A 57,671-nucleotide genomic window follows, 5' to 3' on the forward strand; every position below is an offset into this window, starting at 1 on the left:
GCAGCAACGTGCGCCAGCCGCGTGCCTTGCAGGCGGCGAGCAAGGCGGGCGCGTCGCTGCGCAGGCGGTCATCCAGGACAAACCAGGCCAGGGCGCCGTCGGTGTCGCCCAGCAGCAGCCATTGGCCGGCTTCCTTCGGCGAGGCGGGGAGGGCGCAGCCGCTCAGTTCGCAGACAAAACCCGGCTGGCCAATGCGCAACCGGCGGTCACCGACGCGGCCTTCCAGGCCCAGGCCCGGCGTGCTGAGCACTTCATCCGCCGCCAACGGCGCGCGGCCGAATGCGCGGGCGATCGGATGTTCCGAACGTTGCTCCAGCGCCGCCGCAAGGCTCAGGCACTCGTCGCTGCCCAGCAGGCTCAACGGGCGGATCGCGCGCAACGCCAGGCGACCTTCGGTAAGGGTGCCGGTCTTGTCGAAAATCACTGTGTCGATCTGGTTCAGGCCTTCCAGCACGTGGCCGCGGGTCAGCAGCAGACCGAGTTTGTGCAGGGTGCCGGTGGCTGCCGTCAGGGCGGTGGGTGTTGCCAGTGAGAGGGCGCAAGGGCAGGTCGCAACCAGCATCGCCAGGACGATCCAGAACGCCCGTGACGAATCCAGCTCCCACCACACCAGGCCGATGACCGCAGCGGCGACCAACGAGCACAACAGGAACCATTGGGCGGCGCGGTCGGCGATCTCCGCCAGCCGGGGTTTCTCCGCCTGGGCCCGCTCCAGCAGGCGCACGATGGCCGACAGGCGCGTGTCGTGGCCCAGGGCGCGGACCTCGACGGTCAGCGCACCTTCGACGTTGAGGGTGCCGGCAGTGACGGCATCGCCGACCTGGCGTGGTTGCGGCAGGTACTCGCCGGTCAGCAGCGATTCGTCGATGCTCGACTGGCCGTCGAGGATGATGCCGTCTGCCGGCAGCACCGCCCCCGGATGCACCAGTACCCGGTCGCCCAGGGCCAGTTCGCTGAGCAGGATCCGTTCACTTTGCCCGTCGGCACTCATGCGCAGGCACGAGGCTGGCAACAGGTTGACCAACTGCGCAGTGGCTGCCGCCGTGCGTTCCCGGGCGCGACGCTCCAGGTAGCGCCCAGCCAGCAGGAACAGGGCAAACATGCCGACTGCATCGAAATACAGTTCGCCGGTGCCGGTGATGGCGGTCCAGATTCCGGCCAGGTAGGCACCGCCAATGGCCAGGGACACCGAAACATCCATGGTCAGGTGGCGGGTGCGCAGGTCGCGCATCGCCCCCTTGAAAAACGGTGCGCAGCTGTAGAACACGATGGGCGTTGTCAGAAACATCGCGACCCAGCGCAGGATCACGTGCAGCTCCGGGCTCAGGTCGATATTGAATTCCGGCCAGGTGGCCATCGTCGCCATCATCGCCTGGAACCACAGCAGCCCGGCCACCCCCAGTTGACGCAGGGCCAGGCGGTTTTCGCTGGCCAGTTGTTCGGCGGCACGGTCGGCTTGATACGGGTGGGCGGCGTAGCCGATGTGACGCAATTCGCCGAGCAGTTGGCTCAGGGGCAATTGCCCGTCGGCCCAGCGCACGTGCAGGCGGTGGTTGGACAGGTTCAGGCGTGCCTCGGCCACGGCGGGCAGGCTGCGCAGGTGTTTTTCGATCAGCCAGCCACAGGCGGCGCAACTGATGCCTTCCATCAACAGTGTGGCTTGCGACAGGTCACCGTCGTGGCGCACGAAAGGCTTTTGCACATCGGCACGGTCATACAGCGCCAGCTCGTCCACCAGTTGCACCGGCAGCGCCTCGGGGTTGGCCGAGGCTTCGCTGCGGTGCTGGTAATAGCTTTCCAGGCCACCGGCGACAATCGCCTCGGCCACCGCCTGGCAGCCCGGGCAGCACAGCTCGCGGGGCTCGCCGAGGATCACGGCAGTGAACCGGCTGCCGGGCGGCACGGGCAGGGCGCAGTGGTAGCAGGGGATTGGGGTGGTCATGGCTCAGTTCCGATGATCGTTCCCACGCTCTGCGTGGGAACGCTTCGCTGGACGCTCCGCGTCCGCTCTTGTGACGCGGAGCGTCACGGGATGCATTCCCACGCAGAGCGTGGGAACGATCAAACAGGTGACGCTCTATTTTTTCAGGTCTTCAGCACCCTGCAGCGGTTCGTCGCCCAGCAGCAAGTCCTTGTCATGGCTGACCTGTTCTTCTTCAAACATACGCCAGGTCCGGTCGCCTTCCACCCCTAGCAGCTCGACGAAGCGGCGGCCTTCGACCTTGTCGGTCACCTGGCCGATGTAGCGGCCGGGCTCGCTGTCGCTGCGGGTCAGGATGATCTTGCGATCCTTCTCCGGCTGGGTCGGCGAAATCAGGTTCAGCTCCAGGGTGCCGGGCCCGCTGTTGCCGGTCAGGTGCAATTCGACTTCGCCGGTCAACTCGTCCAAGTGCACCTTGGCCCGCAGTTGCAGAGTCTGGGCCAGCAGTTCGCGGTCCAGGGAACGGTTGATGCCTTTGCCGGCCTCGTAATAGTTGTCGTTGACCAGGTTGTCGGGGTTGTTCACCGCGATGGTCACCATGGACAAGGTCAACGTCACCGAGCAGGTCAGGATCCCAATGATGATCCAGGGCCAGAGGTGCTTGTACCAGGGGCTTGCGGCAGTAGCTGCGGGCATTGTTCGGCTCTCTATTAACGGACTTGTGGGCCGATGAATCGGCTCTTGGCTTCAATGTGGACGCTGTCGTCATCGGCATCCCTGAGGATGAATTTCACCTCGTTGGTGCTCGACGGCAGTTGTTCCGGTGCGCTCGACAACTCCACCGGCATGCTGAAGATTTCCCCGGCCGCTACCTTGATCTCGCGCCGGCCTTGCAGCTTGAGGTCGGGCAGGCCTGCGGCGTCAAGCACGTAGGTGTGGTCGCGCTGGTCCTTGTTCATGATCTTCAGGCTGTAGACGTTTTCGATCCGGCCCTCGGCGTTTTCGCGGTACAGCACGCGGTCCTTGCTGACGTCGAAACCCACCAGCGAGCGCACGAAGAAGGCGGCCACCAACAGGCTGATCATCGCCAGCAGCACCAGGGCATAACCGATCAGGCGCGGGCGCAGCTTATGGGTTTTCTGCCCGGACAGGTTGTGCTCGGTGGTGTAGCTGATCAGCCCGCGCGGGTATTCCATCTTGTCCATGATGTTGTCGCAGGCGTCGATGCAGGCCGCGCAGCCGATGCATTCAATCTGCAGGCCGTCACGGATGTCGATGCCGGTAGGGCACACCTGCACGCACATCGTGCAATCGATGCAGTCCCCCAAGCCCTGGGCCTTGTAGTCGATACCTTTTTTGCGCGGCCCACGGACTTCGCCACGGCGCGGGTCGTAGGAAACGATCATCGTGTCCTTGTCGAACATCACGCTCTGGAAACGCGCATACGGGCACATGTAGATGCACACCTGCTCGCGCAGCCAGCCGGCGTTGCCGTAGGTGGCGAGGGTGAAGAAGCCGACCCAGAAATACGACCAGCCATCCGCCTGGCCGGTGAAGAAATCGAACACCAGTTCACGGATCGGCGAGAAGTAGCCGACAAAGGTCATGCCGGTGACGAAGCCGATGATCAGCCACAGGCTGTGCTTGCCGAACTTGCGCAGGAACTTGTTGGCGCTCATCGGCGCCTTGTCCAGCTTGATGCGCTGGTTGCGGTCGCCTTCGGTGACCTTTTCGCACCACATGAAGATCCAGGTCCACACGCTTTGCGGGCAGGTGTAGCCGCACCAGACGCGGCCGGCATACACGGTGATGAAGAACAGGCCAAACGCCGCCACGATCAGGATGCCCGACAGCAGGATGAAATCCTGGGGCCAGAAGGTCGCGCCAAAAATGAAGAACTTACGTTCCGGCAGGTTCCACCACACCGCCTGGTGGCCACCCCAGTTCAGCCACACGGTGCCGAAGTAGAGCAGGAACAAACCGGCACCCCCGAGCATCCGCAGATTGCGGAACAAGCCGGTGAAGGCACGGGTGTAGATTTTCTCCCGCGATGCGTAGAGATCGACGGTGTTATTCGAATTTTTGGCAGGCGGGGTAACGTCATGTACCGGAATCTGGTTGCTCATCATTGCATCCCACGGCAGTGGAGATTTGCCTCGGCCAGTACGTGCCGGCCGGGGTCAAAATAGGGGTGTTGCAGTGGCCTAATGATACGCCCCTGACACCCTTCGACGGGTGCGACCTTTGGTCGCGTTGGGGGAAATCAATTGATGGTGTACGTGATCTGGGTCAATTGACTTGTGAAGTATGGACGGTTTTCGCAGCCTTACCGGTCATTCGTCCCATGGATTGATCAGCGCGACGCCGCTGGATTGAAAGTCGCCGATGTTGCGGGTGACCACTGTCAGCCCATGAACCAGCGCGGTTGCAGCGATCAGTGCGTCACTTTCGTTGGCTTGGTCTGGCACATGCAAGCTGGCACAGCGCAGGGCAACTGCTGCATCAATCGGCAGGATTCTGGCATCAAACGCCGGCATGACATGGCGCTTGAGCCATGTGCGCAAAACCTTCCCCTGGGCGGGATCACGCCGCTCCATTCGCAGGACTCCTGTTTCCAGTTCCTTCAAGGTAATGGCTGAAATATACATCCGTGGCGCGATGACACTTTTGGCCCAGGCGACGACCTTGGCATCGGCCTGGGGTTTGCGCAGTTCAGAGATGACGTTGGTGTCGAGTAGATACATCAAGTGAAGTCCACGGGTCGATGAGTGATCACGGCGCGTTCGGTTTCGAACTCGATATCTGCCGCTTCTGGCATCACCAACAGGTCAACGATGTCGGCATTGAGGCCTGTCAGTTTTTGGTAGTCCTCAATGCTTAGCAGTACATGGGCAGGCTTGCCCCGGTCAGTGATAAAAACCGGGCCTTGGCGGGCGGCTTTTTTGGCACCGCTTGTGTCTTGATTGAATTCACGGCTGGAAATGGTGGTGATGGTCATGGGGGCTAACCTCCGTATGGAGTACGAATGTAGTCACGTTACTACCTGCGGTTTTCTTGATCAATCTCAAATGTAGATGCGTTGCTGGCGGTGACGACTTTTTCGACTTGAAAACAAAACGGCCCCGCCAATCTCCACTGGCGGGGCCGTTTTTTTTCACCGCTTTTCCTCACACTGCGTCTGGCGGCTTGTTCCCATGGGACAGTCCGAAACATACGCCGCCAGCAAGTGCACCTTGCCGTTTCCCTTGCGACTTCCTGGTGTTGAGTAAGTAAATCAGGAGAGGTCTACGGGCCGGTGTGGTGGCGTTTTTATACCTGCTTTTTGCGCTGTTAAATAACCTACAACGATTGGTTAGGAAGCTGACGCTTCTGCGATATCAGTTCTTAGGCCCAAACGAGCCTTTGTTTACACAGAATGAAACGTTTGTTGTAGGAACGCTGATCGCGTTATTGCCACGCAGGAAATGCCGACGTTGAGATCAAGTCTGGATCAGTGTTCGGCAATGTTTTGTAGCAGCGCGCAGCGTTACCACGATGAAACCTTTGATGAGCAATTGTTGAGCGTTATGCCTAGGCCTCTTGCGCGCCGATAAATTTATTTTGTTTTGACGTTATTCAAATCGAGGAAACCAATGACCATTCAACGTGCTAATGACACGCATAATGTTGGAGCCGTTCCACCATCGGCTTCGACGCTGCCAGTATCCTCTGGCATCAGCGTAGAGCAATTCAGTAGTTGGAATGATTATCGGGTGGCCGACCGTCTACTCAGAAACTTTGATAAGTATGCCGACCCTGCGCAACCAGACTACATCACCCGCGACTCTCTACGACAGGTTGCGTATGCCTCTGCGCAGAGTGGCTACAGCAGTGACGACATGAATTTTGCCCGTTCGCTGCTGGAAAATCCTGTACTCATGGAGAAACTCGATGGTTACGGAAAGCATAAGCACGATGGCAAAATCGATCGTGAAAGTATCATAACCGTGGGTCAGAATATGGGGTTTCCCCTGGCCACGATGAGTGATAAAGAGCTGGCGCAAAAGCTCCTGAATGAATATGACACCTATTACCCCGAGCGCGGTTGGGGTGGGATTGATCGCAGGGAGGGTGTGACTTACGCTTCACTGAAGAACATCGCGGATGGGACGCGTCATGATCGCGGCCCAGATGAAGCGATGGTCGCGCGGGAAATCTTGAGTCGTCCTGAGTTAGTGGCACAGTTAGGACTGACGGATTGGTCTAAATCGGCTGATCGGGGGGCGATCAACGCTGCTATTAAAAGAATGGACCAAGTGCATGAAGAACGGTAACGCCTCGTCCTCGGGGTAAGTTGAGTTCCACCAATGCCCCATTACCAAAGCCCCGCGCAGCATTGGCTGCGCGGGGCTTTTTGGTTTTAATGCTTACTGCTCCTCAGCTGCCTTGTCTCCATGGGACAGGCTGTAAACATACGCCGCCAGCAAGTGCACCTTGTCATTGCCCTGCAACTGCTCCTGCGCAGGCATCTGGCCTTGACGGCCATAACGGATGGTCTGCTGCAGTTGCGCGAAGCTCGAACCGTAGATGAACGCGCCAGGGTGGGTCAGGTCAGGCGCGCCCATGGCCGGTGTACCTTTACCGGCGGGACCGTGGCACGCCACGCAGTTGGCGGCGAAGAGTTTCTCGCCGTTGGCCACGTCTGCCTTCGCGCCTTCCGGCAATTTGCGGCCATCGAGGTTGGTCACCACAAAGCCGGCCACATCGGCCACGCCTTGCTCGCCAATGACTTCGGCCCACGCCGGCATCACCGCGTGGCGGCCCTTCATGATGGTTTCCTTGATGGTGGCCGGGTCGCCGCCCCAGCGCCAGTCGGCGTCGGTCAGGTTGGGGAAGCCGTAGGCACCCTTGGCGTCGGAACCGTGGCAGACCGAGCAGTTGGAGGCGAACAGGCGGCCACCCATCTTCAAGGCTTGCGGGTCCTTGGCCACTTCTTCGATCGGCATGGCGGCGAACTTGGCGAAGATCGGCCCGAACCGGGCGTCCGACTTGGCCATTTCCTTTTCCCATTCGTGCACGCCGGTCCAGCCGGTCTGGCCATTGGCAAACGGGGTTTGCTTGTCGTTGTCGAGGTAGTTGTAGCCCGGCAGCAGGCCTTTCCAGTTGCCCAGGCCAGGGTACAGCGCCAGGTAACCGAGGGCGAAGATGATGGTGCCGACGAACAGCATGAACCACCATTTGGGCAGCGGGTTGTCGTACTCCTCGATGCCGTCGAACGAGTGGCCGACGGTTTCATCGGTTTGCTCGGCGCGCTGGCCCTTGCGGGTCGACAGCAGCAGCCAGGTCAGGGCGAAAATGGTACCCAGACTGAGGACTGTGACGTACAGACTCCAGAACGTAGTCATTCTTTGTTACTCCTAGACGCTTCCACGACGTGCTTGATGGCTTCGGGATCATCCGCGAAGGGCAGCAACGTCGCGTCTTCAAACTCCGACTTGCGCTTGGGGCTGAACACCCACAAGGCCAGGCCGATAAAGGCCACCATCACGACAACGGTGCCCAGGCCTCGAATCATCCCGATATCCATCCAGATCACCGTTTGCTTTTGATGATGGTGCCAAGGCCTTGCAAGTAGGCCACCAGTGCGTCCATTTCGGTCTTGCCCTTCACGGCCGCTGCCGCACCGGCGATGTCTTCGTCGGTGTAGGGCACGCCCAGGGTGCGCAAGACTTCCATCTTCTTGGCGGTGTCCTTGCCGTCGAGTTTGTTTTCGACCAGGAACGGGTACGCCGGCATTTTCGATTCGGGCACCACGTTGCGCGGGTTGTACAAGTGCGCACGCTGCCAGTCATCGGAGTAACGACCGCCGACCCGGGCCAGGTCCGGGCCGGTACGCTTGGAGCCCCACAGGAATGGGTGGTCCCACACGCTTTCACCGGCGACCGAGTAGTGGCCGTAGCGTTCGGTTTCGGCGCGGAACGGGCGGATCATCTGCGAGTGGCAGCCGACACAACCGTTGGCGATGTAGACGTCGCGGCCTTCCAGTTCAAGGGCGGTGCGCGGCTTCATGCCTTCCACCGGCTTGTTGGTCACGTCCTGGAAAAACAGCGGAACGATCTGGGTCAGGCCGCCGATACTCACGGCGATGACCATGAAGAAGGCCAGCAGGCCGATATTCTTCTCGACTACTTCATGCTTCATCAGTGAGCTCCCACAACGGCGATCTTGGTAGCGGCTTCGGCTTCTACAGGGTCGGAGGCACGCACGGTGCGCCACACGTTGTAGGCCATGAACAGCATGCCGCTGGCAAAGATCGCACCGCCCAGGGCGCGCACGATGTAACCCGGATGGCTGGCTTGCAGCCCTTCGACGAAGGAGTAGGTGAGGGTGCCGTCATCGTTGATTGCACGCCACATCAGGCCCTGGGTGATGCCGTTGACCCACATCGAGGCGATGTAGAGCACGGTACCGATGGTGGCCAGCCAGAAGTGCGTGTTGATCAGGCTGACGCTGTGCATCTGCGCACGGCCGAACAGTTTCGGGATCATGTGGTACAGCGCGCCGATGGAAATCATCGCTACCCAACCGAGGGCGCCGGCGTGTACGTGGCCGATGGTCCAGTCGGTGTAGTGGGACAGCGAGTTGACCGTCTTGATGGCCATCATCGGTCCTTCGAAGGTCGACATGCCGTAGAACGCCAGGGAGACCACCAGGAACCGCAGGATCGGGTCGGTGCGCAATTTATGCCAGGCGCCCGACAGGGTCATCATGCCGTTGATCATGCCGCCCCAGCTTGGCGCGAGCAGGATGATCGACATCGCCATGCCCAGGGACTGGGCCCAGTCCGGCAATGCGGTGTAGTGCAGGTGGTGCGGACCGGCCCAGATGTACAGGGTGATCAGGGCCCAGAAGTGCACGATGGACAGGCGATAGGAGTAGATCGGACGCTCGGCCTGTTTCGGCACGAAGTAGTACATCATCCCCAGGAAGCCGGTGGTGAGGAAGAAACCTACGGCGTTGTGGCCGTACCACCACTGGATCATTGCGTCCGTCGCACCGGCGTAGGCCGAGTAGGACTTGAAGAAGCTGACCGGCAAGGACGCATGGTTGACGATATGCAGCATCGCCGTCACCAGGATAAACGCCCCGTAGAACCAGTTGCCGACATAGATGTGCTTGGTCTTGCGCTTGACGATGGTGCCGAAGAACACCACTGCGTAGGTCACCCAGACAATCGCCAGCAAAATGGCGATCGGCCATTCCAGCTCGGCGTATTCCTTGGTGGTGGTGTAGCCCAGCGGCAGGGTGACGATCGCGCCCACGATGACCGCTTGCCAACCCCAGAAGGTAAAGGCCGCCAGTGCATCGGAAATCAGTCGCGTTTGGCAGGTTCGCTGCACGACGTAGTAAGAAGTGGCAAACAGTGCACATCCACCGAAGGCGAAAATCACCAGGTTGGTGTGCAACGGGCGCAGGCGTCCAAATGTCGTCCATGGCAGGCCAAAATTCAACTCTGGCCAAACCAGTTGCGAGGCAATGAAAACGCCGAGCCCCATGCCAAGGATCCCCCAGACCACCGTCATGATGGCGAACTGGCGGACTACCTTATAGTTATAAGCAGTCGGACTGATTGCTGTGCTCATTCTAAGGTTCCACGGTTTAGTTTTTTTATAGGGTAAAAATCGGTCGCAAGTATGGAGAAAGCAAGATTCCATTGCAACGCAAGGTGACCTGCGTCAATGCGTTCCAAACCAGATTCTGCGCCCTTTCCATGTTTGGCGTAAGGACAAAATTCAGGGTTAAAAGCTGACGACTTGGACAGGATTTTAAACGGGTCGAAGGTACTTGTAACTGAGTGTGTGTAAACAAGCAGCTCGGGTGACGAATGGCCAGTGGCACGACAGCCGGTAAGTACCAGCCTTTGCGCCTGTCATCGAGCAGAAATGTTTCAACCCATCGAGTGCAAGTCGGCCGTCGACCGGCCAATGCCAGTCCACTGTGCAAACAAGCGTAGACCCGAATGGCAGGAGGGGAAAGTCAGCGATCGGAAGGGTGCGACAATGGGTCGCAAAAAAGCCGCGCCTGAATCAGGCGCGGCTTTTGGGTGGTGCAGGATTACTCGGGTTGGCTGTCAGGCGTTGCGCCATCAGCATTGTGGGACAGGCTGTAAACATAGGCGGCCAGCAGGTGCACCTTGTCATTGCCTTGCAGTACTTCCTGCGCAGGCATCTGGCCCTGGCGGCCGTGGCGAATGGTCTGCTGCAACTGCGCCAGGCTGGTGCCGTAGATAAAGCCACCTGGCTGCGTCAGGTTCGGCGCGCCCATGGCTTCCACGCCATGGCCTTCCGGCCCGTGGCAGGCGACACAGGTGGTGCTGAATGCCACTTGGCCCGCGGCGACATCCGCGGTGCTGTCCGCCGGCAGCGGCAGGCCTGCCAATTCATGGCGCACATAGGCTGCGACGTTCTTCACACCGTCCTCACCCAGCACTTCACCCCAGGCCGGCATCGCGGCATGACGGCCATTCATGATGGTCATCTTGATTGCATCCGCCGAACCGCCCCAGCGCCAGATGTTGTCTGCCAGGTTCGGGAAGCCGTAGGCGCCCTTGGCGTCCGAGCCATGGCACACCGCGCAGTTGGAGGCGAACAGGCGGCCGCCCATTTTCAGCGCCTGTGGGTCCTTGGCGACTTCTTCCACCGGCATGGCCGCGAATTTGGCGAAGATCGGTCCGAATTTGGTATCGGCCTTGGCCATTTCCTTGTCCCATTCCTTGGCCGAGGTCCAGCCGTCTTCATAGCCCGGCAACACGCCTTTCCAGTTGCCCAGGCCCGGGTAGAGGATCAGGTAGCCGACGGCAAACACCAGGGTGCCGGCGAACAGCATGAACCACCATTGTGGCAGCGGGTTGTCGTACTCCTCGATCCCGTCGAAGGCGTGGCCCATGGTCTGGTCCACGCTGCCCTTGGTCTCGCCCTTGCGGGTGCCGATCAACAGCCAGGTCAGGCCGATCAGGCTGCCGAGGGTCAGTACACAGATCCATGTACTCCAGAAGGTAGTCATGGCCGGTTGCTCCTTGTTGCAGGCTCTTCTTGAGCGTCGGGGGTTGGCGGTAGCGGTTCATCGGCAAACGGCAGCAGGCACGCCTCGGCGAACTCTGCGTTGCGCCGGGAGTTGAACACCCACAGCGACAGGCCGATGAAGGCGATGGCCACGACCAGCGTGCCAAGCCCGCGGATGGTTCCAGCATCGAAATCAAATCCCATGGCTCACCTCTTGCTCTTGATGGCAGTGCCGAGCACTTGCAGGTACGAAACCAGCGCGTCCATCTCGGTCTTGCCCTTGAGGGAGGCCACGGCACCGGCGATGTCGTCGTCGGTGTACGGCACGCCGAGGGTGCGCATCACCTTGAGCTTGGTCTCGGTGTGGCTGCTGTCGACCGGGGCGGTGACCAGCCATGGGTACGCCGGCATCTTCGATTCCGGTACCACGTTGCGCGGGTTGTACAAGTGCGCGCGGTGCCAGTCGTCCGAGTAGCGCGCGCCGACGCGGGCCAGGTCCGGCCCGGTACGCTTGGAGCCCCACAGGAACGGGTGATCCCACACGCTTTCACCGGCCACCGAGTAGTGGCCATAACGCTCTGTTTCGGCGCGGAACGGGCGGATCATCTGCGAATGGCACTGTACGCAGCCTTCGCGGATATAGATGTCGCGGCCTTCCAGTTGCAGCGCGGTGTAGGGCTTCATGCCTTCCACTGGCTTGTTGGTCACATCCTGGAAGAACAGCGGCACAATCTGGGTCAGGCCGCCGATGCTCACGGCGAGCACCATCAGCAGCATCAGCAGGCCGACGTTCTTTTCAATGGTTTCGTGTTTCATCATCGACTCCTCAGGCCATCTGCGCCGCAGCGGCGACTTCGGCGGGTTGTGCCGAACGCACAGTGCGCCAAGTGTTGTAAGCCATCAGGAACATGCCGCTGAGGAAGATCGCCCCGCCCACCAGTCGCACGATGAAGCCTGGGTGGCTGGCCACCAGGGTTTCGACGAAGGAGTAGGTCAAGGTGCCGTCTTCGTTGACCGCACGCCACATCAGGCCCTGGGCGATGCCGTTGACCCACATCGAGGCGATGTAGAGCACGGTGCCGATGGTGGCCAGCCAGAAGTGCGCGTTGATCAGGCCGAGGCTGTACATCTGCTCGCGACCGAAGATTTTCGGGATCATGTGATACAGCGCGCCGATGGAGATCATCGCTACCCAACCCAGCGCCCCGGCGTGTACGTGGCCGATGGTCCAGTCGGTGTAGTGGGAGAGGGCGTTGACCGTCTTGATCGCCATCATCGGCCCTTCGAAGGTCGACATGCCGTAGAACGCGAGAGAGACGACAAGGAAGCGCAGGATCGGGTCGCTGCGCAACTTATGCCAGGCGCCCGACAGGGTCATCATCCCGTTGATCATCCCGCCCCAGCTCGGTGCCAGCAGTACCAGCGACATCACCATGCCCAGGGACTGTGCCCAGTCCGGCAGCGCGGTGTAGTGCAAGTGGTGCGGGCCGGCCCAGATGTACAGGGTGATCAGTGCCCAGAAGTGCACGATGGACAGGCGATAGGAATACACCGGGCGTTCGGCCTGTTTCGGCACGAAGTAGTACATCATCCCCAGGAAGCCGGCGGTGAGGAAAAAGCCTACCGCGTTATGCCCATACCACCACTGCACCATGGCATCCGTCGCACCGCCGTACAGCGAGTAGGACTTGGTCAGGCTGACCGGAATTTCCAGGTTGTTGACGATATGCAGGATGGCCACGGTGATGATGAACGCACCGAAGAACCAGTTACCGACGTAGATGTGCTTGGTGTTGCGCTTCATCACCGTGCCGAAGAACACGATGGCATAGGCCACCCAGACGATGGTGATCAGGATGTCGATCGGCCATTCCAGCTCGGCGTATTCCTTGGAGCTGGTGTAGCCCAGCGGCAAGGTGATCGCGGCCAGCACAATCACCAGCTGCCAGCCCCAGAAGCAGAACTGCGCGATCTTTGGCGCGAACAATTGGGTCTGGCAGGTGCGTTGCACCGAGTAGAAGGAGCTGGCAAACAGCGCGCAACCGCCAAAGGCAAAGATCACCGCGTTGGTGTGCAGCGGGCGCAAGCGGCCGAAACTGGTCCAGGGCAAATTGAAGTTGAGTTCGGGCCATACCAACTGGGCAGCGAGAAAAACCCCGAGCCCCATGCCGACGATGCCCCACACCACCGTCATAATGGCGAATTGGCGGACCACCTTGTAGTTATAGGCGGTACTTAAAGTAGTGTTCATGGTTCCCCATCCACGGTTCAACCCAAGCAAATGCGGCACTTGGGCTGGAGTTATAGGCAGACTAAAAAGCGAGGCAAGCATGGGCAAAGAGCACAAGGCCAGTATTGACGGGGATCAATGGGCGCAGTGTGTGCGGGAACGCGGCTGGTTGTGGAAGGCCGCGACAGGGTCTATCGCGCGTACGCCCGCGACGCTGATCCTGGCCCACGGCGCGGGCGCGCCAATGGACTCGGGCTTTATGGAAGACATGGCTGCACGCCTTGCGGGGCATGGCGTGAACGTATTGCGCTTCGAGTTTCCGTACATGGCCCAGCGTCGTGTGGATGGCGGTAAACGTCCGCCGAACCCGGCGCCGAAACTGCTGGAATGCTGGCGTGAGGTGTATGCCGAGGTGCGACGTCATGTCGCTGGGAAACTGGCCGTTGGCGGCAAGTCCATGGGCGGGCGGATGGCCAGTTTGTTGGCGGATGAATTGGGTACGGACGCGCTGGTGTGCCTGGGTTATCCGTTCTATGCGGTGGGCAAGCCGGAGAAGCCACGGACCGAGCACCTGGCCGGGCTGAAGACGCCGACGTTGATCGTGCAGGGCGAGCGGGATGCTCTGGGCAATCGGGCGGCGGTGGAAGGGTATGTGTTGTCGCCGAGCATCGAGGTGATGTGGCTGGTGGCGGGGGATCATGATCTGAAGCCGTTGAAGGCTTCGGGGTTCAGTCATGAGCAGCATCTGGAGGCTGCGGCGGTGAAGGTGGCCGGGTTTCTCGGCGCCTGATAGGGCCCTTTCGCGAGCAAGCCCGCTCCCACATTTGAAATGCATTCCAAATGTGGGAGCGGGCTTGCTCGCGAAAGCGGTTTACCGGTTAAACCGCTCTACCAGCGAATACTGAGTATTGGCGGTATGCGTCAGCTCTTCACTCAACTGCGCCGAATTCAACGCCTGTTCCGACGTCTGGTCCGCCAGCAGCGCAATGGTGCTGATGTTACGGCTGATCTCTTCCGCCACCGAGCTCTGCTCTTCGGTCGCCGCCGCAATCTGCGCCGTCATATCAGTGATGTGCGCCACCGCCTCGCTGATCCCGATCAGCGCCTGATCCGCTTCCATCACCCGTGCCACACCTTCTTCCGCCTGGCGATGCCCGGCGTCCATGGTTTGTACGGCCGCGCTGGCGGTCTGTTGCAGCTTGGCGATCAGCGCATGAATCTGCCCGGTGGACTCGCTGGTGCGCTGGGCCAGTTGCCGCACTTCGTCGGCCACCACTGCGAAGCCCCGGCCCATCTCCCCGGCACGGGCCGCTTCGATGGCCGCGTTCAGTGCCAGCAGGTTGGTCTGGTCGGCGATGCCTTTGATCACATCCACCACGCCACCGATTTCGTCACTGTCCTTGGCCAGTTGGGTCACGGTCACGCCGGTCTCGCCCACGGCCACCGACAGGCGCTGAATCGCTTCGCGGGTTTCGCCGGCGATATCACGGCCACGCCCGGTCAGGCGATTGGCTTCCTGGGTGGCATCGGCGGTGCGTTGCACATGGCTGGCGACTTCCTGAGTCGTCGCGGCCATCTGGTTGACCGCGGTGGCCACCTGTTCGGTTTCCACGCGCTGGCGTTCAAGACCGCTGGAGCTGTTATGCGCCAGGGTATTGGACTGCGCCGCCTGGGAGTTGAGGTGTTCAGCCGTGTCCTGCAAACGGGTAAGACACGTCTTCAGGCGCGCCTCCTGGCTGAGGATCGACATTTCCAGGCGCGCCTGGGCGCCGCGGCTGTCGGTGTACATCTGCGCGATCAGCGGGTCTGAGGTGGTCTGTTCGGCCAGGCGCAGCAAGCGCTTGAGCCCGCGTTGTTGCCAGCTCAGGCCCAACAGGCCCAGCGGTACCGACAGCGCCGCTGCCAGGGCAAAGCCCCAGTGGGAATTGAGCCACACGCCAATCAGGAAGCTCAACTGGCTGACCAGGATAAACGGCAGCCAGTCCTGCAACACCGGCAGCCACTTGTCGCGGCGCGGGATGGCCGGTTTGCCCTGGTTGATACGCTGGTAAAGCGCCTCGGCACGGCGGATCTGCTCGGCGGTGGGCTTGACCCGCACCGACTCGTAGCCGATCACCTGATTGCCATCGAAGACCGGTGTCACATAGGCGTTGACCCAATAGTGATCACCGCTCTTGCAGCGGTTCTTGACGATGCCCATCCATGGCAAGCCTTGTTTGAGCGTTGACCACATGTGTGCGAACACTGCCGCCGGCACATCCGGATGACGAACCAGGTTGTGCGGGGCACGCAGCAGTTCGTCATGGGAAAACCCACTGATCTCGACGAAGGCGTCGTTGCAGTAGGTGATCACGCCTTTGGCATCCGTGGTGGAGATCAACCGTTGCTGAGCGGGGAAGGTACGTTCGCGCTGGGTAACGGGTTGGTTATTACGCATAATTGTTCAATCCGCAAGGCTTTGACAGGTTGTCGACCGTCGCGGGGTTTTATTTAACTTATTTTTTGCAACAATCGGCGCAGCCTCAGCCCGCCAGCATCGGATAGGTAAACAACCCGAAATGCAGCAGGTTCAGCCCGAAGTGCGTAACGATCGCCGCGCCCAATCCGCCAAAGCGATACGCCAGGCCGTAGCCCAGGCCTGCGATGGTCGCCAGCAGGGTCCACTGCCAGCCTGCGCCCAGGTGTACCAGTCCGAACAGCAGGGCGGCCAACAGCAATGCGAGGTTTTCACCATAGGGCAATTGCTTGAACCGTCGGCTCAGGCCGCCCTGGATATAACCGCGGAACAGCGCTTCCTCCACCAGGGTCACCAGCAGCAGGTTATTCAACACCCACAGCCAGGCCTGCTCCGGCCACTTCGGGGCCCAACTGATGACGCCCAGCAACGCAGCGCCGCCCAGGGCGGCAATCGCCGTCAGTGTCAACGCCAGGGCGGTGGCGTAGATCGACAGGCGCAGGGTCCGGCGCGCAACAATCCACGGGCAGGCCAGCAGCAGCCAGAAGCCAATCAGCGGCTTGTCCTGGTTCAGGTACATCGAGAAAGGCACGGCGTCGTCCGTAAAGCGCTGCGGCGCGATCCCGCGACCGTTGTAGAACCCCGGCAGCCAATGCATCGCCAGCCCCAGCGCCAGCACGATAAACAGCCCGTGGCCCAGATAGCGTACCCACGGGTTTCGCTGTTGCCGCACGGCAAACCCGGCCAACAGCAGCATGGCGACGGAAAGCGCCGCCATTAACCCCAATTGCCCGTAGCTCAAGGCAAGTACATAGCCGATGGAAAGAAGCGCCAGGTACAGCCATGGCAATGCAAGCATGGGGAATCCTTGTGACAGTCAAAATCTGAGGGCGGCAGTATACCGAGCGTCACCGACGGTAAAAATGAAAACACCGCCAGGGAAGGCGGTGTTTTGGGTAGCGCGTGTCAGTTACGAGGCAATCAGCTGCCGCAACACGTAGTGCAGGATCCCGCCGGCCTTGAAGTATTCGACCTCATTGAGGGTGTCGATGCGGCACAGCACTTCGACCTTCTCGCTGCTGCCATCCTCACGGGTGATCACCAGCGTCAGGTTCATGCGTGGCTCGATCTCGGCGTTGGTCAGCCCGAGGATGTCGATCTTCTCCTTGCCGGTCAGCTTGAGTGCCTTGCGGTTCTGGTCCAGCTTGAACTGCAGGGGCAGCACGCCCATGCCCACCAGGTTGGAGCGGTGAATCCGCTCGAAACTCTCGGCAATCACCGCCTTTACCCCCAGCAGGTTGGTGCCCTTGGCCGCCCAGTCACGGCTTGAGCCGGTGCCGTATTCCTGGCCGGCGATCACCACCAGCGGGGTGCCCGAGGCCTGGTATTTCATGGCGGCGTCATAGATCGGCATTTTCTCGCCGGTAGGGATGTAGATCGTATTGCCGCCTTCCTCGCCGCCGAGCATTTCGTTGCGGATGCGAATGTTGGCGAAGGTGCCGCGCATCATCACTTCATGGTTGCCGCGGCGCGAGCCGTAGGAGTTGAAGTCCCGCGGTTCGACGCCTTGCTCGCGCAGGTATTTGCCGGCCGGGCTGTCGGTCTTGATGTTGCCGGCAGGGGAGATGTGGTCGGTGGTCACCGAGTCCCCCAGCAATGCCAGCACGTTGGCGCCCTTGACGTCTTCGATCACCGGCAGCGGGCCGCCGATGTCGTCGAAGAACGGTGGGTGCTGGATGTAGGTGGAGTCCTTCTGCCACACGTAGGTTGCAGCCTGCGGCACTTCAATGGCCTGCCACTGTTCATCACCGGCAAACACCTCGGCGTATTCCTTGTGGAACATCCCGGTGCTGACTTGTGCAACGGCGTCGGCGATTTCCTTGCTGCTGGGCCAGATGTCCCGCAGGTACACCGGTTTTCCGTCAGAGCCGGTGCCCAGTGGTTCGCTGCTGATGTCCATGCGCACGGTGCCGGCCAGGGCATAGGCCACCACGAGGGGCGGGGAGGCCAGCCAGTTGGTTTTCACCAGGGGGTGCACCCGGCCTTCGAAGTTACGGTTGCCCGAGAGCACCGAGGCCACGGCCAGGTCGGCTTTCTGGATGGCTTTTTCGATCGGCTCGGGCAGCGGCCCGGAGTTGCCGATACAGGTGGTGCAGCCATAACCCACCAGGTCGAAGCCCAGCTTGTCGAGGTATTGGGTCAAGCCTGCCGCTTTGTAGTAATCAGTCACGACTTTGGAGCCCGGCGCCAGGGAGGTTTTCACCCAGGGCTTGCTCTTCAGTCCTTTCTCCACGGCCTTTTTCGCCACCAGTCCTGCCGCCATCATCACGCTCGGGTTGGAGGTGTTGGTGCAGGAGGTAATGGCCGCGATCACCACCGCGCCGTTTTTCAGGCGATAGGTCTGGCCTTCGAAGTCGTAGTCGGCTTCACCGATCAGGTCGGCGTTGCCCACCGCAACACCGCCGCCGCCTTCGCTTTCCAGGCGGCCTTCTTCCTTGTTGGTGGGCTTGAATTGCAGGTCGAGGAAATCGCTGAAGGCCTGGCCGACGTTAGGCAGTGAGACACGGTCTTGCGGACGTTTAGGCCCGGCCAGGCTGGCTTCGACGCTGGCCATGTCCAGCGCCAGGCTGTCGGTAAAGATCGGCTCCTGACCTGCATTGCGCCACAGGCCCTGAGCCTTGGTGTAGGCCTCCACCAGTTTGACGGTTTCTGCAGGACGGCCCGACAGGCGCAGGTAGTCCAGGGTTACTTCATCCACCGGGAAGAAGCCACAGGTGGCGCCGTATTCCGGGGCCATGTTGGCGATGGTCGCGCGGTCGGCCAAAGGCAGGTCGGCCAGGCCGTCGCCATAGAACTCGACGAATTTGCCGACCACGCCCTTTTTACGCAGCATCTGGGTGACGGTCAGCACCAGGTCAGTGGCGGTGATGCCTTCTTTCAGCTTGCCAGTGAGCTTGAAGCCGATCACTTCCGGGATCAGCATCGACACCGGCTGCCCGAGCATCGCGGCTTCCGCTTCGATCCCGCCCACGCCCCAGCCCAATACGCCGAGGCCGTTGATCATGGTGGTGTGGGAATCGGTGCCGACCAGGGTGTCGGGGAAGGCATAGGTGCGGCCGTCTTCATCCTTGGTCCACACGGTGCGGCCGAGGTATTCCAGGTTGACCTGGTGACAGATGCCGGTGCCCGGTGGCACTACGCTGAAGTTGTCGAAGGCGCTCTGGCCCCAGCGCAGGAAGGCGTAGCGTTCGCCGTTGCGCTGCATTTCGATGTCGACGTTTTCCTGGAAGGCGCCGGTGGTGGCGAACTTGTCGACCATCACCGAGTGGTCGATCACCAGGTCCACCGGTGACAGCGGGTTGATGCGTTGCGGGTCACCGCCGGCCTTGGCCACGGCGGCGCGCATGGCGGCCAGGTCGACCACGGCGGGCACGCCGGTAAAGTCTTGCATCAGCACACGGGCGGGGCGGTATTGGATCTCGCGGTCGGAGCGGCGCTCCTTGAGCCAGGCGGCAATGGCCTTGAGGTCGGCGCCGGTGACGGTCTTTTCGTCTTCCCAGCGCAGCAGGTTTTCCAGCAGCACCTTGAGGGACATCGGCAGCTTGTCCAGATCACCCAGGCTCTTGGCGGCTTCGGGCAGGCTGAAGTAGTGATAGGTCTTGTCGTCGATCTGTAAGGCTTTAAGGGTTCTCAGACTATCAAGGGATGACATTACATGACTCCTTATGGTCCGCACGGCTACGGACCTGACGGGACGAACAGAGCTTACAAATTAGCCCTGTTTTAAGTAGCTGGCTAATTACTGGACTCTATCAATAAGTCCAAGGTTCCGAACTCGGCTATCATGCGCGCGTTTTCATGACAGGCATTGCGCTATAGCAAGCCCGTGATCCAGGAGAGTTGATGAACACCCTTTTTATGCACTGCCGCCCGGGTTTTGAAGGCGAAGTCTGTTCCGAGATCGCGGAACACGCCGCACGCCTGAACGTTTCGGGCTATGCCAAGGCCAAGACCGGCAGCGCCTGCGCCGAATTTGTCTGCACCGAAGAAGACGGCGCCCAGCGCCTGATGCGCGGCCAACGCTTTGCCGAGCTGATCTTCCCGAGGCAGTGGGCGCGCGGGGTGTTCATCGACTTGCCGGAAACCGACCGTATCAGCGTGATCCTCGCGCACCTGCGGGATTTCCCGGTGTGCGGCAGCCTGTGGCTGGAAATGGTCGACACCAATGACGGCAAGGAGCTGTCGAACTTCTGCAAGAAATTCGAAGTTCACTTGCGCAAGGCGCTGATGGCCGCCGGCAAACTGGTGGAAGACGCCAGCAAGCCGCGCCTGCTGTTGACCTTCAAGAGCGGCCGCGAAGTGTTCATGGGCCTGGCCGAGTCGAACAACTCGGCCATGTGGCCGATGGGCATCCCACGCCTCAAATTCCCGCGGGACGCGCCAAGCCGCTCGACCTTGAAGCTGGAAGAGGCCTGGCACCACTTTATCCCCCGAGACCAGTGGGACGAGCGCCTGCACAGCGACATGACCGGCGTCGACCTCGGCGCAGCGCCTGGCGGCTGGACCTGGCAACTGGTCAACCGTGGCATGCTGGTGACCGCCATCGACAACGGCCCGATGGCCGAAAGCCTGATGGACACCGGGCTGGTGCAGCACTTGATGGCCGACGGCTTTATCTACACCCCCAAGCAGCCGGTGGACTGGATGGTCTGCGACATCGTCGAAAAACCGGCGCGCAATGCGGCCCTGTTGGAAACCTGGATTGGCGAGGGACACTGCCGCGAAGCGGTGGTCAACCTGAAGTTGCCGATGAAGCAGCGTTATGCCGAAGTGAAGCGCCTGCTTGAACGCATCGCGGAAGGCTTCAAGGAACGTGGCATCCGGGTGGAGATCGGCTGCAAGCAGCTGTACCACGACCGTGAAGAAGTGACCTGCCATTTGCGCCGGTTGGATGTGAAGAAGCCAAAGGCCCGGTAAACGCTGCTCAATGTAGGAGCGAGCTTGCTCGCGAAAAAACCGAGGGCGCCGCTGGCTACCTGGCGCCCCGCGTTACCGTTAAAATGCCGGCCTGTTTAGGAGTAAACCATGAGCCTGACCCCTGATTTACCCGTCGATGCCGTCCTCGACGCCACCGGCCTCAACTGCCCGGAGCCAGTGATGATGCTGCACCAGCACATCCGCGACCTAGCGCCCGGTGGCTTGCTCAAGGTGATCGCGACCGATCCGTCGACCCGTCGCGACATCCCCAAGTTCTGCGTGTTTCTCGACCATGAACTGGTGGACCAGCAGGAGCAGGCCGGTACCTACCTATACTGGATCCGCAAGAAATCGGCTTAAGCCCGGCGAATCCGCTTGCGTGCGCTGCGCACCAGGCGGATCACCAACATCGCCGCGGCACAGCTCAGGCCCACGATCAGCCCCTGCCACAAGCCGCTCGGGCCTCGGGCCTGGCCCAGCCACTCGGTCAGCCCCAGCGCGTAGCCCACCGGCAAGCCCACGCCCCAATACGCAAACAACGTCAGCACCATGGTCACCCGAGTGTCCTGGTAACCACGTAGTGCGCCGGCGGCCGTGACCTGGATCGCGTCCGAGAACTGAAACAGCGCCGCAAACACAATCAGCATCGCCGCCACCTGGATCACCAGCGGGTCCTGGGTGTAGATGGTGGCGATCTGTTCGCGAAACAGCAGCATCAGGCTGCAGGACAGGCAGGCATACACCAGCGCCGTGCCCATTCCGACACCTGCGGCAAAGCGCGCCTCACGGGGTTCGCCACGGCCCAGGGCCTGGCCCACGCGCACGGTGACCGCCATGCTCAGGGAGTAGGGGATCATGAACACCAGCGAGCTGAAGTTCAGCGCGATCTGGTGCCCGGCCACCACCGTGGCACCGAGGCTGCCGATCAGCAGCGCGATCACCGCAAAAATGCTCGACTCGGCGAACACCGCGATCCCGATGGGCAAGCCAATGCTCAACACACGCTTGATCACCGACCATTGCGGCCAGTCAAAGCGCTTGAACAGCTCGCTGCTCTGATACACCGGCGCCCAGCGGGTCCAGGCGGCCAGGCCGAGCATCATCACCCACATCACGATCGCCGTGGCCCAGCCGCAACCGATGCCGCCCATGGCCGGCACGCCGAAGTGGCCGTAGATGAACACATAGTTCAACGGAATATTCAGCGCCAGCCCGCACAGGCCCATGACCATGCTCGGCCGCGTTCGGCCCAGCCCGTCGCTGAAGCAGCGCAGCACGTAATACAACGCAATGGCCGGCATGCCCGAAGCGATGCCGTGCAGGTAGCCCATGCAGGGCTTGATCAACTCGGGATCGACCTTCATCAGGTGCAGGATCGGTTCGGCGCTGATCAGCAACAGCAGCGCGGTAATTCCCACCACCAGTGCCAGCCACATCGACTGGCGCACCAGCGGGCCGATTTCACCGTGGGTGCCGGCGCCAAAGCGCTGGGCGACTTTCGGCGTGGTGGCCAACAGGGTGCCGGTCATCAGCAGGTACACCGGGATCCAGATGGAGTTGCCCAGGGCGACCGCCGCCAGGTCTCGGGAGCTGACACGCCCGGCCATCACGGCATCGACGAACCCCATGGCGGTGGTCGCCAGTTGCCCGATCATGATCGGCAGCGCCAGGGCCAGCAGGTTGCGCACTTCAAGGCTGACGCGGGCGGGGCGAGAAAGGGCGGTGGTGGTTGTGGCAGTGTTCACGTACAGATGTCCGATAGGGGGAGCGCAGGACGGCGCATTCTACGCCTTGACGTGTTGGTCAGGAAAAAACCTGTGTTGTGGATTTGTAAACACATCCCCGCGCAAATGCAGCGTTTTGTGGCGAGGGCGCTTGCTGTGGTGAGGGAGCTTGCTCCCGCTGGGCTGCGCAGCAGCCCCATAACGGGCAACCGATGTGTACCTGAAAAAACACGGTGCTGCATTTGGGAGCGCTGCGCACTCCAGCGGGAGCAAGCTCCCTCGCCACAAGGAAAACCGCTGTACACTGCTGATCCGCGAAAGGAGCCTGCCATGCTGATTGTTGCCGACGAAAATATCCCGCTGCTCGATGCATTCTTCGAAGGATTCGGCGAGATTCGCCGGGTTCCGGGCCGGTCCATTGACCGCGCGACTATCGAGCAGGCCGATGTGCTGCTGGTGCGTTCAGTGACCAACGTCAACCGGGCCTTGCTCGAAGGCACGCCGGTGCGGTTTGTCGGCACCTGCACCATCGGCACTGATCACCTCGACCTCGATTACTTCCAGCGCGCCGGCATCCAATGGTCCAGCGCCCCCGGCTGCAATGCCCGTGGCGTGGTCGACTATGTGCTGGGCAGCCTGCTGACCCTGGCCGAGATCGAAGGCGCCGACCTGGCCCAGCGCACCTACGGTGTGGTGGGTGCCGGTGAAGTCGGCGGGCGTCTGGTCAAGGTGCTCAAGGCGTTGGGCTGGAACGTGCTGGTGTGCGACCCGCCCCGGCAGATCGCCGAGGACGGTGATTACGTCAGCCTGGAGCAGATCGTCGAGCAGTGCGATGTGATCAGCCTGCACACGCCGCTGAACAAATCCGGCAACGGCTCCACCTGGCACTTGTTCGACCGCGAGCGCCTCAACCAGCTCAAGCCCGGTGCCTGGCTGATCAACGCCAGCCGCGGCCCGGTGGTGGACAACGCCGCCCTCAAGGAGGTGCTGCTGGAGCGCGAAGACCTGCAGGCCGTGCTGGATGTGTGGGAAGGCGAGCCGCAGGTGGACGTCGACCTGGCCGACCTGTGTGTGCTGGCCACCCCGCATATCGCCGGCTACAGCCTGGACGGCAAGCAGCGCGGCACGGCGCAGATCTATCAGGCGTTTTGCCGGCATCTTGGTCAGGACCCGACGATTCAATTGAGCGACTTGCTGCCGGAGCCGTGGCTGGCCGAAGTCAGCCTCAATGCCAATACCGATCCGGCCTGGGCCTTGGCGACCCTGTGCCGCAGCGTGTACGACCCGCGCCGTGATGACGCGGATTTCCGCCGCAGCCTGGTAGGCACAGTGGATGAGCAGCGCAAGGCCTTCGACCTATTGCGCAAGCACTACCCCGAGCGGCGTGAGATTGACGGCTTGAAAGTGCGGATCAACGGCGAGTCTGCCGCCTTGTCGAGCATCGTGGCAGCATTGGGCGCACAGGCAATCTGAAGGCATAAAAAACCCGGCCATCAAGGCCGGGTTTAAGAGAGCGTGGGCGAATCAGCCTCGCTTGGCAGGCTTGACCAATTTCTGTTCCAGTTCGGCGCACGCGCTCTGGATCATTTCTTCGGTGATTTGCACTTCGCGGCCCTGAGCGTCGATATACGAGCAAGGCAATTGCTGCGGTTGGCGGATCACTTGAATTTTGGCGTTGCTGCTGTTTTGCAAGGACATGGCCCGTCTCCTCATCAGGTTGTGTACCTACTTTAAAACCCCCGCGTGACCGCGTTGTTACAACTCCTTGCGCGGCCCGCAGATCGAATGCCCAGTCCAGCAGAAACCGATACAAATTTCCAGCCGGTCCTTAGACCGATAGCCTCTAGGGCCTAGGTTCGGTGAGCATAATTAACCTGACTCATTGTGATTCGCTCAAGTTCCCCCCATGTAGCTATGCAGGTTCCCGTCTCCAACCTTCAGGTGAAACCCTCCATGCTCTCAGCCCGTCAACGCCGCGCGATTCGCCTGGCCAGTCGCTTCGTCGCTCCCTACCGCTGGCAGGCCCTGGGCGCCTTGTTGGCGCTGATCGTCACCGCCGGCATTACCTTGTCCATGGGCCAGGGTATTCGCCTGCTGGTGGACCAGGGGTTCATGACCCAGTCGCCGCACCTGCTCAACCAATCCATCGGTCTGTTCATGATCCTGGTGCTGGGCCTGGCGGTGGGCACCTTTGCGCGGTTTTACCTGGTGTCGTGGGTCGGCGAGCGGGTGGTGGCGGACATCCGGCGGCAGGTGTTCAACCACTTGATCTACCTGCATCCGGGCTTCTACGAAAACAACCGCAGCTCGGAAATCCAGTCCCGGCTGACCACCGACACCACCTTGCTGCAATCGGTGATCGGCTCCTCGCTGTCGCTGTTCCTGCGCAACGCCTTGATGGTGATCGGCGGGATCGTGCTGCTGTTTGTCACCAACCCCAAGCTCACCAGCATCGTCGTGATAGCGCTGCCACTGGTGCTGGCGCCGATCCTGATCTTCGGCCGCCGGGTGCGCAGCCTGTCGCGCCAGAGCCAGGACCGCATCGCCGATGTCGGCAGCTATGTGTCCGAGACCCTCGGCCAGATCAAGACCGTGCAGGCCTACAACCACCAGGTCCAGGACGAACAGCGCTTCGCGCTGACGGTGGAAGAGGCGTTCACCACCGCCCGCAAACGCATCGTGCAGCGCGCCTGGCTGATTACCCTGGTGATCATGCTGGTGCTGGGCGCCGTGGGCGTGATGCTCTGGGTCGGCGGCATGGACGTGATCGGCGGGCGCATTTCCGGTGGTGAGCTGGCGGCGTTCGTGTTCTACAGCCTGATCGTCGGCAGTGCCGTCGGTACCTTGAGTGAAGTGTTGGGCGAGTTGCAGCGCGCCGCCGGTGCGGCGGAGCGGATTGGCGAATTGCTGCAGTCGAGCAATGAGATCAAGGCGCCCGAAGCCAACGTGATCAAGTTGCCGGAGCGGGTCAGTGGCCGCCTGGAAATCCAGGATTTGCGCTTCTCTTATCCTTCGCGTCCGGATCGTTTTGCCATCGACGGCTTGAGCCTGAGCATCAATGCAGGCGAAACCCTGGCCCTGGTCGGTCCGTCCGGCGCGGGTAAATCGACGATGTTCGATCTGTTGCTGCGTTTCTACGATCCCCAGCAAGGCCGCATCCTGCTTGAAGGCCACCCGCTGACCGAGCTGGATCCGCTGGACCTGCGCCGCTGTTTCGCCCTGGTGTCCCAGAGCCCGGCGCTGTTCTTTGGCACTGTCGAAGAGAACATCCGCTACGGCAATCCGTCGGCCACCTTTGCCCAGGTCGAGGAGGCGGCGCGCATCGCCCACGCCCACGATTTCATTTTGCAAATGCCCGACGGCTACCAGACCCACCTGGGCGACGGCGGCATGGGCCTTTCGGGCGGCCAGCGCCAACGCCTGGCCATCGCCCGGGCCTTGTTGGTGGATGCACCGATCCTGCTGCTGGACGAAGCCACCAGCGCGCTGGACGCCCAGAGCGAACACCTGATCCAGCAGGCGCTGCCGCAGTTGATGGAAGGGCGCACCACCCTGGTCATCGCCCACCGGCTGGCCACCGTGAAGAATGCCGACCGGATTGCCGTGATGGACCAGGGCAAGCTGGTGGCGGTGGGGACGCATCAGCAACTGATCGCCAGCAATCCGCTGTATGCACGGCTGGCGGCGTTGCAGTTCAGTGATGGTGAGTCGACCACCCACTGATTCACCGCCCACAAAAAATGCCCGCATCTCTCAATGCGGGCATTTTTTATGGGACGCGTTACTTACTGATCATCAAAATACCGCTCATGCCAATCCACCAGCGGCTGCGGTGCATTGAGCTTCTGCCCGTAGATCACCGAATAAGACAGCACGTTCTGCACATACTGGCGGGTTTCGTCGAACGGGATGCTTTCCACCCACACATCGAAACTCAGGTGATCGGCGCCGCGCAGCCATTGGCGTACACGGCCCGGGCCGGCGTTGTAGGCGGCGGTGGCGAGCACGCGGTTGCCGTTGAACTGGGCGTGGACCTGGCTCAGGTAGGCGGCGCCGAGCTGGATGTTCTTGTCCGGGTCGAGCACCTGCTGTTGCGAAGCCAGCGGGATGCTGAACTTTCGCGCAGTCTCCTTGGCGGTGCCGGGCATCAGTTGCATCAGGCCGGTGGCGCCGACGCCGGAGCGCGCGTCGTCCATGAAGGCGCTTTCCTGGCGGGTGATCGCAAATACCCAGCTGGAATGCACGCCGCGGACCTTGGCTTCGCGCACCAGGGTGTCGCGGTGGGCCATCGGGAAGCGGATGTCCAGGTCGTCCCAGTACTGCGCCTGGCTGATGGTGCGGATCGCCGGGAAGTACCACTTCATGTCGTAGGCCAACTTGGCCTGGGCGACCATTTCGTCGCGGTTGAAATGCCGGCTGACGTGGTACCACTCGCGGCGGCCATCAACGATCTGGCCACGGGCGTAGAACTCCAGGGCGCGGCGCACGCCCGGTGTGTTGCGTACCTTGTTCATCAGCGCCTGGCTCATCACCAGTGGCTTGTTGTTCAGTTGGTACGGGGACTGGGAGCGATCCGCCGCCAGGAAACCGTAAAAGTCTCGTTCCTTGGCCAGGCCCTTGTACATCACCAGGGCTTGCGGGTTCTTCGGCTCTGCCAGTTCCAGGCTGCGGGCCTGCCAGTAGCGCCAGCGGTTGGTGGTGGCCAGGTCCTGGGGCAGCTTGCGGGTCAACTGGTAGGCGTCTTCCCAGCGGGCCAGGCGCAACAGCAGGCGCAGGCGCCATTCGGAAACGGTGTTGTCCCGCAGTTCCGGATCGTACTTGGTCATCACGTCAAGGGCGCGCGGGTCGTAGCGGCGTGCCAGGGTCAAGCCGATTTCCCGGGCGATCGACACTTTTTCGTCACGCGAGAAGTGCATGCTGCTGGCATAACCGTCGAGCAGGGCCATGGCCTTGTCCGGGTCCTGGCGTGCCAGGCGGCGCAGGCCCAGGCCTACGGCATCGGACATGGCTTCGTTGGCCGGCAGGAAGCGCGATGGGTCGCCGAGCATGTCGGGCTTCTGCGCCACGTCCACCATCAGGCGGCCCTGGGCGCCGAGGGTCGGCAGGGTCTTCACCAGGCTGTTGGCCAACGGATAGTTGCGGGCTTCGGCGGCCAGCTTGGCGCGGTCCCATATCTTCTGTTCGGTCAGTTGGCCGTCGGCGGCCCACTGGCCAAAGGTGGCATCACAGGCCGCAGGCTGGGATTTACCGGTCAGCCACAGCTTCTCGGTGGTTTTATAACCTTCGGCTTTTTGGTTGTGGGTCAGCTGGAATTGGCCATGGAGGCAGTCCAGTTCGACGAAATTGAGTTTGGCGTCGTAGTACTTTTCAAAGGTTTGCCAGTCGCCACGGTCGGCCAGCCAGCGCAACCAGCGCAGTTTCATCCAGTTGGCCTGGGGCAGGTCGCCGTTCTTGGCGAGGAATTGTTCGATCTCCTCGTTGCTGGCGGTTTTCAGTCGCGCCGTGAGCTCGTCGTAGGCGAGGTACGGCGTCAACGGGTAGTCGGCCAGGGCCTGGCTGTATTGGAAATACGGGCCGCTGTCGCCTTTGGCGAGGGCTCGTTTGGCTTCATCGTAATATTGACGTTGGGTGGTGAGGTCCACGGCCTGGGCGGATTGAACGGCGGTGGCAGAAAGAAGCAGACAAGATAAAAAGCTGAAAAGGCGACTGCGCATGAGACGTCCGTGCAGAGGAATCTGGACTAGTGCCGACGTCGCCGACACTGATTGCCCCTAGCTTAGCCTTTTGCCCGCAACCGGTGAAAGCTTTGCCGGTCGCTTCGTTCAAGTTCATCTGAAATGTCCAACAGAACGTGTCAGCGGCGAAAATGCCGGCCGCCTCGAGCCCTAAGTCAGGTAGAATGCGCGCCCAGTTTTTGGAGAAGCGTATGACCCTGCTCAAATTCAGCGATGTGTCCCTTGCTTTCGGCGCTATGCCGTTGTTGGACAAGGTGTCCTGGCAGATCGCCCGTGGTGAGCGGGTGTGCATCATCGGCCGCAACGGCACCGGCAAGTCCAGCATGATGAAGCTGGTAAAAGGCGACCAGAAGCCCGATGACGGCTCTGTCTGGCGCGCCCCGGGCCTCAAGATTGGCGAATTGCCGCAAGAATTGCCGGTGGCCGACGGACGGACAGTGTTCGACGTGGTTGCCGAAGGCCTCGACGGCGTGGGCGCACTGCTCGCCGAATACCATCACCTGGCGCAGAACTGCGTCACCGAAGCCGACCTGGACAAGCTGATGCACGTCCAGCAAGACCTCGAAGCCCGCGACGGCTGGCGCTTGCAGCAATTGGTCGACAGCACCCTGAGCCGCCTGCAACTGCCCGCCGACAAGACCCTCGCCGAATTGTCCGGCGGCTGGCGTCGCCGCGTCCTGCTGGCCCAGGCCCTGGTTTCCGAACCGGATCTGTTGCTGCTCGACGAACCGACCAACCACCTGGACATCGGCGCAATCGCCTGGCTTGAAGAAGCCCTCAAGGATTTCCAGGGCGCCGTGCTGTTCATCACGCACGACCGTTCCTTCCTGCAGAACCTGGCAACCCGCATCCTCGAACTGGACCGTGGTGGCCTGATCGACTGGAACGGCGACTACGCCAGTTTCCTGGTGCACAAGGAAGCCGCGCTGTCTGCGGAAGAAACCGCCAATGCCCTGTTCGATAAGAAGCTGGCCCAGGAAGAAGTCTGGATCCGCCAGGGCATCAAGGCCCGCCGCACCCGTAACGAAGGCCGCGTACGTGCCCTGAAAGCCCTGCGTGTCGAGCGCAGCGAGCGCCGTGAACGCACCGGCAAGGCCAATATCCAGCTGGACACCGCCGACAAGTCGGGCAAGCAAGTGATGGTGCTGGAAAACGTCAGCTTCCATCACCCGGACGGCCCGTTCCTGATCAAGGACTTCTCCATGGTCCTGCAGCGCGGCGACCGTATCGGCCTGCTCGGCGCCAACGGTACCGGCAAGACCACCTTGCTCAAGCTGATGCTCAACGGCCTGCAACCCACCAGCGGTACCGTGGAAGAGGGCACGCGCATCGACGTGGCCTACTTCGACCAGTTGCGCCACCAGTTGGACCTGGAAAAAACCGTGATCGACAACGTCGCCGAAGGTCGCGACTTTATCGACATCGACGGCCAGAGCCGCCACGTGCTGAGCTACCTGGGCGACTTCCTGTTCAGCCCGCAGCGTGCACGTACGCCGGTCAAGGCCTTGTCCGGTGGTGAGCGTGCGCGCCTGCTGCTGGCCAAGTTGTTCAGCAAGCCAGCCAACCTGCTGGTACTCGACGAACCGACCAACGACCTCGACGTGGAAACCCTGGAACTGCTGGAAGAGGTCCTGCTGACCTTCAACGGCACCGTGCTGATGGTCAGTCACGACCGGGCATTCCTCGATAACGTGGTCACCAGCACCCTGGTCTTCGAAGGCGAAGGCAAGGTGCGTGAATACGTCGGTGGTTATCAGGACTGGCTGCGCCAGGGCGGCTCGCCGCGCCTGCTGGGCGTGACCGAGAGCAAGTCCGGCAAGGCTGACTTGTCCTCGGCCGTGGTTGCTCCAGTGGCTGCTGCTCCGGCACCAGCCCAGGAAGCACCTGCTGCGAAGAAGAAGCTCAGCTACAAGCTGCAACGTGAGCTGGAAGCACTGCCGGGTGATATCGACGCCAAGGAACAGCAGATTGCTGCCGTTGAAGCTGAAATGGCTGACGCGGGTTTCTACCTGCGTCCGGCTGCAGAAACCGCCAAGGTGATTGCATCCCTCGAGCAGCTTAACAGCGAGCTTGAAGCCCTGGTTGAACGCTGGGCCGAGCTGGATGCCTGAGTGATTCAAGCGCAATAAAAAACCCGGCGCTCATTTGTATGAGCGCCGGGTTTTTTGTATGAAACGCGGTTCAGATGTGGGAGCGGGCTTGCTCGCGAATGCGGTGTGTCAGTCCATATATTTGTCGACTGATCCACCGCTTTCGCGAGCAAGCCCGCTCCCACACAAGCCCGCTCCCACATTGGATTGCCGTTGGTCTTACGAGCTCTTGACCAGTTTCACGGCCAGCACATCGCAAGGTGCGCCGTGCAGCACGTCATTGGCGGTGGAGCCCAGCAGCAAGGCCAGGCCGTGACGGCCGTGGCTGCCGACCACGATCAGGTCGCAACCTTGCTCCTTGGCCAGGTGGTGGATTTCCTGGCGCGGCTGGCCGTAGGTCAGGTGGCTCTGGTCTTTTTTCAGGGCAGGGTACTTGTTGATCAGCCGGTCAAGGCGTTCCTTGGCCTGGTCGAACTGCTGCTGTTGCAGTTGGGAAAGGTCCATCGGCACATCGCCGCCAAAGGCCATGGCCATCGGTTCGACGATATGCACCAGGGACAGCTTCACCGAGTCGCCTGCAAGGCCTACGGCCCGCTTGATCACGGGGTCGCATTCTTCGGTCAGGTCCACGGCGACCAGAATATGTTCGTAGGGCATGAGGAGTCCTCCAAGGGAAAGCGATAAGTTCAGTATGGCTGGTTTCAAGCGGATGGGGTTGCGTCAGGTCAAATCCGCTCATCAAGAAATTCGGGAGTACACATATGACGGTCTGGATAGTGGTGTCAATCCTTGCGCTGGTTTTAAGCCCCCTGGCGTGGCTGCGTCCTTCGCGCCATTCGAGCGGGCGCATGGCTTTGCGCATGGAGGCGCGGCGCATTGGCCTGGCCATGCAGCTGACGCCCCAGGAATGGCCGCACTGGCTCAAGCACGAGCCGCCAAGCCCGTGTGCCCAGTATCACCGGCCACGGCGTGGCACCACGCGGGTGACCTGGAGTTACTGGCAGTTGGAGCCGGGGGTTTGGGTCAATCAGTGGCAGGAAACCTGCGTCGATGAAAAGTTGTTGCCACATTTTGCGACGCTGCCGGCGAACGTCTACAAAGTCGAAGCCGACAAGCAAATGATCACCCTGTACTGGGGCGAGAAGGGCGAGTTGAGCGTGTTGCAGGACATTGACGCAGTGCTCAAGGCGCTGGCCTGAGATTCCTGCGGGCATTAAAAAGCCCGAAAGCATCATCGGGCTGGAGTTGGCCAGGCAGGCCGGTAATTCGTTTTACGTGCCGCTAGCCTAGCCGCATATTCGGTTCTGTACAGCCCTTTAAATCAAAATTCACATTATTGATTTCGCGAATGATTAAACATTGGCGGGGCGATGCCGGCTGCCCCGGGTTCTGAAATGACTGAAAAGTCGCGTTTTTGCGGCCCTTTCGAGCGATTGACAATTCGTCGGATTTGGCTGAAGGTGACGTACCCAAATCAAACGGGCGTATGAATTGAGCGTTTGTCTTTCAGACCGTTCGTACAGAATCCCGACTATCGCGTTGGCGGGTGTGCCTGGCAACTTGGCGTTAGCATCGACGGTAACGTCAGTGCCTACGCTGAATCCTGCGTCCGACGTGTACTGTTCAGCTTCCATATCGTGGAGATCAGTTGATGATTTACGAAGGTAAAGCCATCACGGTTAAGGCTCTTGAAAGTGGCATCGTCGAATTGAAATTCGACCTCAAGGGTGAGTCCGTCAACAAGTTCAACCGTCTAACCCTGAATGAATTGCGTCAGGCCGTAGACACCATCAAAGCAGATGCTTCGGTCAAGGGCGTGATCGTCTCCAGCGGCAAGGACGTGTTCATCGTCGGCGCTGACATCACCGAATTCGTCGACAACTTCAAGCTGCCCGATGCCGAGCTTGTGGCTGGCAACCTCGAAGCCAACAAGATTTTCAGCGATTTCGAAGACCTCAACGTGCCGACCGTTGCCGCGATCAATGGCATCGCCCTGGGCGGCGGTCTGGAAATGTGCCTGGCCGCCGACTTCCGCGTGATGTCTGCCACCGCGAAAATCGGCCTGCCGGAAGTCAAGCTGGGCATCTACCCGGGCTTCGGCGGTACCGTGCGCCTGCCGCGCATCATCGGTGCCGACAATGCCATCGAGTGGATTGCCGCCGGCAAGGAAAACCGTGCTGAAGACGCGCTGAAAGTCGGCGCCGTGGATGCTGTGGTGGCTCCCGACAAGCTGGCAGAGGCCGCGCTGAACCTGATCAAGGGCGCCATCAGCGGCGAATTTGACTACAAGGCCAAGCGTCAGCCAAAGCTGGAAAAACTCAAGCTCAACGCCATCGAACAGATGATGTCGTTCGAAACCGCCAAGGGTTTCGTGGCTGGCCAGGCCGGCCCGAACTACCCGGCGCCGGTTGAAGCGATCAAGACCATCCAGAAGGCCGCGAACTTCGGTCGCGACAAAGCCCTGGAAGTCGAAGCTGCCGGCTTCGTCAAACTGGCCAAGACCTCTGCCGCGCAGAGCTTGATCGGTCTGTTCCTGAACGATCAGGAACTGAAGAAAAAGGCCAAGGCCTACGACGAAATCGCTCGCGACGTTAAACAGGCTGCCGTACTCGGCGCCGGTATCATGGGCGGCGGTATCGCCTATCAGTCGGCGTCCAAAGGCACGCCGATCCTGATGAAAGACATCAACGAGCACGGCATCGAGCAGGGTCTGGCAGAAGCCGCGAAACTGCTGGTAGGTCGCGTTGATAAAGGCCGCATGACTGCAGCGAAAATGGCTGAAGTGCTTAACGGCATTCGTCCGACCCTGTCCTACGGTGATTTCGGCCACGTCGACCTGGTGGTCGAAGCGGTTGTCGAGAACCCGAAGGTCAAGCAGGCGGTACTGGCTGAAGTTGAAGCCCAGGTGAAAGAAGACACGATCCTGGCGTCCAACACCTCGACCATTTCCATCACCTTGCTGGCCAAGGCCCTCAAGCGTCCGGAAAACTTCGTCGGCATGCACTTCTTCAACCCGGTGCACATGATGCCGCTGGTGGAAGTGATCCGTGGCGAGAAGTCCAGCGAGCTGGCCGTTGCCACCACCGTTGCCTACGCCAAGAAAATGGGCAAGAACCCGATCGTCGTCAATGACTGCCCGGGCTTCCTGGTCAACCGCGTACTGTTCCCGTACTTCGGCGGTTTCGCCAAGCTGGTCAGCGCCGGTGTGGACTTCGTGCGCATCGACAAGGTCATGGAAAAATTCGGCTGGCCAATGGGCCCGGCGTACCTGATGGACGTGGTCGGCATCGACACCGGCCACCACGGTCGCGACGTAATGGCTGAAGGCTTCCCGGACCGCATGAAAGACGACCGCCGCTCGGCGATCGACGCGCTCTACGAAGCCAAGCGCCTGGGCCAGAAGAATGGCAAGGGCTTCTACGCCTACGAGACCGACAAGAAGGGCAAGCAGAAGAAAGTGGCCGACCCATCGGTTCACGAAGTACTCGCGCCGGTCATCTACGAACAGCGTGAAGTGTCCGACGAGGACATCGTCAACTGGATGATGATCGCCCTGTGCCTGGAAACCGTGCGTTGCCTGGAAGACGGCATCGTTGAAACCGCAGCCGAGGCCGACATGGGCCTGGTCTACGGTATTGGTTTCCCTCCATTCCGTGGTGGTGCGCTACGTTACATCGATTCCATCGGTGTGGCCGAGTTCGTTGCCCTGGCTGATCAATACGCTGATCTGGGCCCGCTGTACCACCCGACTGCGAAGCTGCGCGAGATGGCCAAGAACGGCCAGAGCTTCTTCGGTTAAGTGCCCAGACGACTAGAGCGAGAATATTTATGAGCTTGAATCCAAGAGACGTCGTGATTGTCGACTTCGGTCGTACTCCGATGGGCCGCTCCAAGGGCGGCATGCACCGCAACACCCGTGCCGAAGACATGTCGGCGCACCTGATCAGCAAATTGCTGGAACGCAACGTCAAGGTCGACCCGAACGAAGTCGAAGACGTGATCTGGGGCTGCGTCAACCAGACCCTGGAGCAGGGCTGGAACATCGCCCGCATGGCTTCCCTGATGACGCAGATCCCGCACACCGCTGCCGGCCAGACCGTCAGCCGCCTGTGTGGCTCGTCCATGAGCGCGCTGCACACCGCTGCCCAAGCGATCATGACCGGTAACGGTGATGTGTTCGTGGTCGGCGGCGTGGAGCACATGGGCCACGTCAGCATGATGCACGGTGTGGATCCGAACCCGCACATGTCCCTGTACGCGGCGAAAGCCTCGGGCATGATGGGCCTCACCGCTGAAATGCTCGGCAAAATGCACGGCATTACCCGCGAAGCCCAGGATGCATTCGGCCTGCGTTCCCACCAGTTGGCCCACAAGGCAACCGTGGAAGGCAAGTTCAAGGATGAAATCATCCCGATGAACGGCTACGACGAGAACGGTTTCCTGAAACTGTTCGACTACGACGAAACCATTCGTCCGGACACCACCCTGGAAAGCCTGGCGGCCCTGAAGCCGGCCTTCAATCCAAAGGGCGGCACCGTGACAGCCGGTACTTCGTCGCAGATCACTGACGGTGCTTCGTGCATGATCGTGATGTCGGCCCAGCGTGCCCAGGACCTGGGTATCCAGCCGATGGCCGTGATTCGTTCGATGGCAGTCGCAGGTGTGGACCCGGCAATCATGGGCTATGGTCCAGTACCGGCCACACAAAAAGCATTGAAGCGCGCAGGCCTGACTATCTCCGACATCGACTTCTTCGAGCTCAACGAAGCTTTCGCCGCACAGGCCCTGCCAGTGCTGAAAGATTTGAAAGTGCTCGACAAGATGAACGAGAAGGTTAACCTGCACGGCGGCGCGATTGCCTTGGGTCACCCGTTTGGGTGTTCCGGCGCTCGTATCTCCGGCACGTTGCTTAACGTGATGAAGCAAAATGGCGGCAACCTTGGGGTTGCAACCATGTGCATTGGCCTCGGCCAAGGCATCTCCACCGTCTTCGAACGTATCTAAACGTTTCGTTGACGGAAGCCGGGGCCCAGTGCCCCGGTTTTTGTTTTTTGGAATTTTTTATATTTTTTTTAACAAATTTTGTAAGAGGGCCAGAGCATGAAAGTCGAACCAGGGCTCTACCAGCATTATAAAGGTCCGCAGTACCGCGTTTTTAATGTGGCGCGGCATTCCGAGACCGAAGAGGAAGTGGTGTTCTACCAAGCACTGTATGGCGATTACGGCTTTTGGGTGCGTCCCTTGAGCATGTTCCTTGAGACCGTCGAAGTTGACGGCGAACAGGTCCCGCGCTTTGCTTTGATGCAGGCCGAAGCCAGCCTTTTTTCCGCGCAATAAAGGCAGGCCGCGCAGAATGCTGCGCTTGACCTCACCTTGTTGCCACTATATATAGCGTTGCCGCGTCAGGCGCCAACCGCCTTTCACTTCTCGAATTCAGGAATTTTCCGATCCATGGGCAAATCGCTGGTCATTGTGGAATCCCCGGCTAAGGCCAAGACCATCAACAAGTACTTGGGTAACGAGTACGTGGTGAAGTCGAGTATCGGCCATATCCGAGACCTGCCCACCAGCGGTTCGGCTAGCGCCAGCAAGGAGCCTGCCGCCAAGCGCGGCAAGGCGGCTGCGGGCGAAGGTCCGGTGCTCACGCCTAAAGAGAAAGCGCGCAAGCAGCTGGTCTCGCGCATGGGTGTCGATCCCGATCATGGCTGGAAAGCCAAGTACGAGATCCTCCCGGGCAAGGAAAAGGTCATCGAAGAGCTGCGCCGGCTCGCCAAGGATGCTGACACCATCTATCTCGCAACCGACTTGGACCGCGAAGGGGAGGCTATTGCCTGGCACCTGCGGGAAGCCATCGGGGGTGACGACAGCCGCTACAAGCGCGTGGTGTTCAACGAAATTACCAAGAAGGCGATCCAGGAAGCCTTCTCCAAGCCGGGCGAACTGGACATTGACCGCGTCAATGCCCAGCAGGCCCGTCGCTTCCTCGACCGCGTCGTGGGTTACATGGTCTCGCCGCTGCTGTGGGCGAAAATCGCTCGTGGCCTGTCCGCCGGCCGTGTGCAGTCTGTGGCGGTAAAGCTGGTGGTGGAGCGTGAACGCGAGATTCGTGCGTTCAACCCCGAAGAATACTGGGAAGTGCACGCTGACCTGGGCACTGCCAAGGGCAACAACGTGCGCTTTGAAGTGGCCCGCGAGAAAGGCGAGGCCTTCAAGCCGCTCAACGAAGCCCAGGCCATGGCCGCGCTGGAGAAGCTCAAGGCTTCCAGCTACAGCATCGTCAAGCGTGAAGACAAGCCCACCAGCAGCAAGCCGTCGGCGCCGTTCATCACCTCCACCCTGCAACAGGCCGCGAGCAACCGCCTGGGCTTCGGGGTGAAGAAGACCATGATGATGGCCCAGCGCCTGTATGAAGCGGGCTACATCACGTATATGCGTACCGACTCCACCAACCTGTCGCAAGACGCGGTGGCGATGGCGCGTACTTATATTGAAAGCGAATTCGGCAAGAAGTACCTGCCGGAGAAGCCGAACGTCTATAGCAGCAAGGAAGGCGCACAAGAGGCTCACGAAGCGATTCGTCCCTCCGACGCCAACACCGAGCCAAGCAAGCTGAGCGGCATGGAGCGCGACGCTGAGCGCCTCTATGAGCTGATCTGGCGCCAGTTCCTGGCGTGCCAGATGCTGCCGGCGCAATACCTGTCGACGACTGTCAGCGTGGGTGCTGGTGACTTCGAGCTGCGTGCCAAGGGCCGTATCCTCAAGTTCGACGGTTACACCCGCGTGATGCCGCAAATCGCCAAGCCGGGCGACGACGATGTGCTGCCTGACATGGCTCAGGGCGATGTGTTGAAGCTGATCAAGCTCGACCCGTCCCAGCACTTCACCAAGCCGCCGGCGCGTTATTCGGAAGCCAGCCTGGTCAAGGAGATGGAAAAACGCGGTATCGGTCGTCCTTCGACCTATGCGGCGATCATCTCCACCATCCAGGACCGCGGCTACGTGGCCTTGCACAACCGTCGTTTCTACTCGGAAAAGATGGGCGACATCGTCACCGAGCGCCTGTCCGAGAGCTTCTCCAACCTGATGGACTACGGCTTCACCGCCGGCATGGAAGAGAACCTCGATGACGTGGCCCAGGGCGAACGCGACTGGAAAAACGTGCTCGACGAGTTCTACGGCGACTTCAAGAAGAAACTTGAAGTGGCTGAAAGCGCCGAGAACGGCATGCGGGCCAACCAGCCGGTGATGACGGACATTCCGTGCCTCACTTGCGGTCGCCCGATGCAGATTCGTACCGCCTCCACCGGTGTATTCCTCGGTTGCTCGGGTTACAGCCTGCCGCCGAAAGAGCGCTGCAAGGCCACCGTCAACCTGGTGCCGGGCGATGAAATCGCGGCCGATGACGAGGGTGAATCCGAGTCTCTGGTATTGCGTGGCAAGCACCGTTGCCCGATCTGCAGCACGGCAATGGATGCCTACCTGCTGGACGAGAAGCACAAGCTGCACATCTGCGGTAACAACCCGGATTGCAACGGCTACGAGATCGAAGAAGGCACTTACCGCATCAAGGGCTACGAAGGCCCGAGCCTGGAATGCGACAAGTGCGGCAGCGAGATGCAGCTCAAGACCGGCCGTTTCGGCAAGTTCTTCGGTTGCACCAACCCGACGTGCAAGAACACCCGCAAACTGCTGAAAAGCGGTGACGCGGCGCCGCCGAAGATGGACCCGGTGAAGATGCCTGAACTCAAGTGCGAGAAGGTCAACGACACCTACATCCTGCGTGATGGCGCTTCGGGGCTGTTCCTGGCTGCCAGCCAGTTCCCGAAAAACCGTGAGACCCGTGCACCGCTGGTGATGGAGATCGTGCCCCACAAGGACGAGATCGATCCGAAGTACCACTTCCTCTGCGAAGCGCCGAAGAAGGACCCGGACGGTCGCCCGTCCGTAATCCGCTACAGCCGCAAGACCAAGGAGCAGTACGTGCAGACCGAGGTTGAAGGCAAGCCTACCGGCTGGAAAGCGTTCTACGACGGTGGCAAGTGGAAGGTCGAGGACAAGCGCCAGGGCGCTTGATACGATCAGCTACATGCACAAAGGCCGCCTTGATAGGCGGCCTTTTTTTTGCGCTTGCAGTGGCCTTGGCTGATCCGTGACACTGTTCAGCCAGCATCACGCTTTATTCGTTGTGGAGACTGCCTTCATGGCCAACGAACTCTATACCCGTACCAACCAGAAAATTTACTTCGCGGGTTTGTCCCTGGAAGCCCTTGGCCGTGCCGAGGAAGGAAAGGAGATGAACGCTATCGCGCTGGTACAGGCCGGGCGTGAAGCCGCGCTGTTCCACCTGTATGGCGCCTTGCTTGGCGTATGCCATGAGATCGCCGGGTTCTACCGTCTGCCGCAGGCCGGCTCGCCGCGTGCGGAAATGATCATCCACCGGGATGTGCTGGAGTCCATGGCCATCCCGGAGTTGGCCGAACTGGTGGAGATGGCGCAAAGCCCGGACAGTTGGCTGGCGCGCTTGCTGGTAGCCCACGCGGAGATGTTCCAACCGCCACGGGTGAAGCACACGCCCAAAGGCGATGTGACCCAGCCGCTGATCGTGGCCGTAAGCCTGGACGAAGAAGGACCCGAGCCGTTGAGCCGGGAAGAGCTGGAAAGCTGGCGGCAGGAGCTGAAGAAGTTGGCCATTCGGTTTCGGGATGGATTGAACGAGTGCTGAAGGCTTCTCGCTGACAACTACCGCTTTGTGGCGAGGGAGCTTGCTCCCGCTGGGTTGCGAAGCAGCCCCAAGGCTTTTCAGGCCTGGCAGTGTCAGCTGTCGGAGGGCCGCGGCTCAGCCCAATGCGGGCAAGCCCGCTCGCCACAAGACTGATATAATGCCGGCCTTTCGTGGAGAACAGACTTTTATGCCAACGTCCTTTCTGGAAATTGTTGAGTTGCCCGACGGCCGAATCGAGCTGCGCCGGGCTGAGGACGAGGGTTCTCTGGTGATCTTGGATTTTTCCGAGGACGCAAAAGCGTTCCTGCAGGGCCAGCACGTGGAAGTGGCAAAAGCCATGTTGAGCGTAGGTGTGCAGATGGCGGGGCGCCTGGCTGAAGGCGAACCGGAAAAGGAAGACGGCCCGCGGATTCTTCACTGAGTCCGTCTGTCGACTTTTTTACAGGCTTCAATTGTGCAGATCGGCTTCTCAATTCTGAAGAAGCCTCGCGTCATGGCGGATCCTGACAGCTGTCAGTTACCCGCGTATCGTTTTATCCCAACCGAATGTTCAAGCTTTGCGCATCACCTGTGCGGGCGGCGCTGATCAGTTGCTGCCTGGCCGCTGTGGTCAGCGGGTTCAGCCAGCTGACCACCGTATGGCTACGGCCCAGGCGCAAGGCTTCGCAGGTCAACTGCTGGGCGCTTTGAGCACCACGGGGTTGCAGCAACAGGATGCGTTCGCGGTTCAGGCCGGCATCCCGCAACCAGGCCTGGGTCAGGCTGGATGGCGGGGCGATCAGCGTCAACCAGCGGGCGTCCTGTTCCTCGCTCAGTTCGCGAAGGATCGGCGCCAATAGGCTCAGGCAGTTCCCGGCAGCACCGCGCAACGACAGTTCACTGAACGCCTCGGGTTCGGCGCTCCAGGGCGCTTCGACCACTTCCTTGAGGATGGGCGCAAGGGGCTGGGCCATAAAGGCCTCAAACAGCGACAGTTGAGTGTGTTGTGGGGTCTGTAGGAACTGCATGATGCCTCCGTTAGCGGCGAATAACGCCGACGCTCAAGCCTTCAATCACCAGGTCCTGATCCTTCAGGTTCACTTCAATCGGCGCGAATTCGGGGTTCTCGGCCAGGAGCCAGACCTTGCTGCCTTCGCGCTTGAAGCGTTTGACCGTCACTTCATCGCCGATACGGGCGACGACGATCTGGCCATTGCGAGCTTCACGTGTGGTGTGGACGGCCAGCAGGTCGCCGTCGAAAATGCCCACGTCCTTCATGCTCATGCCATGGACCCGCAACAGGTAGTCGGCACGGGGATGGAAGAAGGTCGGGTTGATGTTGCAGGATTCCTCGACGTGCTGTTGCGCCAGGATCGGCGCACCGGCTGCGACGCGGCCGATGATCGGCAGTGTCGACTCGTCGGCCTTGGCTTCGAAGCCAGGGATGCGAATACCGCGTGAAGCACCCGGGGTCATCTCGATCGCGCCTTTGCGGGCGAGGGCCTTGAGGTGTTCCTCAGCGGCGTTGGGTGACTTGAATCCCAGTTCCAGCGCAATTTCCGCCCGGGTCGGCGGGTAGCCGTTGTCATCGAGGCAGCGCTTGATAAAAGCCAGAATCTCAGCTTGGCGTGGCGTCAGTTTTAGCATGTTGATCGCTCTGTCTTTTTATACAGTGACTGGGATTATATACAGTGGACTGCGCTTGGCAATCACCGTTTTCAGTCACTCCGCTGGACGGTCATTTATCACCTGTCCTACACACTGGAGACAGCGCTGCCTACAGACCTTGGCGAATGTGATTAAATGGCCATGAAATAGCTGACCGGCCAGCCGCAAACCGACCTGCAGGCTTGACAAGACATAGCTTGAAACGTATGTTTCAAACAAGTGTTTGTCAGGCGGAGTAGCCATGGCCCAGTCGGAAACCGTTGAACGCATTCTCGATGCTGCCGAGCAGTTGTTCGCGGAAAAAGGATTTGCTGAAACTTCATTGCGGCTGATTACCAGCAAGGCCGGGGTCAACCTGGCGGCAGTGAACTACCATTTCGGCTCCAAGAAGGCGCTGATCCAGGCCGTGTTCTCACGTTTCCTGGGGCCTTTCTGCATCAGCCTCGACCGTGAGCTGGAGCGTCGCCAGGCCAAGCCTGAAAACAAGCCAAGCCTGGAAGACCTGCTGGAGATCCTCGTCGAACAAGCCCTGGTGGTTCAGCCACGCAGCGGCAACGACCTGTCGATCTTCATGCGCCTGTTGGGCCTGGCGTTCAGCCAGAGCCAGGGCCACCTGCGCCGCTATCTGGAAGACATGTACGGCAAGGTGTTCCGCCGCTATATGTTGCTGGTCAACGAAGCCGCCCCGCGTATCCCGCCAATCGAACTGTTCTGGCGCGTGCACTTCATGCTCGGTGCCGCGGCATTCAGCATGTCCGGGATCAAGGCACTGCGTGCGATTGCCGAGACCGACTTCGGCGTCAACACCTCCATCGAGCAGGTCATGCGCCTGATGGTGCCGTTTCTCGCCGCCGGCATGCGTGCCGAAACCGGCGTCACCGACCAGGCCATGGCCGCCGCCCAATTGCGCCCGCGCAGCAAGTCAGTACCGGTCCCGGCCAAGGTTTAACCCCTCCCGGGTGTGCGCGGCCGCTTGCATCCGCTAAGCTAGCCGCCCATGCCGATTTCAGCTATTTATCCACAGCCCGTTGCGCTCGCTGAGCGTCCGTCTCCAGATGCATTTCTGGCGATGCGATCTCGCGGGGGCTTCGGGCTGCGTGCGTTATTTAAGGAAGCTATATGACCCAAGCCCTGCAAGGCTCTTTGATGGTGGACGTTGCCGGCACCTGGCTGACGGCTGAGGATCGCCACTTGTTGCGTCAGCCCGAGGTGGGCGGCCTGATCATTTTTGCACGCAATATCGAGCATCCTCGGCAGGTGCGTGAATTGAGCGCGGCGATTCGCGCCGTGCGCCCGGACCTGTTGCTGGCGGTCGATCAGGAAGGCGGCCGAGTGCAGCGCTTGCGTCAGGGGTTTGTGCGTCTGCCGGCGATGCGTGCCTTGGCCGACAACCCGAATGCGGAGCAACTGGCCGAGCAGTGCGGTTGGATCATGGCAACCGAAGTGCTGGCGGTTGGCCTGGACCTGAGCTTCGCCCCGGTGCTGGACCTCGATTACCAACGCAGCGCCGTTGTGGGCACTCGCGCCTTCGAAGGCGACCCCGAGCGCGCCGCCGTGCTCGCGGGCGCCTTCATCCGTGGCATGAACAGCGCCGGTATGGCGGCCACCGGCAAGCACTTCCCCGGCCACGGCTGGGCCGAAGCCGATTCCCACGTCGCCATTCCCAACGACGAGCGCAGCCTGGAACAGATTCGCGCCAATGACCTGGTGCCTTTCGCGCGCCTGAGCAAGCAACTGGCAGCCGTCATGCCGGCCCATGTGATTTATCCACAAGTGGACGCGCAACCGGCCGGCTTCTCCCGGCGCTGGTTGCAGGACATCCTGCGTGGCGAGTTGCAGTTCGACGGGGTGATCTTCAGTGACGACCTGTCGATGGCGGGGGCTCATGTGGTCGGTGATGCTGCCAGTCGTATTGAGGCGGCGTTGACTGCCGGTTGCGACATGGGCCTGGTGTGCAACGACCGCGCCGCCGCCGAGCTGGCCCTGAGTGCTGCCCAGCGCATGAAGGTCACGCCGTCGGCGCGTATCGCGCGGATGCGTGGCCAGGCGGTGGCGTCGACCGAGTACAAGCAGGATCCGCGTTGGTTGGCGGCGTTGGGTGCGCTGCGGGATGCTCAGTTGATCGACTGACAACTGCGGTGCGCCCTTCGCGAGCAAGCCCGCTCCCACATCCGACCGCATTCCTCCAGGGTATATGCGGTCAAATGTGGGAGCGGGCTTGCTCGCGAAGGCGATCTAACAGTCAGCGCTTTTCCTGCTTATGAGGCAACGGCGCAAACAACGCCTCGATATCCTCATTCCCCAACTTCCAATCCCCCGTCGTCCGCCCATCCAGAACGCCCGCCGCCAGATCAGACTTTTCCTGCTGCAAATGCTGGATTTTCTCTTCCACGGTGCCCCGGGCAATCATCTTGTACACAAATACCGGCTTCTCCTGGCCGATGCGATACGCACGGTCGGTGGCCTGGTTCTCCGTGGCCGGGTTCCACCACGGGTCGTAGTGAATCACCGTGTCGGCTTCCGTCAGGTTAAGTCCGACGCCGCCTGCCTTCAGGCTGATCAGGAAGATCTGCAGCTTGCCGCTCTGGAAGTCTTTCACCGGCGTGCGCCGATCCCGCGTCTGACCGGTAAGAAGCGCATAAGCCACGCCGCGCTTCTTCAACTCGGCCTCGATCAGGCTCAGCATCGAAGTGAACTGGGAAAACAGCAGAATCCTGCGGCCTTCGGCAAACAGCTCTTCGAGCATCTCCATCAAGCTGTCGAGTTTGCCCGAGCTACTACCCTTTGCCGGCAGGGTTGCATCATTGACCAAGCGTAAATCACAGCAAACCTGGCGCAACTTGAGCAGCGCCTCCAGGATGATGATCTGGCTGCGCGCCACACCCTTGCGGGTAATCTCGTCGCGGACTTTCTTGTCCATCGCCAGGCGCATGGTTTCGTACACGTCGCGTTGGGCTTCGTTGAGGTCGACCCAGTGGATGATCTCGGTCTTGGGCGGCAGCTCGGTCGCCACCTGCTCCTTGGTGCGACGCAGCAGGAACGGCTTGATCCGACCATTAAGGTGCTGCAATCGCACATCGCTGCCGCGCTTTTCGATCGGTACGCGGTAATCGCGGTTGAAGCTCTTCACGTCCCCCAGCCAACCCGGCAGCAGGAAGTGGAACAGCGACCACAGCTCGCCCAAGTGGTTTTCCAGCGGTGTACCGCTGAGGCACAGGCGCTGGCGGGCGTTCAGCTCGCGGGCCGCCTGGGCGGCCTTGCTGTTGGGGTTCTTGATATACTGCGCTTCGTCAAGGATCAGCACGTGCAAGGGCAGGGCGGCCAGTTGCTCGATGTCCTTGGGCAGCAGGGCGTAGGTGGTCAGCAGCAGGTCGTAGTCCTGCAACTGAGGGAAATGTTTCTTGCGCCCCGCGCCGTACAACGCCATGACTTTGAGCTGCGGCGTGAAGTGCGCCGCTTCGTCGAGCCAGTTCGGGATCAGGCTGGTGGGCATCACCACCATGCACGGGCGGTCCAGGCGTCCGGCGATTTTCTCGCTGAGAATATGCGCCAGGGTTTGCAGGGTTTTGCCCAGGCCCATGTCATCCGCGAGAATCCCGCCGACGTCGAGTTGGCGCAGCGACTGCATCCAGCTCAGGCCTTCCAGTTGATAAGGGCGCAACGTTGCGTTCAAGCCTTCCGGCGCTTCGCAGCTGAAATCCTTGATGTCCCGCAGGCGCTGGGCGAAGTTGCGGATCTTTTCGCCGCCTTCCCATTGCAGCGGCAGGTCTTCCAGCGGGTTCAGGCGAATCGCGTCGGCCTTGGCCAGGCGCAGCGCGGTGGTGCCGGGCTCTTGCAGGTAGAACTCGCCCAGGGTCGCCAGCACCGGTTTCAGCCGGCCATAAGGCAGCGCGACTTGCAGCGGGCCGTGGCCGTTGGGCAGGCCGGGAATGTTCACCAGGATCAGTTCGTCATCGCGGCGCCGGGCGAGTTTTTCCGGGTTGAGAATCTCGGTGTGGGAGCGCATCAGGTTCAACAGGATCGGCAGCAAGCTCAGGCGTTCGCCGTTGACGATGATCCCCAGCTCCAAGTCGAACCAGTCACGCTCCGGCACTTCGTCGACGCTGGCGTACCAGTCGTCGACGGCGCTCAGGTCGAAGCCGAAATCTTCATCGATCTGTAGTTCCCAACCCTGGGCGCGCAGGTTCGGCGAGGCATTCAGGGTGAAGTTCAGCCACGCGCTGTCATTGACCATCTCGAACAGCTCGCCGGCGCTTTCCGGCAGGGCCTTGCTCTGGCGGGTGGCGATCTTGAAGCCCAGCAGGCGCAGCTGTTCGCGAAACTGCTGCTCCACCTCGGGGTGGCGCTTGATCCGCAGGCTCTGCTGTTCCTGGCGCACGATAATGTCGGCGTTCTTCTGGCCGCTGACGTAGTTGCCCAAATAGTTGAAGGACAACGCCGCGCGATGCTGGATATAACGCTGCATCTTGCCGTTGCGCGGTTCGAAGGCACTGAACTCGATACTCGCCAGCCACAGGCGCGGCACCGGTTGCACGTCTTCCATCACCACTTGCGGCAACACCACGCGGTTATCCAGCACCGCCTGGAGCTTCTCCAGCAACTCGGCATCCTGGGCCGCCGCCGGGTAGGCCAGGGTTTCCTGGACCTTGAGCAGCACGGCGGCGATGTGTTTGCAGTTGGTGTGCACGGGGCACGTGCAGCGGCTGTCCACCAGGATCAACGTGCCCTTGGCGGATTCGCGCAGCGAAATGGTCTGGCGGTAGACATTGCCACCCGAGCCTTCGCAGCTGGCAATGATGGTGCTGTCGCCGGACTCGACGATACGCACGCGGTTTTCCAGGGCGTAGCGTCGGCCACGCTCGAGGCTTTGCTCTTTAAAGCGATTGGCCCACGAAGGGGCCAGGGGTTTGGTCAACGACGACGTCAGGGGCATGGTGCTGGATCAGTCCTGGACATCGGGCGGTGGAGCGCTGGGCGGCTTGGCGGTCAGCGAAGTGATCTTGATCAGCAGGGCGAGGTGGCCGCCGTCCAGGTAGTTGAGCTGGTTGTTCTTGGTGCGCACGTCTTGCTGGCTGAGGTGTTCGCTGGCGATGACGCTGCCGTTGGCGTCGAACTGGTTAACCCAGAAGTCCGCGTCGATATCGGTAAAGCGCCCAAGCTGCAGGTTCAGGGTACCTTCGATGGGGAACTGGCCGAACTGTTCCTGGCCATCGCTGATGGCCAGCTTCACCGGTTGCTCACCGAGATTCTGTTCCCAGGACTTGTGCAGCAATACGGTGTAGTCGCTGCTGGCTTGCAGCTTCTCGACAATATTGCCCAGTCGTGGCGGGCTCATTTTGTCAGTCCCCAGGCGTGGTGCACCGGCGTCCCAGTTTTCCGGCGCCGCACGGCTGTTGATCACCGGCTCGGCGTTCTGGCGCACCAGGATCATCTCCACCAGGTACGGGCTGTCGGCGAACGCCGAAGGCGCAACGACCACCAACAACAAGCTCAAAATGCGGAACAGGCGCATTGGGGCGTCCTTCAAGCAGATTTCGGGATGAGGCGCTCAAACAGCGCCTCCAGTGTATTAAAGCGTTCTTCGGCGCGTTCCATCGGCACCATGAATTTGAACAGCGTAGCCCCTTCGAACTTGTAGCGATTGGGCTGGCCCTGAATCAGCTTGATCAGCACCAGTGGGTCCACCGGCGTCTGCGCTTCGAACTCGATACGCCCGCCTTGCGGGCCGGCGTCGACCTTCTTGATGCCCAGTTGCTCGGCCTGCAGTTTGAGCAGGGTCAGGCGCACCAGGTTCTTGGTCGGCTCCGGCAACAGGCCGAAGCGATCGATCATCTCCACTTGAAGGTCCTTGAGACCTTCTTCGTCGGTGGCCGAGGCGATGCGCTTGTACAGGATCAGTCGCGCATGCACATCCGGCAGGTAGTCTTCGGGGATCAGCGCCGGCAGGCGCAGGTTGATCTCCGGGCCGCCACCCAGCGGTTGGTCGAGGTTCGGTTGTTCGCCCTTGCGGATGGACTTCACCGCGCGCTCGAGCATTTCCATATACAGGGTGAAGCCGACGGCCTGGATCTGCCCGCTCTGGCCGTCGCCCAGCAGTTCGCCGGCGCCGCGGATTTCCAGGTCGTTGGTGGCCAGCACAAAGCCGGCGCCGAGGTCCTGGGTGTTGGCGATCGCTTCCAGGCGCTTCTCGGCGTCGGAAGTGATCTGCTGGCGCGGCGGCGTCAGCAGATAGGCATACGCCTGGTGGTGACTGCGCCCGACCCGGCCGCGCAATTGATGCAGTTGGGCCAGGCCGAACTTGTCGGCGCGCTCGATGATGATGGTGTTGGCGCTCGGCACGTCGATGCCGGTCTCGATGATGGTCGAGGCGATCAGCACGTTGAAGCGCTTGTGATAGAAGTCGCTCATCACCTGTTCGAGTTCGCGCTCGCGCATCTGCCCGTGGCCGATGGCAATCCGTGCTTCCGGCACCAGTTCGGCAAGGTCGGCGGCGCATTTCTCGATGGTTTTTACATCGTTGTGCAGATAGTACACCTGGCCGCCGCGCAGCAACTCGCGCAGCAGGGCTTCCTTGACCGTGCTTTTGTTCTGCTCCATGACGAAGGTGCGCACCGACAACCGGCGCGCCGGCGGCGTGGCGATGATCGACAGGTCGCGCATGCCCGACACCGCCATGTTCAGCGTGCGCGGAATCGGCGTGGCGGTGAGCGTCAGGATGTCGACTTCACTGCGCAGGGCCTTGAGCTGTTCTTTCTGGCGAACCCCGAAGCGGTGCTCTTCGTCGATGATCACCAGCCCGAGGTTCTTGATCTTCACGTCATCCGACAGCAGCTTGTGAGTGCCGATGACAATGTCGATCTTGCCTTCCGCCAGGTCGGCGATGGCCGCATTCACTTCCTTGGCCGATTTGAAGCGGCTCATCACCTCCACAGTCACCGGCCAGTCGGCAAAGCGGTCGCGAAAGCTGTTGTAGTGCTGCTGGGCGAGCAGGGTGGTGGGGACGAGGATCGCCACTTGGCGGCCACCGTGCACCGCAATAAACGCTGCGCGCATTGCCACTTCGGTCTTGCCGAAGCCCACGTCGCCGCACACCAGGCGGTCCATCGGCTTGGGCGCCAGCATGTCGGCGCGCACGGCATCGATGGTGGTTTGCTGGTCCGGGGTTTCTTCGAAGGCGAAGCCGGCGCTGAAGGTGGCGTAGTCGGCTTTTGGGTCGGCAAACGCATAACCTTCGCGGGCGGCGCGACGGGCATAGATGTCGAGCAACTCGGCGGCCACATCGCGTACCTGTTCGGCGGCCTTGCGCTTGGCTTTCTGCCAGGTCTCGGAGCCCAGGCGGTGCAACGGCGCGAGGGCGTCGTCGCTGCCGGTGTAGCGGGCGATCAGGTGCAGGTTGGCCACGGGCACATAAAGCTTGGCGCCCTCGGCATATTCCATGGTGAGGAATTCGGCGGCCTGGTTGTCGATCTCCAGGGTCTGCAGGCCCAGGTAACGGCCCACGCCGTGGTCGATATGCACCACCGGCGCGCCTTCGCGCAGTTCGGTGAGATTCTTGATCACCGCATCGTTGTTGGCATCGGCGCGCTTTTCGCGGCGGCGACGCTGCATCACCCGTTGACCGAACAGCGGGCTTTCGGCAATCAGTGCCAAGGCCGGGTCGTCCAGCAGCAGGCCTTCGTCCAGCGGTGCGATGGTGATCGCCAGGCGGTCCTTGCTCGCGACAAAGTCCGGCCAGCTATCGACGGTTTTCGGCCGCAGCTTCAGGCGTTCCAGCAACTCCAGCAGCACCTCGCGGCGCCCGGCGGACTCGGCGGTAAACAGCACGCGGCCGGGGAAGTCACCGAGGAAATTCGACAGCGCTTCCAGCGGCTGGTTAGCCTTGGCTTCAATCGCCAGGTTCGGCAGCGCTTGCGCCGGAAAGCGCTCGCGGCCGGCGCCTGCATCCACGTCCTGCTGGCTGGCGACTACCCGCGGCCAGTTTTTCAGGCGGGCGAAGCAGTCTTCCACCGGCAGGAACAGCTCGGCCGGTGGCAATAAAGGACGGGACGGGTCGACGCGGCGTTCTTCATAACGGTTGCGCACGTCATTCCAGAAATTCTCCGCTGCCTGTTCGATGCCTGGCAGCGAGAACACCTGGGTGTCCTGGGGCAGGTAATCGAAGAGCGTGGAGGTTTCGTCGAAGAACAGCGGCAGGTAGTACTCGATACCGGCGGGGGTAATCCCGCTGCTCAAGTCCTGGAAGATCGGGCAGCGACGGAAGTCGACGTCGAAGCGCTCGCGGAAACGTGCCTTGAAGCGCGTGACCGCGTCTTTTTGCAGCGGGAACTCCCGGGCCGGCAGCAGCTTGATCGATTGCACCTTGTCGATGGAGCGCTGGTTTTCCGGATCGAAGGTACGCAGGGTTTCGATTTCGTCGTCGAACAGGTCGATCCGGTAGGGCAGTTTGCTGCCCATCGGGAACAGGTCGATCAACGCGCCTCGCACGGCGAACTCGCCGTGCTCGTACACCGTGTCGACGCAGCGATAGCCGCTGGCCTCAAGCCGGGTGCGCATTTGCTCCACATCGAGCTTCTGGCCGATATCCAGCACCAGGCTGCTGCCCAGCAGGAATTTGGTCGGTGCCAGGCGGTGCAGGGCCGTGGTGATCGGCACCACCAGCACGCCGTGGGCCAGTTCCGGCAAGCGGTACAGGCTGGCGATGCGCTGGGAAATGATGTCCTGGTGCGGCGAGAACAGATCGTAGGGCAGGGTTTCCCAGTCCGGAAAATGCAGTACCGGCAAATCGGGGGCGAAGAAACTCAGCTCCTGTTCCAGCCGCTCGGCACTTTGGCTGTCGGCGGTGAGCAGCAGGGTAAAGCGCTTGGCAGCGCTGGCAGCCTCGGCGATGGCCAGGCTCAGGGCGGCACCGGGCAGATTGCCCCAGTGCTGTTTACCTGCCGCGGCAGGGAGAAGCGGTAGACGCAGAACGGGCACGGAAGGTTGAGCTCCAAGCGTTGCGACAAAGTCGGTAATTGTAACGGCCCGGAGTGCCGCCTGTCAGTTGCTGACTGAGCCTATTACGGTTTGTAGGAAATGTAGTGGCTAAGACAAACAAAGGTGCCTTTTGACTCATTATGTAGTGCCGAAATCGGTGTATGTTTCGGAGGGTTACGGACACTTTGTCACATTGGTCCAACAGGGGGTGCGCTGGAAGCCGCGTATTTACTGGGCTGCAGAGGGGCGATATTTTTTTGCAAGGGGTTTTGTTGCGGGCCGCGCATTGCTCCGAGGGCGGTCGGGCGGCATAATGTAGCCCCTTTTTTCTGCCCCTACATGTGGAAGGTTCCCGTGACTCAGAAGCCCGACCAGTGTCTTGGTGAATGGATCGACCGTGAAGCACTCGCTGAAGCGATGATTCCGCTTATCGGTCAGCTATACCGCAATAACAACGTGGTGAGCTCGATCTATGGCCGCAGCCTGATCAACCAATCAGTCATCGCGATTCTCAAGGCTCATCGCTTTGCTCGCCATCGTTCTGCCGACGATAGCGAACTCTCCGTCCACGAAACATTCCCTCTGCTTAAAGCCATGAGCGAGCTCAAGCTCGGCGCGGCTTCGGTAGACCTGGGCAAGCTGGCCTATAAATTCCGCAAGGAAGGCGCTGGCCGCACCGCCGAGCAGTTCGTACGTGAAGAAATGGCCGACGTGGTTGGCCAGCAAAACGCCGCAGCCCGCAAAGGCACCGACGTTGTGCTGTACGGTTTCGGTCGTATCGGCCGCCTGCTGGCGCGCATCCTGATCGAAAAAACCGGTGGCGGCGACGGCCTGCGCCTGCGTGCCATCGTGGTGCGTAAAGGTGCTGAAAACGACCTGACCAAGCGCGCGAGCCTGCTGCGTCGTGACTCGGTCCACGGTCCGTTCAACGGCACCATCGTCATCGACGAAGAAAACAACACCATCACCGCCAACGGTAACCTGATCCAGGTGATCTACGCGAAGAACCCGTCTGAGGTGGATTACACCCAGTACGGCATCAAGGACGCACTGCTGGTGGACAACACCGGTGTGTGGCGTGATGCCGAGGGCCTGGGCCAGCACCTGGCGTGCCCGGGTATCGACCGCGTTGTCCTGACTGCGCCTGGCAAGGGCAAGCTGAAGAACATCGTGCACGGCATCAACCACGGTGAAATCACCGCTGACGACAAGATCGTGTCCGCCGCTTCCTGCACCACCAACGCCATCGTGCCGGTGCTGAAGGCTGTGAATGACAAGTTCGGCATCGTTAACGGTCACGTTGAAACGGTTCACTCGTACACCAACGACCAGAACCTGATCGACAACTTCCACAAGGGCGATCGCCGTGGCCGTAGCGCCGCGCTGAACATGGTGATCACCGAGACCGGTGCTGCCACCGCTGCTGCCAAGGCCCTGCCTGAGCTGGCCGGCAAGCTGACCGGTAACGCGATCCGTGTTCCGACGCCGAACGTGTCGATGGCCATTCTCAACCTGAACCTTGAGAAAGCCGCCACCCGTGAAGAGATGAACGAGTACCTGCGCTACATGGCGCTGCACTCCGATCTGCACAAGCAAATCGACTTCGTCAACTCGCAGGAAGTGGTTTCCACCGACTTCGTGGGCTCGCGCCACGCCGGTGTGGTGGACGCTGAAGCGACCATCACTCAAGACAACCGCGTTGTTCTGTACGTCTGGTACGACAACGAATTCGGTTACAGCTGCCAGGTGGTTCGTGTGATGGAAGACATGGCCGGGGTTAACCCGCCAGCATTCCCGCGCTAAGCATCAGCGGTAAATGAAAAAGCCCCGACTGGTTCGGGGCTTTTTTATGTCTGTTGTTTTTGTGTTGCTTGTACCGGCCTCATCGCAGGCAAACCAGCTCCCACATTTTGATTTGTGAATACATTTCAAATGTGGGAGCGGGCTTGCTCGCGAAAGCGACCTATCAAGCGCCGCCGACTACAGAGGCCTGCGCGGTACGCAGTTCATGCCGGTTGCCCTTGAACAGAATCAGCGTGGCGATCAAGCCCAGCACCGCCGCGCCGCTGAGCCAGATGCCCGGTGCTGCCTTGTTGTCCAGCACGTGGATCAGGTAGGTACACGCCGCTGGTGTGAAACCACCAAAGGTCGCCGTTGCCAGGCTATAGGCCAGGGAGAAACCGGTGGTGCGCACTTCTACCGGCATGATTTCGGTCAGCGCTACAACCATCGCGCCGTTGTACGAGCCATACAGGAACGACAGCCAGAGCAGCACGATCAGCAGATGGCTGAAACTCGGGTTGGCCACCAGCCAGGACAGCGCTGGATAAGCGGTGAGGATCGCCAGAATAGTCGCCCCCAGCAGCAGGGGTTTACGCCCGATCTTGTCGGACACCGCCCCCATCACCGGCAGCCAGATGAAGTTCGAGATGCCCACGCACACAGTGACCAGCAGCGCGTCGAAGTCCGACAGGTGCAGTTCGGCCTTGCCGAAGGTCGGAGTGTAGGCGGTGATCAGGTAGAACGACACGGTGGTCATCACCACCAGCGCCATGCCGGCGATGACGATGCCGAAGTTCTGGCCGATCGAGCGGACGATTTCCTGCAGGGTAGGGCGGTGTTTGCGCGCCTGGAATTCCGGGGTTTCTTCCAGGGAGCGACGAATCACGAAGATCACCGGCACGATCAGGCAGCCGATCAGGAACGGCACGCGCCAGCCCCAGTCACCCATTTCTTCCGGGCTGAGCCAGTGGTTGAGGCCTACGCCCAGCAGGCCGGCGAATACCACCGCGGCTTGCTGGCTGGCGGACTGCCAACTGACGAAGAAGCCTTTACGGCCTGGAGTGGCGATTTCCGCCAGGTACACCGACACGCCGCCCAGTTCGACACCGGCGGAGAAACCTTGCAGCAGGCGGCCGAACAACACGATCAGCGGCGCCGCGACACCCAGGGTGGCATACCCGGGAACGCAGGCGATCAGCACGGTACCGGCGGCCATCATCGCCAGGGTGATCACCAGGCCCTTTTTACGGCCGTGCCGGTCGATATAGGCACCGAGGAAAATCGCGCCCAGAGGACGCATCAGGAACCCGGCACCAAAGGTCGCCAGGGACAGCATCAGGGACGCGAAAGCGCTGTCGGTGGGGAAAAATGTCTTGGCAATGGCCGTGGCGTAGAAGCCATAGACCATGAAGTCGAACATCTCGAGGAAGTTACCGCTGACAACGCGAAAGATCGCCTTGCCCTTGCCCGTTGTAGTGGACATGTCATGCACTCATTTTGGCTATCTTATTAGTAATCCCTGGTCGCAACCGTCCTTGCTGTTAAAGCCTTGGCACGAGGCTGGCGCTGAACAGTTTTGTAACGATATGTGTATAAGCCACCACAGGCAACAAAAAACCGATAGCAAGCTGGCAAATTGCCGCAGGCCTCCCGGTAATGAAAATCCAATGCGGGAGCGGGCTTGTTCGCGAAAACGGTGTGTCAGTCAGCTTATGAGCCACTGACACACCGCATTCGCGAGCAAGCCCGCTCCCACAGGGTTTTTGCGATCAGTTGAGGAGGGTGCTACGCAGGCTGTCGGACAAGCCTTTTGGTGCCAGCCAGATGCCGAGATAAGCCTTGGCCAGTTCGTCATTGCGACTGCTGAACACCACCGTGCCGTTGATTTCCAGGTTCAGGCCGCGCTGAGGCTGGAAGTCCAGCGCATAACGGTCGCCGCTGCGGATGTTGCGGAAGCTTTTGTGCAATTGATCCAGTTCAGGCTTCAGGCGGGCGAGGGTGGTGGGTGTTTGCTGACGTTCGAGGGTGGCAGTGGCGGCCTTGATCACATCGTTGCGATCGATATCGCGAAAGTAATACAGCTCCAGGCGCAGGTCTTTTTGCTGATCCAGGGCTTGTTTGGCGCTCAGGTCAGCCGGGGCGAACAATGCCGCCGCATAGACGTCTGCCCACAGGTAGGTCAGGACGGCCTGGTTTTTCAGCACCAGTTGATGAGATTGCGCCGGAAAATCGGCTTGTTTGAGGCGATCAGCCTCATTCGCCAGAACCGGGACCGAAAACATCAGCAATAAACAAATGACGACATGCTTCATAATAGCCAGTCCTGAAAAGGTGCTTGCCTACAGGTTAATTCAATAACGAGCGCCGTGTAGTAAAGGCAAAACTGGCCTACGACGCGACCAAGGGTTAATGTGCGCGACGTTGAGCGTTCTATAGACTGTGCCCCGGCTCACACACTTGAGCCACATTGATCCTTCATGACCGCTGGCCGCGGCATGATTTAGCCAGGCGTCCAACCGTGCGCCCTGGCCTGTTCTGAGGAGTACGCATGGCTGTCTACAACTACGACGTGGTGGTACTGGGTTCCGGCCCAGCTGGAGAAGGTGCGGCGATGAACGCCGCCAAAGCAGGGCGCAAGGTGGCGATGGTCGATAGCCGTCGCCAGGTCGGCGGTAACTGCACCCACCTGGGTACCATCCCGTCCAAGGCCTTGCGTCACTCGGTGCGCCAGATCATGCAGTTCAACACCAACCCGATGTTCCGGGCCATTGGTGAGCCGCGCTGGTTCTCGTTCCCGGACGTGCTCAAGAGCGCTGAAAAAGTCATTTCCAAACAGGTTGCTTCGCGTACCGGCTTCTATGCCCGTAACCGCGTCGACCTGTTCTTCGGCACCGGCAGCTTCGCCGACGAGCAAACCGTCGAAGTGGTCTGCGCCAACGGCGTGGTCGAGAAGCTGGTAGCCAAGCACATCATCATCGCCACCGGCTCGCGTCCGTATCGCCCGGCGGATATCGATTTCCACCACCCGCGTATCTACGATAGCGACACCATCCTCAGCCTGGGCCACACCCCGCGCAAACTGATCATCTACGGCGCCGGCGTGATCGGCTGTGAATACGCCTCGATCTTCAGCGGCCTGGGTGTATTGGTCGAGCTGGTGGATAACCGCGACCAGTTGCTGAGCTTCCTCGACTCGGAAATTTCCCAGGCGTTGAGTTACCACTTCAGCAACAACAACATCACCGTGCGCCACAACGAAGAGTACGAGCGGGTCGAAGGCCTGGACAACGGTGTGATCCTGCACCTGAAATCCGGCAAGAAGATCAAGGCCGACGCCTTGCTGTGGTGCAACGGCCGAACCGGCAACACCGACAAGCTGGGCATGGAAAACATCGGGGTCAAGGTCAACAGCCGTGGCCAGATCGAAGTCGACGAGAACTACCGTACCTGCGTACCGAACATCTACGGTGCCGGTGACGTGATTGGCTGGCCGAGCCTGGCCAGTGCCGCCCATGACCAGGGCCGCTCGGCCGCTGGCAGCATTGTCGACAACGGCAGCTGGCGCTACGTCAACGACGTGCCGACCGGGATCTACACGATTCCCGAGATCAGCTCGATCGGCAAGAACGAGCACGAACTGACCAAGGCCAAGGTGCCTTATGAAGTCGGCAAGGCGTTCTTCAAGAGCATGGCGCGTGCGCAGATCGCCGGTGAGCCCCAGGGCATGCTGAAGATCCTGTTCCACCGCGAGACCCTGGAAGTGCTCGGCGTGCATTGCTTCGGCTATCAGGCGTCGGAGATCGTGCACATCGGCCAGGCGATCATGAACCAGCCGGGTGAGCTGAATACCCTCAAGTATTTCGTCAACACCACGTTCAACTACCCGACCATGGCTGAAGCCTATCGGGTAGCGGCCTACGACGGCCTCAACCGGCTTTTTTGAGCGGCTCCGGCCGGTGGCCTGAGCCGGCCGGGGAGACCGATTTCAGTAATTCCCGAGGGTGGCAGTGGCCAAACCGGGAAAGTCTGTAATCAGGCTATCTACGCCGAAGTCGGCGAGCCTGCGCATCAGCGCGGGTTCGTTGACGGTCCATACGGACACGTGCAAACCCTGGCGCTGGGCTTTTTCCAGACGCTCAGGGGTGCACAACGTCCAGTTCAACGCCAGAATCTCACAGCCATAGTTGGCCGCGACCTTCAACGGGTCGAGCCAGGCGTATTCGGCTACCAGCCCGCGGGACAGGTCCGGGGTGAGGTCCAGCGCCGCTTTCAACACTTCCCGCGAGCTTGAGGTCACGGTGACCTTGTCCATCAGCCCGAAACGCTGAGCCATTTCACGGATCGCCAGCACGGTGGTTGCCGCGCGGGTGCGCGATGCGCTTTTGACTTCCAGTTGCCAGTGGTCGAAGTCGCACTGTTCGAACAGCTCTTCCAGGCGCGGGATCGGGCAAGGGTTGACCCAGCCCGGGCCGCCTTTGCGCGCGTCCATCTTGACCAGGTCGGCGGCTGAGTACTCGACGACCTTGCCGCGCCGGTCGGTGGTGCGCTTGAGCGTCGGGTCGTGGATGACCATCAGCTCGCCGTCCATGGACAGGTGCAAATCCAGTTCGCAGCGGCGCACGCCGTGCTTGAGGCATTCCTGGAAGCTGGTCAGGGTGTTTTCCGGTGCTTCGCCTTTGGCACCGCGGTGGCCATAAATCAGGGTCACAGTTGCTCCTTTACGCCAGGGTTCCTGGCTGGATGGATGACGCGACGCGCCATTCAATGATCGTATTCAGGTGTCGGATTCGTCGCTTTTTTCCCGCGCCAGGCGCCGTTCCTGGGCCTGTTTCTGCAGGATGTAGCGCGCCAGCAACTGGCGTTGGGCATCGGTCATGGCTTCGAATTCCGTGCCGATTTCAAAGCCACCGGTCTTGGCATCGCAATGGGTCACCTTGGCTCGCAGCAACAGCCCGAGGGCTTGCGGCATCAGCACCAGCTTGACCGCCAGGTGGCTGTCGGGCTGGATCGCCGTGGGGTTCAGAAATTCGATGCCGCCTTCGGAAATGACCACGGGCTGCGGCGTACCGATTTCGCCCAGCAGGCTTTGCGCCATGATCTGGCTGAGCAAATCCATGCGTTTGTTCTGCACTTTGAGGAAGGCGGCCAGGGTGCGGTCCCGCTCGCCGATCTGGCGCAGCAAGTGCTGGGATTCAAATTCACTCAGGTGCAACTCGCTGAGCAGATTGAACAGCGGCGAATCATCCAGCAACACTTCCTTGCTCAGCGCTTCCGGGCCCGACAGTGGGGTAATTTCCAGTGCGATCATGTCCTCGATACGGTAGTATTCGCGGCGATCTTCTTCATCTAATGTCGACATGGCGAACCCAAGGCAGCGGTGATGGTCTGAGTGTAAAGCTGCTTACCTGACCCCGCCACAAGGACGTCTTCTTTTCCTCCGAACAAGCCCCGACATGTTCAGACCTCTCTTCGTATTTATTGGCACGCGTTATACCCGTGCAAAACGTCGCAATCATTTTGTGTCGTTCATTTCCCTGACCTCGATGATCGGGCTCGCCCTTGGCGTTGTCGTGATGATCGTGGTGCTGTCGGTGATGAACGGCTTCGATCATGAGATGCGCACCCGCGTGCTGGGCATGGTGCCCCACGCGACCATCGAGTCGGGTGAGCCCATCAGCGACTGGCAAAGCCTGGCCGCGAAGGTCAAGCAGAACCCCAAAGTGCTGGCGGTTGCGCCCTTCACCCAGATGCAGGGCCTGTTGACCAACGACGGCAAGGTGCAGAAAGTCCTGCTCAATGCCATCGACCCGGCGCAGGAACGCAATGTCTCGATCATCGATAACTTCATGCAGCAGGGCAAACTGGACGACTTGTCGCCCGGCAGCTTTGGCATCGCTATCGGCGACAAGGCGGCGGCCAAGCTCGGCGTGGGCATCGGCGACAAGCTGACCTTCGTCGCGCCGGAAGTCACCGTGACTCCGGCGGGCATGTTCCCGCGCATGAAGCGCTTTACCGTGGTCGGCATCTTCCATGTCGGCGCCGGTGAGATCGACGGCTACCTGGGCCTGACCAACCTGACCGACCTGGCCCGCCTGCATCGCTGGAAGCCGGACCAGGTCCAGGGCTTGCGCCTGAAATTCAACGACCTGTTCGACGCGCCGCGTACCTCGTGGGAAATCGCCCAGCACCTGGGTGAAAACCAGTACTACGCCCGCGACTGGACCCGTACCCACGGCAACCTGTACCAGGCCATCCGCATGGAAAAAGCCATGATCGGCTTGCTGTTGCTGCTGATCGTCGCCGTCGCCGCCTTCAACATCATCTCCACGCTGGTGATGGTGGTGAACGACAAGAAGGGCGACATCGCGATCCTG

General features: G+C 60.9%; 48 protein-coding genes (1 of these 48 running past the window's edge). 19 read left to right on the top strand and 29 right to left on the bottom strand.

The genetic code is table 11. From position 1 onward, the window contains the following. The 5 genes from HX873_RS16015 to HX873_RS16035 all read right to left on the bottom strand — a co-directional run. Positions 1–1,942: heavy metal translocating P-type ATPase (locus tag HX873_RS16015; RefSeq protein ID WP_177122891.1), on the bottom strand; the 1,942-nt coding region annotated here is incomplete at its 3' end. A gap of 135 nt (positions 1,943–2,077) precedes the next feature. Beyond that, a complete protein-coding gene (locus HX873_RS16020; protein WP_008437568.1) occupies positions 2,078–2,617 on the bottom strand; it encodes a FixH family protein in 540 nt (179 codons plus the stop codon). A 14-nt stretch (positions 2,618–2,631) separates the two neighbouring features. Next, on the bottom strand, positions 2,632–4,047 hold the full coding sequence (ccoG, locus tag HX873_RS16025) for a cytochrome c oxidase accessory protein CcoG (protein ID WP_003219028.1): 1,416 nt from the start codon (positions 4,045–4,047) through the stop codon (positions 2,632–2,634). A gap of 207 nt (positions 4,048–4,254) precedes the next feature. After that, positions 4,255–4,665: a type II toxin-antitoxin system VapC family toxin gene (locus tag HX873_RS16030; RefSeq protein ID WP_102368383.1), complete on the bottom strand. Its 411-nt coding sequence runs from the start codon at positions 4,663–4,665 to the stop codon at positions 4,255–4,257. After that, positions 4,665–4,919 (bottom strand): type II toxin-antitoxin system Phd/YefM family antitoxin, encoded by a 255-nt coding sequence (locus HX873_RS16035; protein ID WP_003219024.1) that lies wholly within the window; start codon positions 4,917–4,919, stop codon positions 4,665–4,667. Before HX873_RS16035 ends, HX873_RS16030 begins: the two co-directional genes overlap by 1 nt. A gap of 634 nt (positions 4,920–5,553) precedes the next feature. Between HX873_RS16035 and HX873_RS16040 the strand changes: the two genes are divergently transcribed. Next, positions 5,554–6,234 carry a hypothetical protein gene (locus HX873_RS16040; protein WP_023659084.1) on the top strand — a complete coding sequence of 227 codons (681 nt, stop codon included), beginning with the start codon at positions 5,554–5,556 and terminating at the stop codon, positions 6,232–6,234. 93 nt (positions 6,235–6,327) lie between these two features. Here the strand turns inward: HX873_RS16040 and ccoP (HX873_RS16045) are convergent, their stop codons facing one another. The 8 genes from ccoP (HX873_RS16045) to ccoN (HX873_RS16080) form a co-directional block, all read right to left on the bottom strand. After that, entirely contained in the window at positions 6,328–7,305 is a 978-nt protein-coding gene (gene ccoP, locus HX873_RS16045) for a cytochrome-c oxidase, cbb3-type subunit III (RefSeq protein ID WP_003219020.1), read from the bottom strand. Beyond that, positions 7,302–7,487 carry a CcoQ/FixQ family Cbb3-type cytochrome c oxidase assembly chaperone gene (locus HX873_RS16050; protein WP_008437575.1) on the bottom strand — a complete coding sequence of 62 codons (186 nt, stop codon included), beginning with the start codon at positions 7,485–7,487 and terminating at the stop codon, positions 7,302–7,304. The genes ccoP (HX873_RS16045) and HX873_RS16050 overlap by 4 nt, the downstream gene beginning before the upstream one ends. 5 nt (positions 7,488–7,492) lie before the next feature. Then, on the bottom strand, positions 7,493–8,101 hold the full coding sequence (gene ccoO, locus HX873_RS16055) for a cytochrome-c oxidase, cbb3-type subunit II (RefSeq protein WP_003193167.1): 609 nt from the start codon (positions 8,099–8,101) through the stop codon (positions 7,493–7,495). After that, on the bottom strand, positions 8,101–9,543 hold the full coding sequence (gene ccoN, locus HX873_RS16060; protein WP_003219015.1) for a cytochrome-c oxidase, cbb3-type subunit I: 1,443 nt from the start codon (positions 9,541–9,543) through the stop codon (positions 8,101–8,103). The genes ccoO (HX873_RS16055) and ccoN (HX873_RS16060) overlap by 1 nt, the downstream gene beginning before the upstream one ends. 472 nt (positions 9,544–10,015) lie before the next feature. Next, positions 10,016–10,963 carry a cytochrome-c oxidase, cbb3-type subunit III gene (ccoP, locus tag HX873_RS16065; protein WP_177122892.1) on the bottom strand — a complete coding sequence of 316 codons (948 nt, stop codon included), beginning with the start codon at positions 10,961–10,963 and terminating at the stop codon, positions 10,016–10,018. Continuing rightward, the gene (locus HX873_RS16070; RefSeq protein WP_177040100.1) at positions 10,960–11,166 is read right to left on the bottom strand and encodes a cbb3-type cytochrome c oxidase subunit 3; all 207 of its coding nucleotides are present in this window, start codon (positions 11,164–11,166) and stop codon (positions 10,960–10,962) included. Before HX873_RS16070 ends, ccoP (HX873_RS16065) begins: the two co-directional genes overlap by 4 nt. A 3-nt stretch (positions 11,167–11,169) precedes the next feature. Next, positions 11,170–11,778, bottom strand: coding sequence for a cytochrome-c oxidase, cbb3-type subunit II (gene ccoO / locus HX873_RS16075; protein WP_003219010.1), 609 nt, complete (start codon positions 11,776–11,778; stop codon positions 11,170–11,172). Positions 11,779–11,788: 10 nt separating this feature from the next. Beyond that, a complete protein-coding gene (gene ccoN / locus HX873_RS16080; RefSeq protein WP_003219009.1) occupies positions 11,789–13,213 on the bottom strand; it encodes a cytochrome-c oxidase, cbb3-type subunit I in 1,425 nt (474 codons plus the stop codon). A 79-nt stretch (positions 13,214–13,292) separates the two neighbouring features. Between ccoN (HX873_RS16080) and HX873_RS16085 the strand changes: the two genes are divergently transcribed. Continuing rightward, positions 13,293–13,982 (top strand): alpha/beta family hydrolase, encoded by a 690-nt coding sequence (locus tag HX873_RS16085; RefSeq protein WP_177068675.1) that lies wholly within the window; start codon positions 13,293–13,295, stop codon positions 13,980–13,982. A gap of 81 nt (positions 13,983–14,063) precedes the next feature. Here HX873_RS16085 and HX873_RS16090 read toward each other — a convergent pair whose 3' ends face one another. The 3 genes from HX873_RS16090 to acnA form a co-directional block, all read right to left on the bottom strand. Beyond that, positions 14,064–15,629, bottom strand: coding sequence for a PAS domain-containing methyl-accepting chemotaxis protein (locus HX873_RS16090; RefSeq protein WP_003219005.1), 1,566 nt, complete (start codon positions 15,627–15,629; stop codon positions 14,064–14,066). Positions 15,630–15,714: 85 nt separating this feature from the next. Continuing rightward, complete coding sequence (locus HX873_RS16095) at positions 15,715–16,506, bottom strand: CPBP family intramembrane glutamic endopeptidase (RefSeq protein WP_177122893.1); 792 nt, start codon at positions 16,504–16,506, stop codon at positions 15,715–15,717. Positions 16,507–16,617: 111 nt separating this feature from the next. Beyond that, a complete protein-coding gene (acnA, locus tag HX873_RS16100) occupies positions 16,618–19,359 on the bottom strand; it encodes an aconitate hydratase AcnA (RefSeq protein WP_177122894.1) in 2,742 nt (913 codons plus the stop codon). Positions 19,360–19,550: 191 nt separating this feature from the next. Here acnA and rlmM point away from each other — a divergent pair, with 191 nt between their 5' ends. Together rlmM and tusA are read left to right on the top strand one after the other, a co-directional pair. Further along, positions 19,551–20,624, top strand: coding sequence for a 23S rRNA (cytidine(2498)-2'-O)-methyltransferase RlmM (gene rlmM / locus HX873_RS16105; RefSeq protein ID WP_003219000.1), 1,074 nt, complete (start codon positions 19,551–19,553; stop codon positions 20,622–20,624). 108 nt (positions 20,625–20,732) lie between these two features. After that, complete coding sequence (tusA, locus tag HX873_RS16110; RefSeq protein WP_003218998.1) at positions 20,733–20,984, top strand: sulfurtransferase TusA; 252 nt, start codon at positions 20,733–20,735, stop codon at positions 20,982–20,984. On the opposite strand, the gene HX873_RS16115 is transcribed toward tusA, so the two are convergent. Next, positions 20,981–22,369, bottom strand: a complete 1,389-nt coding sequence (locus tag HX873_RS16115) for an MATE family efflux transporter (RefSeq protein WP_003218996.1) — start codon at positions 22,367–22,369, stop codon at positions 20,981–20,983. The two genes, tusA and HX873_RS16115, sit on opposite strands and share 4 nt — an antisense overlap. Positions 22,370–22,678: 309 nt before the next feature. Here HX873_RS16115 and pdxB point away from each other — a divergent pair, with 309 nt between their 5' ends. Beyond that, on the top strand, positions 22,679–23,821 hold the full coding sequence (gene pdxB / locus HX873_RS16120) for a 4-phosphoerythronate dehydrogenase PdxB (protein WP_008437589.1): 1,143 nt from the start codon (positions 22,679–22,681) through the stop codon (positions 23,819–23,821). A gap of 51 nt (positions 23,822–23,872) precedes the next feature. On the opposite strand, the gene HX873_RS16125 is transcribed toward pdxB, so the two are convergent. Further along, a complete protein-coding gene (locus HX873_RS16125) occupies positions 23,873–24,046 on the bottom strand; it encodes a PA1571 family protein (RefSeq protein ID WP_003218992.1) in 174 nt (57 codons plus the stop codon). A gap of 216 nt (positions 24,047–24,262) precedes the next feature. On the opposite strand from HX873_RS16125, the gene HX873_RS16130 reads away from it, so the two are divergent. After that, entirely contained in the window at positions 24,263–26,071 is a 1,809-nt protein-coding gene (locus HX873_RS16130; protein WP_177122895.1) for an ABC transporter transmembrane domain-containing protein, read from the top strand. A gap of 62 nt (positions 26,072–26,133) precedes the next feature. Here HX873_RS16130 and HX873_RS16135 read toward each other — a convergent pair whose 3' ends face one another. Further along, positions 26,134–28,062: a transglycosylase SLT domain-containing protein gene (locus HX873_RS16135; protein ID WP_008437594.1), complete on the bottom strand. Its 1,929-nt coding sequence runs from the start codon at positions 28,060–28,062 to the stop codon at positions 26,134–26,136. Between the two features lie 212 nt (positions 28,063–28,274). Between HX873_RS16135 and HX873_RS16140 the strand changes: the two genes are divergently transcribed. Further along, positions 28,275–30,194, top strand: a complete 1,920-nt coding sequence (locus HX873_RS16140) for an ATP-binding cassette domain-containing protein (RefSeq protein ID WP_177122896.1) — start codon at positions 28,275–28,277, stop codon at positions 30,192–30,194. A 198-nt stretch (positions 30,195–30,392) separates the two neighbouring features. Here HX873_RS16140 and HX873_RS16145 read toward each other — a convergent pair whose 3' ends face one another. After that, positions 30,393–30,830, bottom strand: a complete 438-nt coding sequence (locus HX873_RS16145; protein ID WP_003218985.1) for a universal stress protein — start codon at positions 30,828–30,830, stop codon at positions 30,393–30,395. Between the two features lie 104 nt (positions 30,831–30,934). Here HX873_RS16145 and HX873_RS16150 point away from each other — a divergent pair, with 104 nt between their 5' ends. The 7 genes from HX873_RS16150 to HX873_RS16180 all read left to right on the top strand — a co-directional run bounded on the left by HX873_RS16150 (position 30,935) and on the right by HX873_RS16180 (position 39,316). Beyond that, positions 30,935–31,372 (top strand): hypothetical protein, encoded by a 438-nt coding sequence (locus tag HX873_RS16150; RefSeq protein WP_003218981.1) that lies wholly within the window; start codon positions 30,935–30,937, stop codon positions 31,370–31,372. A gap of 452 nt (positions 31,373–31,824) precedes the next feature. Then, entirely contained in the window at positions 31,825–33,972 is a 2,148-nt protein-coding gene (gene fadB / locus HX873_RS16155; protein WP_003218979.1) for a fatty acid oxidation complex subunit alpha FadB, read from the top strand. 29 nt (positions 33,973–34,001) lie between these two features. Further along, on the top strand, positions 34,002–35,177 hold the full coding sequence (gene fadA / locus HX873_RS16160) for an acetyl-CoA C-acyltransferase FadA (protein WP_003218978.1): 1,176 nt from the start codon (positions 34,002–34,004) through the stop codon (positions 35,175–35,177). 96 nt (positions 35,178–35,273) lie between these two features. Beyond that, positions 35,274–35,510 carry a DUF1653 domain-containing protein gene (locus HX873_RS16165; protein ID WP_003218976.1) on the top strand — a complete coding sequence of 79 codons (237 nt, stop codon included), beginning with the start codon at positions 35,274–35,276 and terminating at the stop codon, positions 35,508–35,510. Positions 35,511–35,624: 114 nt separating this feature from the next. After that, positions 35,625–38,246: a type I DNA topoisomerase gene (gene topA / locus HX873_RS16170; RefSeq protein WP_003218973.1), complete on the top strand. Its 2,622-nt coding sequence runs from the start codon at positions 35,625–35,627 to the stop codon at positions 38,244–38,246. A gap of 127 nt (positions 38,247–38,373) precedes the next feature. Further along, positions 38,374–38,895 (top strand): DUF6586 family protein, encoded by a 522-nt coding sequence (locus HX873_RS16175; protein WP_177122897.1) that lies wholly within the window; start codon positions 38,374–38,376, stop codon positions 38,893–38,895. A 187-nt stretch (positions 38,896–39,082) separates the two neighbouring features. Then, complete coding sequence (locus tag HX873_RS16180; protein WP_003218969.1) at positions 39,083–39,316, top strand: hypothetical protein; 234 nt, start codon at positions 39,083–39,085, stop codon at positions 39,314–39,316. Between the two features lie 112 nt (positions 39,317–39,428). Here HX873_RS16180 and sulA read toward each other — a convergent pair whose 3' ends face one another. Together sulA and lexA are read right to left on the bottom strand one after the other, a co-directional pair. Further along, the gene (gene sulA, locus HX873_RS16185) at positions 39,429–39,902 is read right to left on the bottom strand and encodes an SOS-induced cell division inhibitor SulA (RefSeq protein ID WP_003218967.1); all 474 of its coding nucleotides are present in this window, start codon (positions 39,900–39,902) and stop codon (positions 39,429–39,431) included. A 10-nt stretch (positions 39,903–39,912) separates the two neighbouring features. Next, positions 39,913–40,521, bottom strand: coding sequence for a transcriptional repressor LexA (lexA, locus tag HX873_RS16190; RefSeq protein ID WP_003172575.1), 609 nt, complete (start codon positions 40,519–40,521; stop codon positions 39,913–39,915). A gap of 262 nt (positions 40,522–40,783) precedes the next feature. Between lexA and psrA the strand changes: the two genes are divergently transcribed. Continuing rightward, the gene (gene psrA, locus HX873_RS16195) at positions 40,784–41,491 is read left to right on the top strand and encodes a transcriptional regulator PsrA (protein ID WP_003218964.1); all 708 of its coding nucleotides are present in this window, start codon (positions 40,784–40,786) and stop codon (positions 41,489–41,491) included. Between the two features lie 170 nt (positions 41,492–41,661). Continuing rightward, positions 41,662–42,672 carry a beta-N-acetylhexosaminidase gene (nagZ, locus tag HX873_RS16200; RefSeq protein WP_003218962.1) on the top strand — a complete coding sequence of 337 codons (1,011 nt, stop codon included), beginning with the start codon at positions 41,662–41,664 and terminating at the stop codon, positions 42,670–42,672. Between the two features lie 112 nt (positions 42,673–42,784). Here the strand turns inward: nagZ and HX873_RS16205 are convergent, their stop codons facing one another. The 3 genes from HX873_RS16205 to mfd are packed head-to-tail and all read right to left on the bottom strand — an operon-like array spanning position 42,785 to position 49,515. Then, a complete protein-coding gene (locus HX873_RS16205; protein WP_008437598.1) occupies positions 42,785–45,475 on the bottom strand; it encodes a DEAD/DEAH box helicase in 2,691 nt (896 codons plus the stop codon). Between the two features lie 9 nt (positions 45,476–45,484). Then, the gene (locus HX873_RS16210) at positions 45,485–46,054 is read right to left on the bottom strand and encodes a CsiV family protein (RefSeq protein WP_003218957.1); all 570 of its coding nucleotides are present in this window, start codon (positions 46,052–46,054) and stop codon (positions 45,485–45,487) included. Between the two features lie 11 nt (positions 46,055–46,065). After that, positions 46,066–49,515: a transcription-repair coupling factor gene (gene mfd, locus HX873_RS16215; RefSeq protein WP_087693658.1), complete on the bottom strand. Its 3,450-nt coding sequence runs from the start codon at positions 49,513–49,515 to the stop codon at positions 46,066–46,068. Positions 49,516–49,854: 339 nt separating this feature from the next. Here mfd and HX873_RS16220 point away from each other — a divergent pair, with 339 nt between their 5' ends. After that, positions 49,855–51,318, top strand: a complete 1,464-nt coding sequence (locus tag HX873_RS16220; protein ID WP_023659083.1) for a glyceraldehyde-3-phosphate dehydrogenase — start codon at positions 49,855–49,857, stop codon at positions 51,316–51,318. Between the two features lie 163 nt (positions 51,319–51,481). On the opposite strand, the gene HX873_RS16225 is transcribed toward HX873_RS16220, so the two are convergent. Both HX873_RS16225 and HX873_RS16230 read right to left on the bottom strand, forming a co-directional pair. Beyond that, positions 51,482–52,780 (bottom strand): MFS transporter, encoded by a 1,299-nt coding sequence (locus HX873_RS16225; RefSeq protein WP_008437599.1) that lies wholly within the window; start codon positions 52,778–52,780, stop codon positions 51,482–51,484. Between the two features lie 286 nt (positions 52,781–53,066). Beyond that, on the bottom strand, positions 53,067–53,609 hold the full coding sequence (locus tag HX873_RS16230) for a chalcone isomerase family protein (RefSeq protein ID WP_177122898.1): 543 nt from the start codon (positions 53,607–53,609) through the stop codon (positions 53,067–53,069). A 236-nt stretch (positions 53,610–53,845) separates the two neighbouring features. On the opposite strand from HX873_RS16230, the gene sthA reads away from it, so the two are divergent. Continuing rightward, positions 53,846–55,240 (top strand): Si-specific NAD(P)(+) transhydrogenase, encoded by a 1,395-nt coding sequence (sthA, locus tag HX873_RS16235; RefSeq protein WP_003218947.1) that lies wholly within the window; start codon positions 53,846–53,848, stop codon positions 55,238–55,240. Positions 55,241–55,282: 42 nt separating this feature from the next. On the opposite strand, the gene HX873_RS16240 is transcribed toward sthA, so the two are convergent. Together HX873_RS16240 and HX873_RS16245 are read right to left on the bottom strand one after the other, a co-directional pair. Then, complete coding sequence (locus tag HX873_RS16240; protein WP_003218946.1) at positions 55,283–56,005, bottom strand: glycerophosphodiester phosphodiesterase family protein; 723 nt, start codon at positions 56,003–56,005, stop codon at positions 55,283–55,285. Positions 56,006–56,071: 66 nt separating this feature from the next. Next, a complete protein-coding gene (locus tag HX873_RS16245; RefSeq protein ID WP_003218944.1) occupies positions 56,072–56,656 on the bottom strand; it encodes a PilZ domain-containing protein in 585 nt (194 codons plus the stop codon). A 94-nt stretch (positions 56,657–56,750) separates the two neighbouring features. Here HX873_RS16245 and HX873_RS16250 point away from each other — a divergent pair, with 94 nt between their 5' ends. Beyond that, a protein-coding gene (locus tag HX873_RS16250) for a lipoprotein-releasing ABC transporter permease subunit (protein WP_003218943.1) crosses the window boundary here: on the top strand, positions 56,751–57,671 show its 5' portion. Its footprint extends 330 nt past the window's final position; only the first 921 of its 1,251 coding nucleotides appear in the window; its start codon is at positions 56,751–56,753; its stop codon lies beyond the right edge, outside the window.

The organism is Pseudomonas sp. P7758 (genome assembly GCF_013386485.1).
Taxonomy (GTDB): Bacteria; Pseudomonadota; Gammaproteobacteria; order Pseudomonadales; family Pseudomonadaceae; genus Aquipseudomonas.

Excerpts from the sequence above, each read along its gene's own strand:
- HX873_RS16020 (WP_008437568.1), bottom strand. The coding sequence starts at position 2,617 with ATGCCCGCAGCTACTGCCGCAAGCCCCTGGTACAAGCACCTCTGGCCC.
- ccoG (WP_003219028.1), bottom strand. The coding sequence starts at position 4,047 with ATGAGCAACCAGATTCCGGTACATGACGTTACCCCGCCTGCCAAAAAT.
- HX873_RS16030 (WP_102368383.1), bottom strand. The coding sequence starts at position 4,665 with ATGTATCTACTCGACACCAACGTCATCTCTGAACTGCGCAAACCCCAG.
- HX873_RS16035 (WP_003219024.1), bottom strand. The coding sequence starts at position 4,919 with ATGACCATCACCACCATTTCCAGCCGTGAATTCAATCAAGACACAAGC.
- HX873_RS16040 (WP_023659084.1), top strand. The coding sequence starts at position 5,554 with ATGACCATTCAACGTGCTAATGACACGCATAATGTTGGAGCCGTTCCA.
- ccoP (WP_003219020.1), bottom strand. The coding sequence starts at position 7,305 with ATGACTACGTTCTGGAGTCTGTACGTCACAGTCCTCAGTCTGGGTACC.
- HX873_RS16050 (WP_008437575.1), bottom strand. The coding sequence starts at position 7,487 with ATGGATATCGGGATGATTCGAGGCCTGGGCACCGTTGTCGTGATGGTG.
- ccoO (WP_003193167.1), bottom strand. The coding sequence starts at position 8,101 with ATGAAGCATGAAGTAGTCGAGAAGAATATCGGCCTGCTGGCCTTCTTC.
- ccoN (WP_003219015.1), bottom strand. The coding sequence starts at position 9,543 with ATGAGCACAGCAATCAGTCCGACTGCTTATAACTATAAGGTAGTCCGC.
- ccoP (WP_177122892.1), bottom strand. The coding sequence starts at position 10,963 with ATGACTACCTTCTGGAGTACATGGATCTGTGTACTGACCCTCGGCAGC.
- HX873_RS16070 (WP_177040100.1), bottom strand. The coding sequence starts at position 11,166 with ATGGGATTTGATTTCGATGCTGGAACCATCCGCGGGCTTGGCACGCTG.
- ccoO (WP_003219010.1), bottom strand. The coding sequence starts at position 11,778 with ATGAAACACGAAACCATTGAAAAGAACGTCGGCCTGCTGATGCTGCTG.
- ccoN (WP_003219009.1), bottom strand. The coding sequence starts at position 13,213 with ATGAACACTACTTTAAGTACCGCCTATAACTACAAGGTGGTCCGCCAA.
- HX873_RS16085 (WP_177068675.1), top strand. The coding sequence starts at position 13,293 with ATGGGCAAAGAGCACAAGGCCAGTATTGACGGGGATCAATGGGCGCAG.
- HX873_RS16090 (WP_003219005.1), bottom strand. The coding sequence starts at position 15,629 with ATGCGTAATAACCAACCCGTTACCCAGCGCGAACGTACCTTCCCCGCT.
- HX873_RS16095 (WP_177122893.1), bottom strand. The coding sequence starts at position 16,506 with ATGCTTGCATTGCCATGGCTGTACCTGGCGCTTCTTTCCATCGGCTAT.
- acnA (WP_177122894.1), bottom strand. The coding sequence starts at position 19,359 with ATGTCATCCCTTGATAGTCTGAGAACCCTTAAAGCCTTACAGATCGAC.
- rlmM (WP_003219000.1), top strand. The coding sequence starts at position 19,551 with ATGAACACCCTTTTTATGCACTGCCGCCCGGGTTTTGAAGGCGAAGTC.
- tusA (WP_003218998.1), top strand. The coding sequence starts at position 20,733 with ATGAGCCTGACCCCTGATTTACCCGTCGATGCCGTCCTCGACGCCACC.
- pdxB (WP_008437589.1), top strand. The coding sequence starts at position 22,679 with ATGCTGATTGTTGCCGACGAAAATATCCCGCTGCTCGATGCATTCTTC.
- HX873_RS16125 (WP_003218992.1), bottom strand. The coding sequence starts at position 24,046 with ATGTCCTTGCAAAACAGCAGCAACGCCAAAATTCAAGTGATCCGCCAA.
- HX873_RS16130 (WP_177122895.1), top strand. The coding sequence starts at position 24,263 with ATGCAGGTTCCCGTCTCCAACCTTCAGGTGAAACCCTCCATGCTCTCA.
- HX873_RS16135 (WP_008437594.1), bottom strand. The coding sequence starts at position 28,062 with ATGCGCAGTCGCCTTTTCAGCTTTTTATCTTGTCTGCTTCTTTCTGCC.
- HX873_RS16140 (WP_177122896.1), top strand. The coding sequence starts at position 28,275 with ATGACCCTGCTCAAATTCAGCGATGTGTCCCTTGCTTTCGGCGCTATG.
- HX873_RS16145 (WP_003218985.1), bottom strand. The coding sequence starts at position 30,830 with ATGCCCTACGAACATATTCTGGTCGCCGTGGACCTGACCGAAGAATGC.
- HX873_RS16150 (WP_003218981.1), top strand. The coding sequence starts at position 30,935 with ATGACGGTCTGGATAGTGGTGTCAATCCTTGCGCTGGTTTTAAGCCCC.
- fadB (WP_003218979.1), top strand. The coding sequence starts at position 31,825 with ATGATTTACGAAGGTAAAGCCATCACGGTTAAGGCTCTTGAAAGTGGC.
- fadA (WP_003218978.1), top strand. The coding sequence starts at position 34,002 with ATGAGCTTGAATCCAAGAGACGTCGTGATTGTCGACTTCGGTCGTACT.
- HX873_RS16165 (WP_003218976.1), top strand. The coding sequence starts at position 35,274 with ATGAAAGTCGAACCAGGGCTCTACCAGCATTATAAAGGTCCGCAGTAC.
- topA (WP_003218973.1), top strand. The coding sequence starts at position 35,625 with ATGGGCAAATCGCTGGTCATTGTGGAATCCCCGGCTAAGGCCAAGACC.
- HX873_RS16175 (WP_177122897.1), top strand. The coding sequence starts at position 38,374 with ATGGCCAACGAACTCTATACCCGTACCAACCAGAAAATTTACTTCGCG.
- HX873_RS16180 (WP_003218969.1), top strand. The coding sequence starts at position 39,083 with ATGCCAACGTCCTTTCTGGAAATTGTTGAGTTGCCCGACGGCCGAATC.
- sulA (WP_003218967.1), bottom strand. The coding sequence starts at position 39,902 with ATGCAGTTCCTACAGACCCCACAACACACTCAACTGTCGCTGTTTGAG.
- lexA (WP_003172575.1), bottom strand. The coding sequence starts at position 40,521 with ATGCTAAAACTGACGCCACGCCAAGCTGAGATTCTGGCTTTTATCAAG.
- psrA (WP_003218964.1), top strand. The coding sequence starts at position 40,784 with ATGGCCCAGTCGGAAACCGTTGAACGCATTCTCGATGCTGCCGAGCAG.
- nagZ (WP_003218962.1), top strand. The coding sequence starts at position 41,662 with ATGACCCAAGCCCTGCAAGGCTCTTTGATGGTGGACGTTGCCGGCACC.
- HX873_RS16205 (WP_008437598.1), bottom strand. The coding sequence starts at position 45,475 with ATGCCCCTGACGTCGTCGTTGACCAAACCCCTGGCCCCTTCGTGGGCC.
- HX873_RS16210 (WP_003218957.1), bottom strand. The coding sequence starts at position 46,054 with ATGCGCCTGTTCCGCATTTTGAGCTTGTTGTTGGTGGTCGTTGCGCCT.
- HX873_RS16220 (WP_023659083.1), top strand. The coding sequence starts at position 49,855 with ATGTGGAAGGTTCCCGTGACTCAGAAGCCCGACCAGTGTCTTGGTGAA.
- HX873_RS16225 (WP_008437599.1), bottom strand. The coding sequence starts at position 52,780 with ATGTCCACTACAACGGGCAAGGGCAAGGCGATCTTTCGCGTTGTCAGC.
- HX873_RS16230 (WP_177122898.1), bottom strand. The coding sequence starts at position 53,609 with ATGAAGCATGTCGTCATTTGTTTATTGCTGATGTTTTCGGTCCCGGTT.
- sthA (WP_003218947.1), top strand. The coding sequence starts at position 53,846 with ATGGCTGTCTACAACTACGACGTGGTGGTACTGGGTTCCGGCCCAGCT.
- HX873_RS16245 (WP_003218944.1), bottom strand. The coding sequence starts at position 56,656 with ATGTCGACATTAGATGAAGAAGATCGCCGCGAATACTACCGTATCGAG.